Below are 56,646 nucleotides of genomic sequence, written 5' to 3'. Positions count from 1 at the left end.
CGCGGCCACCCATGGACGGGTCCACCTCGGTGTGCGGCAGGGCCATCGTGCCGTCCTCGACGTGGTAGCTGGCCAGTCCGACGACGCGCTCGCCGACCCGCACCTCGAACCGTCCCCGTTCCGGGACGTCGACCACCGTGGTCTCCATCGTGCTGTGCCACCTCCGCATCGCCCCGGCGCCGTTGCCGGGGTTCCGTCGTGCATCTGGAACGGTAACGCCTCGGAGCCGGGGACACTTCCCGCTGACCGGTGTGCCGCCCTCATCCGGGTGTCCCGTCGGCCGAGGTGACGGCGCGGCGCAGCGCCCGGCCGCGGGCCAGCGCCCGGTCGACCTCGGCCACCACGACCTCCACCACCCACCGCACCGGGCCGGCCGCCGCCAGCAGCGCCTCGGTGGGCAGGGCGCGGTCGGTGGCCAGGACGCCGAGCGTGCTCGCCACCGCGGCGAGAGCGGCGTCGTCGGGGGACCAGGCGTGGTCGGGGCCCGCGGTCATCGCGCGCTCGTCGTCGCGGGTGCGGGCCGCGCGGTGGTCGACGTACCGGCGCGACCACCGCCCTCTGCGGGTCCAGCTGCCCCGGCGCAGGTGCTCGGCGGCGAGGTCGTGCTGGTCGACGCGGCCGCGGCGCAGGAGGTCGGCCAGGGACCCGGGGGATCCGGCCGCCCCGGCGAGCAGCCGGTCGGCGGGCGGGAAGCCGGTCGGCCGGCCGTCGAGACCCACGGCGTCCTCGGTCTCGGCGAGGCGGTCCCGGAGCGCGAGGTCGACCAGCAGCGTCCCGCGGACGGCGAGGGCGGTGACGAGGTCGTCGGTCAGCCGGCCGCGGCCGTCGAGAGCCAGGCAGGCCAGGCGCATCGACGTCGACCCGTCCCAGTCGTCCACGCCGGGACGATGCCGGTCAGGGGCGGGGGTTCGTGCGGGTCCAGCCGCGGTCGTCGCGGCGGGCGCCGAGCCCGGCGCGGCAGCGGCGGCAGACCTCCTGCACCTCCTCCGCGTGCCGGCCGGACTCGGGCTGGACGTCGGCCCAGCCGACGTGCGGGAAGCGGGCGAGCCGCGACCGCGACAGCGACAGGCCGCAGACGGTCTCGTTGCGTCCCTGCTCCCAGGCGTGCACCTCGCCGGAGGGGTAGCGGATGCCGTCGTCGGGGTCGGTCCAGCGGCCGGTCGCCGCGACCGCCGCGTTGCGCAGTGCCATTCGATGCCCGTACCCGCCGTACGGCCGGGATCACCGCGTGTGGAGAAGTGCTGCGGAATGCACAGGAATGGCAACGAGCCGTCACGGAAATGGAGCGGATCGGGGACCTTCGTCACTGTTGACAGGCGTGGGAGAAAAGCGGGGCCGGTGTCTTTCGGGAATGACGGGGAGAAGACGATGCGATGCACTTCCACGATCGGTGTCCTGGCAGCCGTCGTCGTCGGGGTGGGTGCCACTCCGGCACTGGCCGACGGTGGTCCCGACGGAGCCGACGACGCCGGATTCGTCCCGGTCGAGGAGGTCATCCCGGACTACTACGCGCCCGTCTCGTTCCAGGCGTGCGACAGCACCGTCACCCTGGAGAGCGGGGACGTGCGCGAGGTCGAGGTGCGCGTGACGGAGAACCCGGACGGCACGACGACGACGGAGTTCCGCGGCGCCTGGACGGTCGACCTCACCCGCGCCGACGGTGCGGTGATCGACGAGCTGGACATCTCGGGGCCTGGGGTCGAGGTCTCCGGCCCGACCGGGGCGACGATCACCCTGGGCGGCCCGTCGCTGCTCTTCCCGATCGACGAGGTCCAGCAGGCCGCGTGGGACGCCGCGGGCCTGCCGGAGGGGGACCTCGCCTACGTCAAGAGAGGTGAGGTCCAGGTGCGGGTGACCGTCGACGCCGAGGGTGTCCCGGTGTCGGAGGAGTGGGTCCGGCTGGACGCGCGGATCATCGACCTGTGCCGCTGGTTCGACCGCGGGAATGCGCGCGACCACGACCGAGGCCGCGCGCACGCCGCGCGTGGGTGGTGATCCCTGCCCCTTTCCTGGCGGGAGTGCCCGGCGCCTCAGGGGGCCGGGCACTCCCGTTCTGCGCGCCATTCCGGCGGCCGCGCGTCGTCAGGAGGACGGCGCCCGGCCGAGGCGCAGGAACCACACCGGGACGGCGAGCGCACCCAGGCGGCCGGTGTCGAACCGGCCGCGACGAGGGTCCGCAATCTCCTCGACGACCGCCCGCGCGACGGTGGTCACGTGCCCGGGTCCTGCGACCGCCGGACGGCGTGCCGCAGCAGGACGACGCCGTTGCCGAACCGCCGGGTCTCCACCAGCTCCAGGTCCGTCGGGGAGTCGGCGGTCCCGAACAGCTGCCGCCCGCGGCCGACGACGACCGGGTTGACGTAGAGCCGGTACTCGTCGACCAGGTCCAGCCGGCGGAAGGTCTCCACCAGGTCGGCCCCGCCGAGCGTCATGTCCCCGCCGGGCTGGTCCTTGAGTGCGCGGATCTGGTCGGGGTCGACCGCGGTCCGCAGCGAGGCGTTGGGGCCGACCTGCTGCAGCGTCCGGGAGAACACGATCTTCGGCACCGACCGCCAGATGCCGGCGAACTCGTGCATGACCGGCGGGAGGTCCGGGTCCTGGTCGGCGGTCGGCCAGACCGCCTCCATCAGCTCGTAGGTGACCCGGCCCTCCAGGAAGGCGCTCATGGTCGCGAGGTGCTCGTTGAAGTGCCCGTGCAGTTCCTCGTCGACGCGGTGCCAGCTCAGGTCGTGGTCGGGACCCTCGAAGTACCCGTCCAGCGACAGCATCATCTGCACGACGATCTTCCGCATGCGTCCTCCTGGTCCACGGGCCGGTCCGCGAGCTGGGACCGGCGGACGCGCACGATCTCATCGGTCCCGCCGGAGCTCGCCCGGCACGCCGGCCGCTGCTACCTTCCGGACGCCGTGCCAGAGACGGAGGAGGTGGTACCCGTGGACGCATCGACGTGGGTGCTCCCCTCCGGGGTCACGGTCGGGCGGTAGGTCGCCCGGGAGCGCCGTCCAGGAGCTCTCCCGAGAGGCACGACCGTGCACGTCACCGCAGCACGACACCTCGACGACGGTGTCCTCGAACGTTCCTTCACCCTCGGCGACGTCCCCGGCGTCCTGTGGACGCCCGGGTCCCCGACCGCTCCCGTCCCGCTCGTCCTGCTCGGCCACCCCGGCGGGCTGCAGGCGGTGTACCCCCGCCTGGTGGCCCGGGCCCGGCACTCCGTGGCGGCGGGCTTCGCCGCGGCCACCCTCGAGCTCCCCGGCAGCGGGGACCGGCCCCGCTCCGCCGACGCCGAGGGGGCCCGCGCCGACCTGCGGCGGGCACTGGCGGCCGGCGAGCCGGTCGACGCCGAGGTCGTCGACCGGCTCGTCCTGCCGCTGGTCGAGCAGGCGGTGCCGGAGTGGCGGGCCGCCCTGGACGCCCTCCTCGCGCTCCCGGAGATCGGCGGACCGGTCGGGTACTCGGGAGGGGTGATCGCCATCGGCGTCCGGCTGGCGGTGGTCGAGCCGCGCATCGCGGCCGCGCTGCTGTTCGCCGGGAGCCGGGTGCCCCGCGCCGTGTTCGAGGAGGCCCGGCGCGTCACCGTCCCGCTGCTGGTCCTGCTGCAGTGGGACGACGAGGGGAACGACCGCCAGGAGGCGCTGGACCTGTTCGACGCCCTCGGCTCCGCGGAGAAAACGCTGCACGCCAACACCGGCGGGCACACCGGCGTCCCGTCGTTCGAGGGCGACGACGCGAACCGGTTCTTCGCGCGGCACCTGAGGTGAGGCCAGCGCGCTCCTGGGTGCCCCCGGCAGGATTCGAACCTGCGACACACGGTTTAGGAAACCGATGCTCTATCCCCTGAGCTACGGGGGCTCGTCGGCAGGAGGCCGACCGGGGCGTGCGCGACGAGGCTACCGGGGCGACCCGACCCCGCCCGCGCAGCGTCCCCGGTGGCTACCGTCGGAGCGTGATGCTCGCGGTGGTCGAGATCGTGGTGCTGCTGGTGGTCCTCGGGCTGCTGCTGTCGCGGCTCGGCGTGCTGTCCGCGGCGCCGCGGGACCCGCGCCCGGTGCCGGTCCGGGCGGCCTGGGCGCCGGCGCACGAGGAGGTCGACGGCGAGACCCGGGTGCTGCTGCGGCGCTCCTACACCGGCGGCGACGGCCTGCCGGTGGTGCTGGAGGACCGCGTCCTCACCGCGTTCCCGGCCGACGACCCCGCCTGGGAGGCCCGCTTCACCGAGGCCATGGCTAGCGCGCGGTTCCGGTGCGGGTACCTGAACGCCGAGGAGGGGCGCTGACCTCGGCCAGCAGGTCGGTGTCGGCCTGGCGGGCCGCCTCCTCGACCAGGCGCACGATCGTGCGCGGCCGGTCCGACTGCGGCGCGTGGCCGGCCCAGAGCAGCGGGACGAACCGGGAGCCCGGGACCAGCGGCAGGTAGCGGACCGTCTGCCCCGAGGCGATCCAGTCGGCCACACCCTGCACGAGGGTGACCGGGCAGTCGATGCGGTCCAGGCCGCGCGGGACGTCGAGCAGCAGCCCCCACAGCAGCGTGCGCCAGAAGTCGCGGGAGTCGGCGAACCCCTCCCGCGCGCCGAGGGCCTCGTCGGGGGAGGTCGACCACGGCCGGGCCTTCAGCGGCGCCAGCAGCGCGGCCCGGCCGAGCGCCGAGCGCGACAGCGGGCCGACCAGCGGGGCACCGGTCCGCATCATGACCCGCGCCAGCGCCATCCCGCTGCCCTGGTAGACGCGCTCCGGCGGCACGTTCAGGCCCGACGGCGCGATGGCGACCACCGACCGCGCGCGGCCGCGGCGGGCCAGCTCCAGCGCGACCCGGGCGCCCAGCGAGTTGCCCAGGACGTGCACCCCGGCGACGCCCTCGACGTCGAGGGTCCGCTCGACGGCGTCGGTGATCGCGGCGACGGTCGGGCGCTCCTGGAGGGCCGGTGACCGGCCGACCCCGGGCAGGTCGACGTCGATCACGTCGAAGCGGGCGGCGAGCAGCGGGAGCACGGCGGCGAAGTCGCGGTGCGAGCTGCCCATGCCGTGCAGCAGCAGGAGGGGCTCACCGGAGCCGGTGCGGGTGTACGAGAGCGGTGCGTCCATCGCCTCCTGGGTACCCGGCCGCGCCGCACCTCGACCGGTGAACCGGGTCACGTCGGCGGCAGCGGTTCGGCGCCGAGGGCAGGATGACCGGTATGGGACAGGTCGTGGCCACCGCCGAACGCGTCGTCGCCGCCCCCGCCGAGCGGGTGCGCGCCGCCCTGGCCGACTACGCCGGCACCCGCCCGCGGGTGCTGCCCAAGCAGTTCAGCGACTACCGCGTCGAGGCCGGCGGGCAGGGCTCGGGCACCCGGGTGCACTGGCGCTTCGCCGCGACGTCGAAGCGGGCGCGCGAGCAGGATGTCGAGGTCACCGAGCCCGACGGGACCCTCGTCGAGCGCGACACCCGCTCCTCGATGGTCACCACCTGGACGGTCGCCCCGGCCGACGGCGGCCGCAGCACCGTGCGGGTGCGCACCACCTGGGACGGCGCGGGCGGCGTCGGCGGCTTCTTCGAGCGCACCTTCGCCCCGCGCGGTCTGCGGCGGGTCTACGACGACCTGCTCGGCCGGCTGGAGCGCGAGCTCACCTGACGGCGGCGGCGCGGCGCGCCGTCGCGGTGGACGATGGTCCGGTGACCGCCGCCCTCCCCGCCGTCGAGCCCGCGGCCCTCGACGAGCTGGCCGGCCTGGTCGCCGACGGCGACGTCCTCGTCCTCTCCGGCGCCGGCCTGTCCACCGACTCCGGCATCCCCGACTACCGCGGCGCCACCGGCTCGCTGCGCCGGCACACGCCCATGACCTGGCAGACCTTCCGCCGCGACCCGCGCGGCCGGCACCGCTACTGGGCGCGCAGCTTCGTCGGCTGGCCGCAGATGGCCGCCGCCCGCCCCAACGCCGGCCACTCCGCGGTCGCCCGGCTGCAGCGCGCCGGCCTGCTCGGCGGCGTCGTCACCCAGAACGTCGACGGGCTGCACCAGGCCGCCGGCGCCCGTGACGTCGTCGAGCTGCACGGCGGCCTCGACCGCACCGTCTGCCTGGCCTGCGGCGACGTCGCCCCGCGCGCGGAGCTGCACCGCCGGCTGCGGGCGGCCAACCCGACCTTCGGCCCGCGCGCCGACGAGGTGAACCCCGACGGCGACGCCGAGCTGCCCGACGACGTGCTCGACGGCTTCGTCATGGTCGACTGCCGCGTCTGCGGGGCCGGCCCGCTCAAGCCCGACGTCGTGTTCTTCGGCGAGACGGTGCCGCGCGACCGCGTGGAGGCCTGCTTCCGCCTGCTCGAGGAGTCCGCGAGCCTGCTCGTCCTCGGCTCCTCGCTGACGGTCATGAGCGGCTACCGGTTCGTGCTGCGCGCCGCCGAGCTCGGCATCCCGGTCGGCGTGGTCAACCTCGGGCCGACCCGCGGCGACGCGAGGGTCGACGTCAAGGTCGACGCCCCGCTCGGCGAGGTGTTGCCCGAGCTGGCCCGCCGCTGCGGGGCATGAGCCGGGACCGGAAGGACCTCCCTGCCCCCCAGCGCTCGCAGGCTCGCGCCGGGCCCCTGCAGCGAGGCCAGTTCACCGACGACGGCCGCTGGGTCGTCGTGGACGGGCGGCGGTGGCGGACGGCCGACCCCGCGCTGCCCGACGACGTCCGCGCCCGGCTGCTGTCGCACCTGGGCGCCGCGCGCGCGGCGGTGCGCACGGCGCCCGACGAGGCGGCCCGGCGCGCCGCCCGCGACCGGGTGCAGCTGGCCAAGACCGGGCTGGGGGAGCGGGGCCCGGCGTGGTGGGACCAGGACGACGACGCCCGCCGCGCCCGCTGGGAGGCCGCGCTGGAGGCGCTCGGCGGTTGACCCCGCGCCGGCCCGGGCAGGAACCCCCGCGATGCAGACCTTCCTGCCGGTGCCCGACTTCGTCGAGAGCGCCCGCCTGCTGGACTCGCCGCGGCTGGGCAAGCAGCGCGTGGAGACGCTGCAGGTGCTGCGCGCCCTCGAGCTGCCCGACTACGGCTGGGCCTCGCACCCGGTCGTGCACATGTGGCGCGGGCGCACCGCCGCGCTGGTCGTCTACGGGCTGGCGATGGTCCAGGTGTGGCGCGAGCGGGGGTTCGCCGACAGCACCCAGACGCTGATCGCCGAGTTCGCCCCCGACGTCGCCGGCGCCGCGCAGGAGGAGCTCGCCCGCGGCGGGCTGCTGCCCTCGTGGGTGGGCGACGAGGCGCTGCACCGGTCGCACCGGTCGAACCTGCTGGCCAAGGACCCGGACTTCTACCGGCCGCTGTTCGCGCCGCTGTTCGGGTCCGAGCCCGACGACCTGCCCTACCTGTGGCCCGGTGCCGACGACGTCCCGCCCGCGCCCGAGCCCGAGGGCACGCGGGTGTGGGTCGTGCGGCCGCGGGCGCACAACGAGCTCGGTGCGTGCCTCGCCGCCGGCGTCGTCGGCCTGGGCACCCAGTCGGGGGTCGACGTCGACGCGACCGGGCTGTCGCAGGCCGAGCTGCGCGCGCTGGCCAAGGAGCTCTCGGGACGGCGGCCGAGCAAGGACCTGCGGCAGCTGTCGACCTTCCTCGACGAGATCCGCCCCGGCGACCCCGTGGCGCTGCCGATCGAGCACGGCGCCGGGCTGCTGGTGGGGGAGGTGCTCGGCGACTACCAGTTCGACGCCCGCGAGCTGCTGCCGCACCGCCGCCCGGCCCGCTGGGACCGCGTCGTCCCCCGTGCGGCTGCCCGCCCGCCCGCGACGCTGCAGGACCCGCGCGCGCTGTTCTCCGTCGTCGTCGACCCCGACGTGCTGCCGCCGTCGCTGGCCGGCACCACCTACCGGGAGCCCGCGCTGCCGCTGGTGTGAACCGCCCGGCGCGCGGTCACGCCCCGGGCAGCGGGACGTTCTGCAGGCGCACCTGCCCGCGGGCGACGAGCTTGCCGTCCTCGGCGCGGGTGATGAGCACCTGCCACAGCTGCAGGGTGCGGCCCTGCTGCACCGGCTCGGCGACGACGTCGACCCGGCCGGCGGTGACCGGCCGGAGGAAGTCGGTGCTGTTGTTGACGCCGACGGCGAACTGACCCCGGTCGGCGACGGCGAGACTCGCGCCGATCGATGCCGCGGACTCGACCACCGCGCAGTGGACCCCGCCGTGCACGACGCCCCACGGCGTGTGGTGGTCGGGCCCGAGGTCGACGGTTCCGGCGACCCGCGTGCCGCTGGCCTCGGTGACGTCGAACCCGGTGGCGGCGACGAAGGCGCTGGCGGAGGCCCGGTCGACGGCGGGCAGGCCGTCGCTCACGCGTCCCACACCAGGCAGAAGGGGTGGCCGACCGGGTCGGCGTAGACGCGGAAGTCCCCGCCCCCGCCGGGGAGCCTCCGGGCGCCGAGCGCGAGCACCCGCGGCTCGGCCTCGTCGACGTCGGCGACCTGAACGTCGAGGTGGAACTGCTGCGGCCGTGCCGGGTCGGGCCAGTCGGGCGGGACCAGGTCGGGCGCCTGCTGGAACGCCAGCCGGTACCCCTTGCCGGTCACCACGACCCAGTCGTCGCCCGGGCCGCCCTTGCTCACCTCCATCCCGAGCAGGTCGGCGTAGAAGGTGGCGAGCGCGTGCGCGTCGGGCGCGTCGAGGACGACGGAGTGCAACTGGCCGATCATGCGACCCATCCTGGCCGCCGTCGGGCGGCGGCACCCGCCGGGATCCGGCCGTCCGCCGCCGCGTTCCCGCCGGGAGGCAGGATCGGGGCGTGACGACCCCGCCCCCTCCCGTGCTCGGCTCGCTGACCTGGGTGCCCGCCGCCGAGCGGCCCGACCTGCTCGGTGGGCCGGTGGCGGCCGCCCTGCCGTCGCTGCCCGGGCCGGTCTGGGTCGCGCCGGTCGACGACGACCTGGCCGACACCGCGGCCTTCACCGAGGCCTACGGCGTCCCGCTCGCGGCGTCGGCCAACTGCGTCGTCGTCGCCACGCGCCGGGCCGGGCAGACCGCGCTCGCCGCCTGCGTCGTGCTGGCCACCACCCGCGCCGACGTCAACGGCCTGGTGCGCCGGCACCTGGGGGCGCGCAAGGCGTCCTTCGCACCGCAGGACGTGGCGGTGGCGGAGTCCGGCATGGCCTACGGCGGCATCACCCCGATCGGGCTGCCGCCGTCGTGGCCGGTGCTGGTCGACGCCGCCGTCGCCGCTGCCGGCCTCGTCGTCGTCGGCTCGGGCACCCGCGGCGCCAAGCTGGCGCTGCCCGGTGCCGCGCTCGCCGCGCTGCCCGCCGCCGAGGTCCTCCAGGACCTCGGCCTGCCGGTCGAGCAGCCCCCGCAGCCGGCCCCGCCCGCACCGGTGGAGCGGGCGCCCGACGACGGCGACGTCGGCTGGGGGGAGCGGCCCGACGAGCGCGACCCCGACCGGCGCTGGCTGGAGGACCGGCCGCCGCACTGGGGCACCGACTAGGTGAAGGACCCCGTCCTCCCCACCCCTCGCTCGCTCGGGGCGGCGCCCTGGACGGGGCCGTTGCGCAGCAGGTTGCGGATCTCGGCGAGCAGCTCCACCTCGGTGGGCGCCACGGGCCCGGCCTCCTCGCCGCGCCGCCGCCGCTCGGCGATCTTCTGCAGCGGGAGCACCACGACGAAGTAGACGACCGCGGCGGTGAGCAGGAACGTGATCACCTGGGTTGCCGCGCAGCAGGAAGTCCTTGAATCCCCTCAGCACGGCCCTCATGCACTCACGACCATCCCCGGCCGGTCCAGAGGTCAGTCACGGCCCGCAGGCGGGGTGAGACTCAGCGTGAGAGTGGCCGTGGCCGCCGCCGCGGCCAGGGCCGATGCGGTGGCCTCGTCGACGGCGAGCACCAGCAGCCCGCCGTCGTCGGGTCCCGGGACCGCCAGGACGAGCGCGGCCCGTGCCACCACCCCGGCCTGCGCCGCGTCGGGGGCGGTGGCCAGGACGTCGACCCGGTCCCCGGGCGTGGCGAGCCCGGCCACGGCGAGGTCGGCCGGCCGCACCGGGACGGCCACCTGGCCGGCCGGCAGCAGCGCGGTCAGGCCCGGGCCGACCAGCCGCACGTCGGTGACGGGTTCACCGGCCCGCAGCGGCGCGGCGAGCACCCGCCCGGTGAGTGCGGCGGGGTCGGGCGCCGACCCGGTGGGGGCCGTGGGCAGCTCGGTGACCGTGAGGGACGCGCCGGTCAGCACCGTGCCCGCCGGCAGGTCGGCGGCCGCGGTGACCACCGGGGTGCCCGGCGGCGGTTCCGCCGGGGGGACCGCCGGTGGGCGCAGGGCGAGCACGAGGGCACCGGTGGCCAGCAGCGCGGCCAGGCAGCGGCGCAGCAGGACGGCGGGGGAGCGGGGACGACGCAGGCGCGGCACCGGCCCAGGCTGACCGCCCCGGACCAGCTGCGGGGTCCGCGCGCAGGCCCTGTGGAAGCGCCGCCCGGGTGTGGACGGCCGGCGTCAGCCCGCGGCGGCCTTGCTGCCGCTCCCGGAGGAGCTGCTCGAGGACGTCGAGGTACCCGACGACGAAGAGGACGACTCCTTCGACGACGACCCCGTGGACGGCGTGCCCGACGACGAGTCGGAGGAGGCGGACGCCTTGGCGGTCTCGCCGGAGGTGGAGCTCGAGCGGCTGTCGGTGCGGTAGAAGCCCGAGCCCTTGAAGACCACGCCGATCGAGCCGTAGACCTTGCGCACGGGCACGCCGCAGGTCGGGCACTCGGCCACCGGGGCGTCGGAGAAGGACTGCACCACCTCGAACTCGTGCTTGCCCTCGGGGTTGGTGCAGGCGTACTGGTACGTGGGCACGGGGCGGCACTCCTGGTCGAGCGGGGTCGGACGGGGCCGGTGCCGGCGGAGGCTGGCACTCGGGGCCTTCGACTGCCAATGATGCGCCACGCTGCGCCCCGGCGTCCACGCTTGTCGGCGAGGGTCACGTTTGCGCCGCGCGAGGGCGGGATCGTGGTCTCGCCCTGGGTGGCTCTGCGCAGGCGAGGGTCGGCTCTGCGGTCATGAGGGCGGCTTTGCGGTCGATGCGACGCCGCTGATGCCGACTCGCGGTCTTCAGCCCTGCCTGGCGGGTGCTCCGGTCGCGCAGATCTGGCCCGTAGCGCCGGCGCTGGCTGCCATCGCGCAACAGCTCGTTTCGCAGGGGCCGCGCACCTCAGGTGTGCGCCGCGCCCGGCCGGACCCGCGCACTGCTGACCACCGGCCGGTAGACCGCGGACCCGGCCGGGCGACGAGGCGTCATGAGCGAGCGACCGCCGGTCCTGCGGGCCGCGGCGACAGGCTCGCCGGGCTCACCGACGAGGAATCGCCGCCGTGATCGCCCGGAGCGCCGAGGCGTTCGCCGCCGACGAGAGCGGCCCGGACGTGCCGGCCGCGCGTCGACCTGGATGCCGTCGAAGGTGGCCAGGCCGCGGCCGGCAGGAACTCGACGCCCGGGTGGCCTGTGAGACGCACCTCCGGGGTCGGCGGGTACGCGGCCCCGCTGAGGCGGCCCCGCCGCCCGTGGGTTCTCGAGCAGCGGGACCTGACCACCGCAGCCCCCCGGGGAGTCGCGGTGGCTGTCTCCAGTGTCCGGGGCACCTGCTCCCCGGGTGACCCGGCTCGATCCGGTGCCGACGACGGCCGCTGCGGCGGAGCTACCGGAGGGGGAACTCGCCGGTGTGCACGAGGTGGTCGGCGATGTCGCGCACCTTCCGGTTGGCGTGCATCGACGCCTGGGCCAGCAACTGGAAGGCCTGGTCGGGCGTGATCTTGTAGCGCTCGACGAGCACGCCCTTGGCCTGGTCGATCACCGCCCGGGACTCCAGAGCCCGCTGCAGGTTGTCGGCCATGTCCCTTGCGCTCTGGTAGGCGTACAGGTTGCCGGCCGCGACCGCGGCGTACGGGCCGAACCGGGTGGCGGCCGAGCGGCTGTCCTCGTCGAAGGCGTCGGCGTCCCGGGCGTAGATGTTCAGCGCCCCACTGACCTGGTGGTCCTCGTCGATGCGCAGCGGGATCGACAGGGAGCTGAGGCAGCCGCGCTCGACTGCCCGGGACAGGTAGTCCCGCCAGCGGGGATCGGTGCGGGTGTCGGCGACCTCGGTCACCTCGCCGGAGCGGGCGGCGTGCAGGCACGGGCCGTGATCGCGTTCGTACTGGCGCTCGTCGAGGTCGACGGCCAACTGTCCGGTGCTCGCCATCAAGGTGGGCTTGTCCCTGACCAGCAGGGTCACCGACGTCTCGGGCCGGCCGGGCAGCACGGCCCTGCTCAGGTCGGCCACCGTCTGCAGCAGGCTGTCCATCGACAGCTCCCGCAGGGACAACCGACCCAGGCGCTCCAACGCCTCGACGGCGTTCGCGGGCTGCGGGTTCTCGTCGCCGGCCACGCACGGCCTCCGGTCTGCTCTGTACAGGGGGGAGTGACCTCGGCTGCGTACTCCGATCTGGAGCCCGCGCTCGCGCACTACGCCACTGCCGGACGCACGATCAACGCCGGTCCGTCCCAGCGCCTGACCACCACGCTACGCGCCCGCAGGCCCGCGCGGACATCCCCACCCGCGTCCCGCGGCTGCGGGAGGCCAGACCTCTGATGCGCAGAACACCGGTGTCCTGCCGCCGTGAGTTCGGCAGCAGGGTGTGATCCTCCGTGCGTCAGTGCGGCTACCCGATGTGAGCGGTGTGGTGCGCATCGGCGCTCTCGCGCTCGGCGGCTACAGGCGCGCTCGCACATCTGCCACGCCTGCACCGGCGAGCTCGGGCAGGGCGGCGGTTCGGCCGGAGAGGGTGGTGAGGAGCGCGGTGGCCGGTCCGGAGACCTGGGCGCCCTCGCCGTGGTGCCAGTCGGTGTCGGTGGCCGAGAACGCCAGCCCGTCGAGGATGCCCGGCGGCAGCGAGCGACGGGCGCGGGGGCTGGTCAGCTGCTCGAGGGCGACCCGGGCGTTCTCCGGGTCGGTCGGGGATGGCACCCCGAGCGGCCGGTAGACGTCCTGGGCGTGGATGACCAGGTGACTCAACGGCGCCTCGACCGGCGCACCGGGCACGTTGAAGGTGCGGTGCTCGGTCCTCCGCAGGCCGGCGACCACCTCGGCCGGTGTCCGTGTGTCCGTGGTCGCCCAACGGTCGGCGGCGCGGTCGAAGTCGAACCGTGCGCGCAGCATCGTCAGCAGGAACCGGGGCGTCGAGACCTCGTACGGCATGAGCACGTGCACGACCAGGTCTCGCACCGACCAGCCTGCGCACAGGCTGGGGGTGTCCCACTGCTCCTCGTCGAGCCCGTCGAGCCCGTCGAGCCCGTCGAGCACGCGGAGCAGCCGGGTGCGCTCGGTCTGGACGCGCGCGTCCACGTCCTGCTGGATCTCGGTCACCTGGATTCCTCTCGTTGCCCTCGCCGGCCCGCCGACGCCGGGTCCTCGCCGTCCAGGGGAAGGACGGCCGTCGGTGCCAGGAGTCATCGCTGGCGCAGAGTCTCACCCGTACAGAGGATCCGTACCGGCCCCGCCACGCACGGACTCACGCACATCAGGCACACCTTGCTGCCGAACTCATGCCGCCGTGAGGCCGGCGATCGGTGTTCGATCAGCTCACGCCCCGCAGGTCCAGCAGCTCGCCGACATCTCCTGCCGTCCTCGACAGCCTCCGCCGCGATGTCCCGGACTGAGCGAGCCCGGCGGGCGTACACCCTCGGCAGCGCCGACGGCGCCGCCATCACGCGGCCGCCCCGGATCGCGTGTCCCTCAGCGTGGCCAGCCCCGGACCTGCCCGGCCGTGGCCGAGCCGATGAGACCGCCGGTCCCGGCCCTCGTCGAGCCTGCCCCCGAAGGGATGCCGCAGAGTCACCCTCGCGCCCCGCATGGTCACCCTCGCACCGGCGCAGTCACGTCCTCGCCGACGCAGTGCTCCACACACCGACTCCGCGGCCGCCCTCACGAGGCGCGCGAACATGACGCTCGCCGACGACGTCTCCCACCGGAGACACCCCGACGCCGCGCCCGGCACCCGTGCCGTCGGTGCGTGGACCCGCGGCCGGCTGCTCGGGCGCCGCGACGGTTCGGGGTTCAGCCTCCTTGCAGAGCAGGGCAGAGGACCTCACCGATGAACTCGGTGACGCGGCCGTGGTGGTCGACCACGACGTCGTCGCCCCCCACCGTGAAGAGGATGCCGGCGTCGTTGACCACCAGGCCCCCGGGCCCCGAGACGTGCGCCAGCTGGCCGACCTTGCGGTGGGTGCCGCCGGGGAAGTAGAAGTCGGTCCACCGGTCGGACTCGTGCAGCGTGATCCCGTTGGCGCTGAGATCGGCGTCGTAGGCGATGTGCACCTCCGCCCGCACGAAGTCGCCGTCGGCGTCCAGGTGGACCGTGTAGGTGCCCGTCAGGACCTCGTGGATCTCGATCGGGAAGGGACACAGCTCGGTCTCCACGAGTCGGACGTCGTCCGGCGGGAGGGTGCCCCGCTCCACGCTCGCCGGAGCGGCCGCGGCCGGTCCGGCCGCGGCCAGCACGAGGGCAGCCCCACCGGCCCCGGCGAAAGTCCGGACGAGTCCCCGCCGCAGTCCCGTCGTCCGACGCATCTGCACGCACCTCCGATCCCGTCTCCGCAGTCGCACGAGCGTCGGGCACCCGTGGAGCGGGCGGCCACCCCCGTTGCGGTTCGGGCAAGGGGGCTTGACGCGCACGTCCCCGCACGGCAGGGGAGCCGGCCTCCACCGCACTCCTCCGCTGGTCCGGGACGAGCGCCCGGCGGGCTGACGCGTCCTGCGGGCGGGGAGGTCAGACCGGTGCGCCGTTGCCGGCGATGCGGTGGAGGAGACCACGCCGGTGGTCGACGGTCTCGGCGGCCGCGAGAGCGGCCAGCGCCTCGGCGAGCGCGCGGACGGGTCCGCGGCGGTCGGTGCGGCGACGGGTGACCCACTGCGGACACGGCACCAGGCCGTCGATCGGCACGACCCGGAAGCCCGGACGCAGCCGCAGCTCGTTCCAGGCGACCGCGACGTGGACGGCCTGCTCACGCACCGATCGCTGCCACAGGGCGGGCAGGGAGTCGGACTCGACCTGCACCAGCCGGGCCTCCCGGACCGGCCGGACGTCGTCGAGCAGGAACGCCCAATCCACCCGGCGGGGATGGCCGGGTTGTACTGCAGGGGCAGGTCGAGCACGTCGGCGACGCCGAGCCGGCCGGCGTGGCCCAGGGGATGGTGGAGCGGCAGCACCGCCACCCGGTCGAAGACGCCGGCCGGGACCAGCTCCAACGCCGGTGGCGTCTCCCCGATCGCGCCCCACACCACGTCGACCTCGCCGTCGAGCAGCGCGGTGCACATGGCCGGGAACGGGAGCGGCACACCGACCAGCCGCACACCCGGCACCCTCGCCCGCACCGCACGGCCCACGTCGGGCAGTCCCAGCCCACCCGGCAGCCCCTGTGGTCCACCCGGCAGCCCCAGTCGCACCACGGGCGCCGACGCCTCACGGGCCAGCGTCCGGGCCCTGCGCGCAGCTCTCAGCAGCGGCCCAGCGGCCTCGACGAAGGCCAGTCCGGCCGCCGTCGGTCCCACCGTGCCCGTCGGGCCCCGGACCAGCAGTGGCACTCCGACCTGGCGCTCCAGCCGCTGCACCCGGCGGGACAGCGCCGAGGTCGACAGGTGCAGTCGCGCCGCTGCGCGGTGGTAGCCGCCCTCCTCGAGCAGCACGAGGAGGTCGGCGACACAGCCCAGGTCCAGGTCCACGTCCCACCCCGCCGGTCCGCGCCCGCGCCTGCAGGTGCCGACCGGGGGCAGGCTCCCGCCAGGTGGTTGCCGGACGCAAGGGTCAGCGCGCCGCGACGTCGATGTGGGGGCGGTCGGACGACGCGATCCCCGCCCGCGTCCGGCGGACGGCCCTCGGTGACGGCACGCGGTCCGCCCTCCCGCCCGTGCGGCGGGACCTCCCGGCCCGACGGGGGGATGGGGAGCATCGCGGCACCGGTCCGGGCGACCGCGGCCGCTGATCCGGGGAGGTCACGTGCACGTGTCGGTCTTCGAGTACCGCGTCCGCGGGATGGACCCGGCGGAGTGGGGCCGGGTCTGCGCCGAGGAGCTGGCCCCCGTCTTCGCCGAGGTCCCGGGCCTGCGCAGCAAGATCTGGCTGCGCTCGGCCGACGGCGGGGCCGGCGGCGTCTACCTGTGGGAGGACGAGGCGGCCTACCGGGCCTTCCTGGCCAGCGATCTCGGTGCGGGGCTGGCGCGGCATCCGCACATCGAGGGGCTCACCGTGCGCGACTGGGCGGTCGACGAGGCCGCCACCGCGGTGACCGGGGGTGACCTGCAGCCGGCCTGAGCGCCGGCGCTCTGCGGGGAGCGGTGCCCCGCCCTAGCGTGCCCGCATGGCCGACCTCTCCCGCACCGCCCGCGTCGACGTCCTGGTCGAGGGCTACGCCCGGCTGCCGCACGTGGCCGGCACGGTCACCCTCGTCCGCGACGCCGGCCGGACGATCGTCGTCGACCCGGGGATGGTGGCCGACCGGGAGCAGATCCTCGGTCCCCTGCGCGAGCTCGGCGTCGCGCCCGGAGACGTGACCGACGTCGTGCTGAGCCACCACCACCTCGACCACACGCTCAACGTGGCGCTGTTCCCCGTGGTCCCGGTGCACGACTTCCAGTCGGTGATCGAGGGCGACGTCTTCACCCGCCGCCCGGCCGACGGCGTGCAGCTCACCCCCGCCGTCCGGCTGCTGGCCACGCCGGGGCACACGCCGCAGGACGTCACCACGCTGGTCGGCACGCCCGACGACGTCGTCGCGCTGACCCACCTGTGGTGGACCGGCGAGGGCCCGGCCGACGACCCCTACGCGCCCGACCGCGACCAGCTGCGCGAGCAGCGCGAGCGGGTGCTGGACCTCGCCACGCTCGTCGTCTGCGCGCACGGCGCGCCGTTCCGCCCGGGGGCGTCGACGCCGCGCTGACTCACCCCGGTAGCCGGGTGGCCCGGCGCAGTGCCGCCAGGCCCGCCGCCGTTCCCGGCCAGTGCCGGTCGACCGCGCCGGCCCCGGCCCGGCGGACCACCGAGCGCAGCACCACGGCGACGGCGACGGCGTCGTCGGCGAAGCCGATCACCGGGATGACGTCGGGCACGAGGTCCACCGGCAGCGCCAGGTAGCCCAGCAGCAGCCACAGCCGCACGCGGACCCCGCGGGGCAGGGTCCGGTCGGCGGCCAGCCGGCGGACCAGGCGGACGACGTCGGGCAGCAGCCGCAGCAGCTCACGGGCCCGCAGCTCGTCGGGCCGGGCTCGCCACAGCGCCGCCACGAGCGCTCCCCAGCACAGCAGCAGGCCGCCCGCGACCCCGGTCAGCGTCCACGCCCAGTCGGGCACCGCGCCTCCTCCCGGGTACCGCACCCCCGACGACCATCGTCGGGCGAGGGCTCAGGCGACGGCCAGCTGCCCGCCGACCCCCTGCCCGGCCTCCTCGGCGTCCCGGGTGGAGAGCACCGCGGCGGCCACCGAGCCGGCGGCGGCCTGCAGCTGCTCGGCGGTGTGCGTGGCCATGACCGACAGCCGCAGCACCCCCTTGCCCCGCGGGACGGCGGGGTAGCCGACTGCGTTGCAGTAGACGCCGGCCTCGTAGGCCGCCCGCCACGCCGCCACGGTCGCCTCCGGGCTGCCGGTCGGCACGGCGATCACCGCGCCGCTGCCGGGCAGCGGGGGCGTGCCCGCGGCGCTGAGCTCGACGCGCAGCCGCCGGCCGTTCTCCTGCAGCCGCGTCCGGCGCTCGGGCTCGGCCCGCAGGATGCGCAGGGCGGCCAGGGCCGCGCCGACGCCGGCCGGCTCGTTGGCGGCGCTGAACACATAGGGGACGGCGCTCGCGCGGATGCCGTCGGCCACCCGGTGGCTGGTGAGGACCGCGCCCCCGACGCTGGCCAGCGACTTGCTGAAGGCGATGGTCACCGCGTCGACCCGGTCCAGGGCGCCGGTGTGCTCGGCGGCGCCGCGCCCCCGCTCGCCGAGCACCCCCAGGCCGTGCGCCTCGTCGACGACCAGCCGGGCGCCGTACGCGGCGCACAGGTCGGCGATCGCGGCCAGCGGCGCGGTCTCGCCGGTCATCGAGTAGACGCCGTCGACGACCACCACGGCGCCGGCCCGCGGGTCGAGCCGCTCCAGCCGCCGCGCCAGGGACTCGACGCTGTTGTGCCGGAAGCGGATCGTCGTGCCGCGGCTGGCGGCCGCGCCGGCGTGCACGCTGGCGTGCGCGTGGGCGTCGACCAGCAGCGCGTCGCCGGGGCCGCAGGCGGTCGACAGCAGCGCCGTGTTGGCGTTGACGCCCGAGGAGGTGAGCACCGCGGCCTCGACGCCGTAGTGGTCGGCGAGCTCCTCTTCCAGCTGCAGGTGCAGCCGGGTGGTGCCGTTGAGGACCCGGCTGCCGGACGTGCTGGTGCCGTAGCGGCGCACCGCGTCGACGGCGGCCTCGACCACCCGCGGGTCCCCGGCCAGGCCGAGGTAGTTGTTGCTGCCCAGGTTCACCCGCGGCACGCCGTCGTCGTAGACGGTGACCGGCTCGGGCGCGCCGGCGGTCGGGACGCCGTGCGTGGGGATGCCGGTGCGGCCGTGCTCCCGGAACATCGCGGCGAGGGGGTCGTGCAGCAGCGGGGCGAAGGCGTCGCGCCGGCCGCTCCCGGGGTCCCGACCGGGATGCGGGCCGGGGGTCGGGGCGTCGTGCACGGGGGCTCCGTTCGGTCGGGCGCCGGCAGGTCCGGCGGCGAGCCACCCTCACCGCCGTCGTCACTGTGCGTCAACGGTGGGTGTGCTCACAGTTCGACCGGGTGTCCCTCGTGCCCCCGTCAGGTGACGCCAGGTCGTCGATGGCTCACCCTGCGTACCACCTCGGGGGGGCGGTGACCTGCGCGGACGGGTGAGACGCGCCGGACAGGACCGGCGACCGCGCGGACGGTGCCGTGACGGCGTCCTCCCTCACCGCGCCCCCGCGCGCCCCTCAGCGGCCGAGGTGGCGGTACCGGTGCAGCCGGCTGCGGTGCCGCTCGGCGTCCTCGCGACCCAGCAGGCCGGCCAGCTCGTCGCCGAGCACCCGCCCCAGCCTCCGGCAGAACTCCACCGGCTCGTCGGCCGCGTCGGGCCGCTCGGGCACCACCCGGTCGACGATCCCCGCCCGCCACAGGTCGGTCGCCCGCACGCCCTGCTCGGCGGCCATCTCCGGCGCCCGGTCGACGGTGCGGTGCACGATCGCCGCGGCGCCCTCCGGCGGCAGCGGGCCCAGCCAGCCGTTGGCCGCGGCGAGCACCCGGTCGGCCGGCACCAGCGCCAGCGCGCCGCCGCCGGTGCCCTGGCCGAGCAGCACCGCCAGCGTCGGCGCCCGCAGCGTCACCAGGTCCTCGAGGCAGCGGGCGATCTCGGCGGCCAGCCCGCCCTCCTCCGCCTCCCGGGAGAGCGCCGCGCCGGGGGTGTCGATGAGCGTGACCAGCGGCAGGTGCAGCTCGGCGGCCAGCCGCATGCCGCGCCGCGCCTCCCGCAGCGCGGCCGGGCCCAGCGGCGCCGACAGCGACTGCCCGCGCCGGTCCTGCCCGAGCACGACGCACGGCGCGCCGCCGAAGCGGGCCAGCGCCAGCAGCAGGCCGGGGTCCTTCTCGCCGGCCCCCGTCCCGGACAGGCCGACGATGTCGGTGGCCGCCGTCCGCAGCAGCCGCCGCACGCCGGGCCGGTCGCGGCGCCGGGAGGCGGTGACGACGTCCCAGGCGGTGCGCCCGTCTGCACCGTCCACCCCGACCAGCCCCGCGTCGGTGCCGTCCTCGGGCGTCGGCCGCTCCGCGTCGCGGACGTCCAGGTGCCACGTCCGCCGCGCCGAGAGCACCGACAGCGCCCGGTCGGCGAGGTCGGCGACGTCCTCGTGGGCGACGACGGCGTCGATGAGCCCGCGGCGGGCCAGGTGCTCGGCGGTCTGCACGCCCTCGGGGAACGGCTCGCCGTGCAGCGCCGCGTACACCCGCGGCCCGAGGAAGCCGATCGCGGCACCCGGCTCGGCGATGGTCACGTGCCCGAGCGACCCCCACGAGGCGAGCACGCCGCCGAAGGTCGGGTCGCGCAGGTACACCAGGTAGGGCAGGCCCGCGGCCTTGTGCCGGGCGATCGCGGCGGTGATGCCGATCATCTGCAGGAAGGCCACCGTGCCCTCCTGCATCCGCGTGCCGCCCGACACCGGCGCGGCCAGCAGCGGCAGCCCCTCGTCGGTGGCCCGCTCGACGGCGGCGACCAGCCGCTCAGCGGTGGCCACCCCGATCGAGCCGGCGAGGAAGCCGAACTCCCCGGCGACGACGGCCACCCGCCGCCCGCGCAGCCGGCCCTCCCCGGTGACGACGGCCTCGTCCTGCCGGGACCGCTCGGCGGCCGCGCGCAGCTCCGCGGCGTAGCCCGGGTCGACGTCGCGGGGGCCGATCGGGGTGTCCCAGCTCGTCCAGGACCCCGGGTCGAGGACGAGGTCGCGCAGCGCTCGGGCGTCGAGGCGCCCGGTCACGCCTCCGGCCCGGACAGCCAGGCGCGGATCTCCGCGTCCGAGCCGCCCAGCACCGGGGGCGCGGCGTGCTCGCGGCGGGTGGTCTCGGTCTCGCCGTCGGGGGTGGCGGTGAAGAACCGCAGCGGCGGGCCGGGCAGCTGCAGCCGGCCCAGGGTGGCGTGCTCGACGTCGATCAGCAGGCCCTGCGACAGGGTCTGGTCCCAGCCGTAGACCTCGTCGAGCGTGCGCACCTTGCCGGCCGGGACGCCGGCCGCGGCCAGCCGGGCGAGCAGCTCCTCGGCGGGGGTGTCGGCGAAGGTGCGCTCCAGCAGCTCGACGACCTGCTCCCGGTTGCCCACCCGGTCGCCGTTGGTGGCCATCCCCGGCGCCTCGGGGTCGAGGCCGAACTCGGCGCACAGCCGCCGCCACAGCCCCTCCGACCCGCAGGACAGCTGGATGCTGCCGCCCTTGCAGTGGAACAGCCCGTAGGGCGTGATCGAGGGGTGGTGGTTGCCCTGCGCGCGGCCGACCTCGCCCGCCACCGTCCAGCGCGTGCCCTGGAAGGCGTGCACGCCGACGATCGCGGCCAGCAGCGACGTGCGCACGACCTGGCCGCGGCCGGTGCGCTCCCGCTCGACCAGCGCGGCCAGCACGCCGTAGGCGCCGTACATGCCGGCCAGCAGGTCCCCGATCGGCACGCCGACCCGCTGCGGGTCGTCGGGACCGGACCCCGTCAGCGACATCAGCCCGCCCTCGCCCTGCGCGATCTGGTCGTACCCGGCGCGGCTGCCCTCCGGGCCGTCGTGGCCGAACCCGCTGATCGAGAGGGTGACCAGCCGCGGGTTGAGGTCGGCGAGCACGTCGGTGCCGAAGCCGAGGCGGGCCAGCGTGCCGGGGCGGAAGTTCTCCAGCAGCACGTCGGCGCGGCGCACCAGCTCGCGCAGCAGCTCCTTGTCGCCGTCGTCCTTCAGGTCGAGGGTGACCGACTCCTTGTTGCGGTTGGTCGACAGGAAGTACGTCGACTCCCGGGCGGCCCCCTCCGGCTGCACGAACGGCGGCCCCCAGCCGCGGGTGTCGTCCCCGCTGCCGGGGCTCTCCACCTTGATCACTCGGGCGCCGAGGTCGCCGAGCATCATCCCCGCGTGCGGTCCGGCCAGCGCGCGGGTCAGGTCGACGACGAGGATCCCGTCGAGTGGTCCGGTCATGTGTCCCTCTCCTGTCTCACAGCCAGCTCGGGACGACGACGAAGACCAGCCAGGCCAGCAGCGGCCCGACGGCGACGACGATCCCGGAGTAGGCCAGGATCTGCTTGTAGAAGCGGTCCCGGTCGACGTCCTGCGCGTTGGCCAGGACCAGCGCGCCGTTCGTCGAGAACGGGCTGACGTCCACGATGGTCGAGGCCACGGACAGGGCGACCACCACACCCACCGCGCCGATGTCCCCGGACTCCAGGAACGGCACCGCGAGCAGGATGGCGACGCCGATGATGGCGGTCGACGACGCGAAGGCCGACACCACCCCGCCGATGTAGCAGAGCAGCAGCGCGATGAGCAGGGGCATGCCGAGCCCGATGACCGCCTCGCCGACGTAGTCGATCGTGCCGGCCTCCTGCAGGACGAAGACGAAGGTCAGGACGCCGGCGATGAGCAGGACGGTGGACCAGCTGATCTGGGTGACCGCGCCCTTGTGCTTCTGCGCGGAGAACAGCGCCAGGACGACGGCGACGGTGATCGAGACGAACCCGATGTCGAGGTCGAAGGCGAGGGCCAGGACCGCGACGACGGCCAGCCCGACCAGGGTGAGGACCTGCTCGAAGCCCACGGGCCGGGCGACCTCGGGGTGCACGTGCTCGTCGTCGTCCCCTCCGACGCCGGGCCCGGGGGCGGCGCCGTGTCCCCGGACGACGGTGCCGTGGGCGTGCTCGACGTGGGCCAGCGGCGCGGCGGCCACCTTCCGGCCGAGCAGCTGCCGGCCGCCCAGGACGAGGAACAGCGCCAGCGCGATGGCCAGGTTGAAGAACAGGGCGCCGAGGAAGACCGCGAGCGGGCTGCTCGGCAGGCCCTCGTCCTCGACGATCGTGTTCACCGTGACGCCGTAGACGCTGATCGGCGAGAAGCCGCCGCCCTGGGCGCCGTGGATGACCATCATGCCCATCAGCAGGGGGCTGATCCCGTGCCGCGCGGCGAAGGTCAGCGCGATCGGCGCGATGATCGCGACCGCGGCGGGGGAGAGGGCGCCGATCGCGGTGAGCAGCGCGGTGACGGCGAACATGATCCACGGGATCGCCGCGACGTGGCCGCCGACCAGCCGCACCGCGCCGCGGACCAGCAGGTCGACGGTCCCGTTGTTCTGCGCGATGGCGAACAGGTACGTGACGCCGATCAGGGTCAGCACCAGCTCGGCGGGGAAGCCGCCGAGGATGTCCTCGGCGCTCAGCCCGACCGACAGCGTGCCCACGAGGAAGGCGGCGACGAAGGCCAGCGCGCCCATGTTGATGGGCAGGAACGTGGCGATGGCGAAGATGGCGACCAGCGCCAGGATCGAGACGATCTCCGGAGACACGGCGGGCTCCCCTCGACGGCGCCGACCGGCCCACCGTGTCACCTACCGGCGGGTATCTCCTGCCAGCCGCCGGAGGGGGTGACGACGGCGGTCACCGGGCGGTCGTGGGCCAGGGCCGGCAACCGGTCGACCAGCTCGTCGTCGAAGACCAGCGCCACCACCACCGCGCCCGGGCGCACGTGCTGCAGGGCCCGGTCGTACCAGCCCCCGCCGCGGCCGAGCCGGGTGCCGTCGCGGTCGACGGCCAGCGCCGGCACCACGACGACCTCCGCCGTCCCCACCGCCGTCGGCCCCAGCCGCGGGCCGGCCGGCTCCAGGATCCCGTAGCGGCCCGGCACCAGCCGGCCGGTGTCGACCGCCCAGCGCAGGTCGGTGCCCGACTCGGGCACGACCGGGAGCAGCACCCGGGCACTGAGCTGGGTGAACGCGGCCGGCAGCCGGCCGGACCCGGGCTCGGTGTCCTCCGGCACGAAGGCCGCGAGGACGCGCACCCGCGCGAGGCGCGCGAGCAGCGTGGTGGCCACCGCCGCCGCGGCCGTGGCGCGCGCGGCGGGGGTGCGGTGCCGGCGGCCGGCCATGATCCGGTCCCGCAGGACGGACTTGGCCGCCTCCGCGTCGGACGGTGCGCTCACGGGGGGAGGCTAGAGCCGCGGCCGCCGCCGGGGGCCGGTACGAGATCGTCCGGCGCGTGGCCCCTGGTTAGGCTGCCGCGCATGTCGACCCCGCAGCGCCCGGCGCGCAAGGCCGTCATCCCCGTCGCCGGGATGGGCACCCGGTTCCTGCCGGCGACCAAGGCGGTGCCCAAGGAGCTGCTGCCGGTCGTCGACCGCCCGGCGCTGCAGTACATCGTCGAGGAGGCCGCCCGCGCCGGCCTCGCCGAGGTGCTCATGGTCACCGGCCGCAACAAGGCCGCGATCGAGGACTTCTTCGACCGCACCCCCGAGCTCGAGACGGCGCTGGAGAAGAAGGGTGACGCCGGCCGGCTGGCCGCCGTCCAGGAGTCCACCGACGTCGCCCAGGTGCACTTCGTCCGGCAGGGCGAGGCGCGCGGCCTGGGGCACGCGGTGCTGCAGGCGGCCGCCTTCGTCGGCGAGGAGCCCTTCGCCGTCCTGCTCGGCGACGACCTCATCGACGCCCGCGACCACCTGCTCGAGCAGATGCTGGCGGTGCAGGCCCAGCACGGCGGCTCGGTGATCGCGCTGCTCGACGTCGGCCGGGAGAACATCGACAAGTACGGCGCGGTGGCGGTCGAGCCCGGCGCGACCGGCGACGTCGTCGCCATCACCGGCCTGGTGGAGAAGCCGCCGGTCGACGAGGCGCCCTCGAGCCTGGCGGTCATCGGCCGCTACGTGCTCTCGCCGGAGGTCTTCGGCGTGCTGCGCGAGACCGCCCCCGGCCGCGGCGGGGAGATCCAGCTGACCGACGCGCTGGCCACGCTGGTCGAGCGCGGGCACCCGCTGCACGGCGTCGTCTTCGCCGGCCGCCGCTACGACACCGGCGACAAGCTCGACTACCTCAAGGCGGTCATCCGGCTGGCCTCCGAGCGGGAGGACCTCGGGCCGGCGCTGCGCTCCTGGCTCACCGAGTTCGTGGCCGACCTGCCCGCCGAGGGCGCGTCGCAGGCCTGAGCCCGTCCCCGCAGGGGGGACGATCGGGGGCGATGACCGAGAACGGCGCGGGCCGGGGGCCCCGGGACACGACGGCGCTGGACCTCCGCAGCGGGGCCGTCGTCGACCCGCCGACGTCCCCGGGCCCGCCGGCGCACGCCACCGCGCAGATCGACCGCGGCGCCGTGCCGCCGCCGCCCGGGCCGGCCGAGCCGGAGACGCCGGCGCTGCGGACGGTGGAGGCCCACCTCGACGAGATCCTCGCCGCGGTGCCCCAGCCCGAGCCGATCGAGCTCGCCGTCCTCGACGCGCAGGGCCTGCTGTGCGCCGAGGACGTGGTCAGCGCCCGCGCGCTGCCGGCCTTCGACCAGGCCGCCCTCGACGGCTACGCCGCCCGCGCCGAGGACGTCGCCGCCGCGACCCCCGACGCGCCGGTCGAGCTCGCCGTCGTCGGCGAGACCGTCGCCGGCGCTGCCGCGCCCGCCGCGCTCGCGCCCGGGCTGGCGCAGAAGGTGAGCGCCGGCGCGATGCTGCCCACCGGCGCCGACGTCGTCGTCCCCGGTGTGTGGACCGACGGCGGCGTGGTGCGGGTGCAGGTGCACGCCGGCCCGGAGGCCGGCAGCTACGTCCGCCGCACCGGCGACGACGTCTCGCCCGGCACCGCCGCGGTCTCGGTGGGCACGCCCATCGGGCCGGCGCAGATCAGCCTGCTGGCCGCGGTGGGCCGCGACCGGGTGCAGGTGCGGCCGCGGCCGCGGGTCGCCGTGCTCTCCGCCGGCACCGAGCTGGTCGACATCACCACCCAGCCGGCGCCCGGGCAGGTGGTCGACGTCAACAGCTACGCGCTGGCCGCCGCCGCCCGCGACGCCGGGGCCGCCGCCTACCGGTGGGGGATCCTGCCCACCGAGCGGCGCCGGCTGACCGAGGTGCTGGAGAGCCAGCTGCTGCGCAGCGACCTGGTGCTCGTCGCCGGCACCTTCGCCACCGAGGGCGACCTGGTGCAGGAGGTGCTCGCCGAGCTCGGCCCGATGCACTTCCGTCAGGTGACCATGCACCCCGGTGCCGTGCAGGGCTTCGGCAGGCTGGGCCGCGACGGCGTCCCGGTGATCTGCGTGCCCGGCGAGCCGGTCGCGGCGCTGGTGTCCTTCGAGGTCTTCGTCCGGCCGGCGATCCGCTCGATGCTCGGCAAGCGGCAGCTGTTCCGCCGCACCGTGCAGGCGATCTCCGCCGAGCGGCTGCTCTCGCCGCTGGGCTACCGGCAGTACCTGCACGGCCAGGTCATGCGCCACCCCGACGGCGGCTACGTCGTCGAGCCGCTCGGCGACGGCGACGAGGCGATGCTCGCCCGGATGGCGCGCGCCAACTGCCTGGTCGTCGTGGACGAGGACGTCACCGAGGTCGCCGAGGGCGGGCTGGTGACGGTCATGCCGCTGCTGCTGGGCGGCTGAGCTGGAACCCGCGCCCCACCCCGGCTGGCCGGCCCGGCTGGCCTACGGTCCGGTCGAGCTGGACCCGCTCGGGCGCGGCGACGCCGTGGAGTGGAGCCGGCTGCGGCTGGCCAACGAGTCCTGGCTGCGGCCGTGGGAGCCGACCGCGCCGGTGGCCTGGTCGGTCCGGCACACGCCGGCGGCCTACCGGGCGATGCGCCGGTCGCTGGCCCGCCGCGCCCGGGCGGGGACGTCGCTGCCGTTCGCCGTCCGGGTCGAGGGCCGGCTGGCCGGGCAGGTGACCGTGGACAACATCGTCCGCGGCGCGCTGCGCTCGGGGTCGCTGGGCTACTGGATCGACCGCGCCGTCGCCGGCCGGGGGATGGCCTCGCTGGCCGTGGCGCTGGTGTGCGACCACGCGTTCGGCGCCGGCGGCCTGCACCGGCTGCAGGCCGACATCCGGCCGGAGAACCGGCCCAGCCAGCGGCTGGTGGAGCGGCTCGGGTTCGCCCGCGAGGGCCTGCTGCGCCGCTACCTCGACATCGACGGTGACTGGCGGGACCACTGGTCCTACGCGCTGCTGGCCGAGGACGTCCCCGGCGGGGTGCTCGGCCGCTGGCGGTCCGGAGCGCCCGGCCTACCACGCTGACGCTCGGTGACCGGTCGGCTCCATGTCGACACGCCGCCGTCCCCGCCACTCCCGTCCCACAACACTCCGGCGACACGCCCGCGCGCCTCCCTCTTCCTGGGGATCTGCCTGCATAACCTGCCGCGGCAAGTGACTCGTGTGACGGGTGGTGTTCTCGATGGGGTCAGGCGTGCTGCTCGCCGCGCTGGTCGTGCTCTGGTTCGTGGTGCTGGTGCCCATGGTGGTGACCCGCGGTGACTCCTCGACGGCGCGCGCCGAGGTCACCCCCGGCCGGACGCTGCAGCGGCGCCGGGGGGGTGACCCGGTGCGCTCGGCGGAGACCGAGCGGGTGGCGGTGGACCGTGAGCTGCTGCGCAGCACCGGCGAGCTGCGGGTCGACGTGCACGCCGTCCGGCGCCGCACGCTGGCCGGCCTGGGAGCGCTCACGCTGCTGGCGCTGGTCGGCGCCCTGACCCTCACGCCGTGGCTGTGGGTGGCGCAGGGGCTGCTCGACGTCGCCGTCGTCGCCTACCTGGTGGTGCTGCGCGCCGCGGTGCGCCGCGAGCAGGCCGCCGCCCGCCGCGCGGCCCGTGCCGCGGCCCGCTCGGCCGCCCGCCCGGCCCCCGCCCCGCGCCGGGCCCCGGAGGCGCGTCCCGCCCCGGCGCCCGTCGCCGAGGAGCCGGTGCACTCCACCGTCGGCCTGCCGCACCCGAGCCTGCCGCTCGCGCCGGTGCACCCGCTGCGCCCCGCGCGCGTGGTGGCCGCCCGCACCCCGGCGCCGGCCGGCTGGCAGGACAGCGCCGTCGTGGGCCTGGACGACGACGACATCGGGTTCGCCGAGATCGACTACTACCAGCCGCGCGTCGTCAACGGCTGAGGAAGGACCCCCGCGCCCCCCGACCCTCGCTCCGCTCGGGCCGGGACCCTGCACGGGGGCCGTTCCCGACACTCGCCGATGGGAGCCACCCCCCATCGGCGGCACCCGGGGCCGCGGCAGGTACTCTCGTCCTCCGTCAGGGGCTGTGGCGCAGTCCGGTAGCGCACCTCGTTCGCATCGAGGGGGTCAGGGGTTCGAATCCCCTCAGCTCCACCCTGAGACCGACGCCGTCGGGGCACCCGCCCCGGCGGCGTCGGCCGTTCCTGGGCGGCTTCGCCAGCGCGGGGTCCGCGACTTCGTCACACGTGCGCAGCCGGGCCGGCCGCCGGTGGTCCTAGCGTGACCGGCATGGCGGCGCAGCGGACCCCGGTCGCCTCCCTCGCGGAGGCCCAGCCGGTGGAGCTGCACCTCGACGGCGCCTGGCGGGCCGCCGCGCTGCTGGGCTGGCGGCACGACGCCGACGGGCGCTGCCGGGTGCGGGTCCGGGTCGCGCGGGCGGGCGTGCCGCGCGTGGTCTGGGCGCCGCTGGAGCTGCTGCGGCTGCCCGGGCCCGCGCCGGCCGCGCGGCCCGACGTCGTGGTGCCGGTCCCGCGGGGGTCCCTGCCGCCGCCGCACCGGGCCGCCGCGCCCGCCTCGCGCCCCCGCGGCACGGGGAGCGCCGACGCCGGCCGGTGGACGCTGGGTCGGGCGGTGCCGGAGGGGACCCGCACGCCGCAGCGGCCGGGGACCTGGCGCGAGGACCACCCGTACCCCGAGCTGCTGCGCCGCCGCGACTACGAGCCACAGCTGTGCCGCCTGCAGCTGGAGCTGCTCAAGCTGCAGCGGCAGGTCGAGGAGCACCGCCGACGGGTGGCGATCGTGGTCGAGGGCCGCGACGCCGCGGGCACGAGCGGGTTCGTCCGGTGCGCCACCGAGCACCTCGACCCGCGCACCGTCCGGGTGGTCGCCGCGCCGGAGCGGCCGCAGGGGCCGGCGCGGCTCTCGCTCGCGCACCTGCCGGCCGCCGGGGAGATCGTGCTGTTCGACCGGTCCTGGTTCGGCCGGCCCGCCGTGGAGGCGGGGACCGGCGACGCCCTGCCGGCGGCGGCCGCGTCGGAGCAGCTGCTCGTGGCCGGCGGCCTGCACCTGGTCAAGCTGTGGTTCGCCGTGTCCCGCGGCGAGCAGCGGACCCGCCTCGCGCTGCGCCGGGACCCGCCGGCGCTCACGGCCGGCGACCTCGCCGTCCTCGACCGCTGGGACGACCACACCGGGGCCGAGCAGGCGGTGCTCGGCACGACCTCGACGCCGTCCGCGCCGTGGACGGTGGTCCGGGCCAACGACCGGCGGCGCGCCCGCCTCGAGGGCCTGCGGCACCTGCTGTCGGTGCTCGACCACCCCGGCCGCCACGACGACGGCGTCGGTCCGCCCGACCCGCTGGTCGTCGTGCCGGCCGCCGTGCCCGACGCCGCCCTCGCCGGTGCCTGAGGCCGCCGACGTCGTCGCTGCCGTGCTGGCGGCCGGGCGGGATCCCGAGCGGCTGCGCCCGCTGCTGCACCCGTACCTGCACTGGACCGGGCCCGACGGCGCGGTGACCCGCGGCCGGACCCGGGTGCTCGCCCTCCTCGCCACCGACGCGGTCCCGGGGCCGCCGGCGGCCGTGGAGCTGCGCGACGGCCAGGTCTACCGCTGGGTGTGCCGGCCGGGCGGCGTCAGTACCAGGACGGGAACCACATCCGGGTGAGCCACTCGGCGTGCGTCAGCGGCTGCCCGGTGAGCACCGGGTAGAAGAAGGCGAACGTGCCGGCCACCACCGCCACGTAGCCGCTGACCGCGGCCAGGCCCGCGGTGCGGCGCCACGGCGGGTCCGTCGCCCGGCCGAGGACGTCCTGCAGCACGAGGACGACGGCGAGCACGAAGAACGGCAGCACCGGTGCGGTGTAGAAGACGAACATCGTGCGCTCGGGGTTGAGGAACCAGGTGCCCCAGCCCGCGGCGACCATGACGGCGACCAGGACGGCGGCGGGGTCGCGGCGGGCGACGATGCGCCAGGCGGCCCACACCAGCGCCGGTGCGAACGCCAGCCAGAGGGTCGGCGTCCCGACCATGAGGACGTAGCGGACCACCTGCTCGCCGGCGGCGTCGGTGAGGCCCTGGGGGTTCCACAGCAGGATCGGCCGGCCGTTGACCAGCCAGGTCCAGGGGCCCGACTCCCACGGGTGCGGCGTGGACAGGCCGTTGTGGAACGTCCACCACTCCACGTGCATGTGCCACCAGGAGCGCAGCGCGCCGGGGATCCACGGGAACGCCGTCTCGGGGTTGCGCTGCGCCCACCAGCGCCCCTGCGCGGTCTCGCCGAGGAACCACCCGGCGAAGCTGGCGAGGTAGGTGAGCACCGGCACCGCGGCCAGCGCCCAGGTGGCGCCGGGCAGGCCGCGGCGCAGCGCGGTCGCCGTCGGGCGGGGGACGCCGGCCTCCTGCCAGGCCGCGCGGTCCCAGAACAACGACAGGACGGCGGCGAAGGCGAGGAAGTACAGGCCGCTCCACTTCACCGCGCAGGCGCAGCCGAACAGCAGGCCGGCGGCGATCCGCCAGCCGCGGGGGCCGAGCCGGAAGCCCGTGGCCGGGACCGGCCGGTGCCGGCGCACCCGCTCGCGCACCCGGTCGCGGTCGACAACCAGGCAGGCGACGGCGGCGAGGACGAACACCTGCAGGAAGACGTCGAGCAGGCCGATCCGCGACAGCGTGAACGCCAGGCCGTCGAGGGCCAGCAGCAGACCGGCGGTGACGCCCAGCAGCGTGGAGCCGGTGACCCGCCGGGCCAGGCGGACCAGCAGGACGACGGCGACCGCCCCGGCCACCGCGGACGGGAACCGCCAGCCCAGGCTGGTGTAGCCGAACAGGGCCTCGCCGCCGGCGATCATCCACTTGCCCAGCGGCGGGTGGACGATGAACGTGTAGCCGCGGTTGTACTCGTGGCCCCACGTCAGCAGGTCCCAGGCCTCGGGCGGGTAGTACGCCTCGTCGAACAGCAGGGTGTCGGGGTAGCTGATGCCCACCAGGCGGCTGACCAGCGTCAGCAGGCCCAGCCCCAGCGCGAGCAGCCAGGACAGCAGGCGGTCGCCGGGCAGCGGCGGGACGCGGTCGACCCGCGGGCGCGGGACCGGCCGGCGCCGGGCCGGGCGCGGCGGGTCCTGCGGCGGCCCGGCGTCGGCGCGCTCGGGAGCCAGGACCGCCATGGCCGCCAGGGTATTTGAAGGGCCCGCCTGCCCCCCGGCACTCGCGCGCTCGCGCCGGGCCCCTGCAGGCGGGCCGACGGGGGCCGGCGTGACAGGCTCGACGCCGTGACCGGACGGCTCGTGCTCGGTGGCGCCCCCCTCGGCCAGCCCGGCGACGTGGGCCCGCGGCTGCGGCAGGTGATGGCCTCGGCCGACGTCCTGGCGGTGGAGGACACCCGGCGGCTGCACCGGCTGGCCACCGACCTGGAGGTCACGGTGACCGGCCGGGTGGTCACCTTCCACGAGTCGGTGGAGCGCGCGCGGCTGCCCGGGCTGCTCGCGGCGCTGGCCGACGGCGCCACCGTGCTGCTGCTCACCGACGCGGGGATGCCCTCGGTCTCCGACCCCGGCTACACGCTGGTGCGGGCGGCGGTCGACGCCGGCATCGAGGTCACCTCGGTGCCCGGGCCCACGGCGGTGACCACGGCGCTGGCGGTGTCGGGCCTGCCGGTGGACCGGTTCTGCTTCGAGGGCTTCCTGCCGCGGAAGGCGGGGGAGCGCCGCGCGCGGCTGGCGGGGCTGGCCGACGAGCGCCGCACGATGGTCTTCTTCGAGTCCCCGCACCGGCTCGCCGACGCGCTGGCCGACGCCGCGGAGGCCCTGGGCGGGGACCGGGCGGCCGCGGTGTGCCGGGAGCTGACCAAGACGCACGAGGAGGTCCGCCGCGGGTCCCTCGCCGAGCTCGCCGCGTGGGCGGCCGACGGCGTGCGCGGGGAGATCACCGTCGTGGTGGCCGGCGCGGTACCGCGGCCGGTGTCGCTCTCGCCCGCCGAGCTCGCCGCGCTGGTGGCCGAGGAGGAGGCCGCGGGGGCCGGTCGCAAGGACGCCATCCGCGCCGTGGTCACCCGCACCGGCCTGCCGCGGCGGACCGTCTACGACGCCGTCGTCGCCGCCAAGCCCAGCTGACCCGCGGCCGCCCGGGCGCGTTGTGTGCACACGACGCGCCCGGCAGGCGCCCCGGGTCGCGACCTGTGCACGAACCGGCGCCTGTGGACGTCGCGGGGGCACCGCGTCGGTCCGCCGGGTCAGCGTGCGCCCCGTGCCGACGACCGCCCTGCCCGCTGCCCTCCGCTCCCGCGCCTTCCGCGGCACCGACGCCGTCCGCCGGGGCCTGCTCACCCCTGCCCGGCTGCGCGGCCCGTCCTGCCGGCGCCTGTTCCGCGACGTCTACGTCGACGCCCGGGTACCCGACTCCCACCGGGTCCGGGCGCGGGCAGCGGCGCGGCTGCTGCTCCCCGGGGCCGTCGTCTCCGGGCTGAGCGCGGCCGTGCTGTGGGGCGTCGACCTCGCCGACGAGCAGGACGACGTCGAGCTGGTCCTGCCCCCGGGCGCGCACCCGCGGCGGGTCCCCGGGGTGCGGGTCCGGCGGGCGACGCTCGACCCGGCCGACGTCCGCGTCCTCGACAGGGTGCCGGTCCTGGCCCCGGTCGCGGCCACGGTGCGGGTGGCGGCCCTGCTCGACGGCGACGAGGCCGTCGTGGCGATCGACCGGCTGGTGAACGCCGGCGTCGTCGACCTCGACACGGTGCGGGCCCGGGTGGCGGTGCCCGGTGCGGCGTCTGCCCGCGTGCGCCGGGCCTGCCGGCGGGCCGACGGGCTGGCGGAGTCGCCGCAGGAGACCCGGCTGCGCCTGCTGGTCGTGGACGGCGGGCTGCCCGCGCCGGCGGCCCAGCACGTCGTCGTGGCTCAGGGCCGCTTCGTCGCGCGGGTCGACCTCGCCTGGCCCGAGCTGCGGGTCGCCGTCGAGTACGACGGGGCCTGGCACGCCGAGCCGGGGCAGTTCTCCCGGGACCGGCAGCGGCTCAACCGGCTGCAGGCGGCGGGCTGGACCGTCGTCCACGTCACGGCGGCCGACCTGCACGACCCCGTGCGGCTCCTCGCGACGATCCGCGCGGCGCTGCGCCGCTGAGGGTTCGTGCACGCAGCGCGGTCGTGGCACGGTCCGCACCGCGCTGCGTGCACGAACCGCGTCCCGCCGCGGCTCCTACAGCCAGCCGTTGCGCTTGAAGCCGCGGTAGAGCAGGACGCAGGTGACCGCGATGACGGCCAGCACCAGGAAGTAGCCGTAGCGCCAGCGCAGCTCGGGGATGTACTCGAAGTTCATCCCGTAGATGCCGGCGATCGCGGTCGGGACGGCGATGATCCCGGCCCACGCCGAGATCCTCCGCATGTCCTCGTTGTCGGCCATCGACGTGCGGGCCAGCGAGGCCTGCAGGATCGACGACAGCAGCTCGTCGAGCGCGCCGAGCTGGTCGCGCACCCGGATGGCGTGGTCCTGCACGTCGCGGAAGTAGGAGCGCATGGCGTCGGGCACGACCTGGACCGGCCGCTCGGCCAGCTTCGCCAGCGGCACCTCCAGCGGGGCCACCGCGCGGCGCAGCGACATCAGCTCGCGCTTGAGCTGGTAGAGCCGGCCGATGTCGTCGGTGCGCTGCGGGCTGAACACGGACGCCTCGAGCTCGTCGACGTCGTCCTGCATCGCGGCCACCACCTCGACGAAGGCGTCGACGACGAGGTCGGCGACCGCGTAGAGGACCGCGGCCGGGCCGAGGCAGAGCAGGTCACGCTGCTCCTCCATCCGGTGCCGCAGGTCGGCCAGGTCGCCGTGCTCGCCGTGCCGCACGGTGATCACGTAGTCGCGGCCGAGGAAGACCATCACCTCGCCGGTCCCGACCACCTCGCTGGTCGAGGTCAGCTCCTCGTGCTCCACGTAGGTCGCCGTCTTGAGCACCATGAACAGGTCGTCGTCGTAGCGCTCGAGCTTGGGGCGCTGGTGGGCGTAGACGGCGTCCTCCACCGCCAGCGGGTGCAGCCCGTAGCGCTCGGCGATGCGCCCCAGCTCGTCCTCGGTCGGCTCGAACAGCCCCAGCCACACGAAGCCGCCGCGCTCGGCGGCGGCCGCCAGCGCCTCGCCCGGGTCGACCGGCGGCTCGCGGTGGCCGTCGACGTAGACGGCGCAGTCGACGACCGCCGGGACACCCGCCGGCCGGGCGGTTCCCTCGCGCGGCGCCCCCATCGGCCGCGGCCGTGCCATGGGCAGCGGCGGCCCCAGCGGCCCCGCCGGACGTGGGTCGGACACGGGCGCACCTCCTCCGATCCGCCCGCGACGGCGGGCGAGGGAAGCGTAGGCGTGCGGGCACCCGCGCCCCGTGCCACGCTCGCCGGAGCACGGAACCGCACCGACCGCCGCACCAGCAGGGGGACGCCGTGGCCGACACCGCACGCCGGATCAAGTCCGTCGAGGACTCCATCCGCGACACCGAGGAACCCGAACACCGGCTGAAGAAGAACCTCTCGGGTCTCGACCTCGCCGTCTTCGGCGTCGGCGTCATCATCGGGACCGGGATCTTCGTGCTCACCGGCGAGGTCGCGAGGACCACCGCCGGGCCGGCCGTGGCGATCTCGTTCGTCATCGCCGGCGTCGTCTGCGGGCTCGCGGCCATCTGCTACGCGGAGTTCGCCTCGACGGTCCCGGTGGCGGGGTCGGCCTACACGTTCTCCTACGCCACGATGGGCGAGCTGGTGGCCTGGATCATCGGCTGGGACCTGGTGCTGGAGCTCGCGCTCGGCGCGGCGACGGTCTCGGTCGGCTGGTCGGGCTACCTCAACCAGCTGCTCGGCGACCTCGGCATCCCGCTGCCCACCTCCATCGCGGGGGAGACGGCGACGGTCAACATCCCGGCGATCTTCATCGCCCTGCTGATGACCGCGGTGCTGGTCCTGGGCATCAAGCTGTCGTCCCGGGTGACCAGCGTGATCGTGGCGATCAAGGTCGCGATCGTCCTGCTGGTCATCGTGCTCGGCCTCTTCTACCTGACGGCGGACAACTACACGCCCTTCGTCCCGCCGGCCGAGCCCGCGGCCGAGGGGGAGGGCGGCTGGCACGCCCCGCTCATCCAGCTCCTGGGCTTCACCCAGGGCAGCTTCGGCTGGGGCGGGGTCATCGCCGGCGCGTCGATCGTGTTCTTCGCCTTCATCGGCTTCGACATCGTCGCCACCGCGGCCGAGGAGACCAAGAACCCGCGCAAGGACCTGCCCCGCGGCATCATCGGCTCGCTGCTGATCTGCACGCTGCTCTACGTCGCGGTCTCGCTGGTCGTCGTCGGCATGCAGCCCTACTCCGAGCTGTCCACCTCGGCCCCGCTGGCCGAGGCCTTCAGCAGCGTGGGGCTCTCCTTCGTCTCCAGCGTCATCTCGCTGGGCGCCCTCGCCGGCCTGACGTCGGTCGTCATGATCCTCATGCTCGGCCAGTCGCGGGTGCTGTTCGCCATGAGCCGGGACCACCTGCTGCCGCCGGCGATGGCCACCGTCCACCCCCGCTACGGCACCCCGTACAAGATCAGCATCGGCACCGGGATCTTCGTCGCCCTGCTCGCCGGGTTCCTGCCGCTGGGCACGCTGGCCGAGCTGGTCAACATCGGCACGCTGTTCGCCTTCGTCCTGGTCTCGATCGCCGTCATCGTCCTGCGGCGCACCCGGCCCGACCTGCACCGCGCCTTCCGCGTGCCGCTGGTGCCCTTCGTGCCGATCCTCTCGGCGGTGGCCTGCGTCTACTTGATGCTCAACCTCCCGGCCGACACCTGGGTGCGGTTCGCCGTCTGGATGGCGCTGGGCTTCGTCATCTACTACGCCTACGGGCGCCGGCACAGCCGCCTGGCCGGCGCCGAGGGCGAGGCCGCCGCCGTGCGGGCCGCCGCCGACCGGGAGGCCCGCCGCAGCGTCCGCTGACCCGGAGGGGTGAGGCTACTCCGCCCGGACTCCAGCGCGCGGGCGCGCGCGACGACCTGACCGGTGACCGACGTCCCCGGCCAGGAGCAGATCCGTGGCGACCAGCGTCCTCGACGCCCCCCTCCCGACCCGCGTGCCCGGACACCCCGCCCGGTGGCCCGCGACGGTCCTGCTGCTGGCGGCCGTCTCGGTCCTGCAGGCCCTCGCCCTGCTCGCCGCGGGGCTCACCGGCCTCGACGGGCTGATGACGGCGACCCCGCGGCCCTCCGGGGTGCTCGTCGCCGCCGTCCTCGGCGGGCTGGCCGGCTGGATCGTGCTGTGCGCGGCCGGCGGGCTGGCCGTCCTCGACGGCTCCGGCCGGCGGCTCCCGGCCGGCGTCGCCGGCGCCGAGCTGCTGCTGGTCGCCGGGCTCACCGTCGCCGCCGGGACGACGTCCCTCGACCCGCCGACGACGCTGCCGCTGCCCGCGCTGGCGCTGCTGGCCCTCGCCGTCCCGGTGGGCAAGCTGCTGCTGGTCTCCGCGCCCACGACCGTGGCCTGGGCGGCCGCCGCCCCGCCCCGGGGCCGCACCCGGCCGGCCCCGGTGGCCCACCCGCGGCTGCGGCTGGTGACCGTCGCCCTCATCGGCGTGGCCCTCGGCGCCCTCGCCCTGACCACCCCGGTGGGCGGCGAGCCGCCGGCTCCGGCCGCCGTGTCCGGTCACTGACCGACCCGCCCGACGCCGCTCACTACGCTCGGCGGTGTGAGTGATCGGCACATCCTGACCGCGGTGGCCTGGCCCTACGCCAACGGCCCCCGGCACATCGGCCACGTCTCCGGCTTCGGCGTCCCCTCCGACGTCTTCAGCCGCTACCACCGGATGGCCGGTGACCGGGTCCTCATGGTCAGCGGCACCGACGAGCACGGGACGCCGATCACCGTCGCCGCCGACGCCGAGGGGGTGACGCCGCGCGAGATCGCCGACCGCAACAACCGGGTCATCGTTGGCGACCTGCAGGCGCTGGGCCTGTCCTACGACCTGTTCACCCGCACCACCACGGTCAACCACGCGCGGGTCAGCCAGGAGATCTTCCTCGGGCTGCTCAAGAACGGCTACGTCTTCCCGCAGACGACGCTGGGCGCCATCAGCCCGTCGACCGGCCGCACGCTGCCCGACCGCTACATCGAGGGCACCTGCCCCATCTGCGGCTACGACGGCGCCCGCGGCGACCAGTGCGACAACTGCGGCAACCAGCTCGACCCCACCGACCTGATCAACCCGGTCAGCCGGATCAACGGCGAGACGCCGCGCTTCGTCGAGAGCGAGCACTACTTCCTCGACCTGCCCGCCTTCACCCGGGCCCTCGGCGACTGGCTGGCCACCCGGGGCAGCTGGCGGCCCAACGTCCTCAACTTCAGCCGCAACCTGCTCGAGGACCTCAAGCCGCGCAGCTACACCCGCGACATCGACTGGGGCGTGCCGGTGCCGCTCGACGGCTGGCGCGACCGGCCCGACAAGCGCATCTACGTGTGGTTCGACGCCGTCGTCGGCTACCTGTCGGCGTCGATCGAGTGGGCCCGCCGCTCCGGCGACCCCGAGGCGTGGCGGCAGTGGTGGCAGACGCCGGACTCCGACGCCTACTACTTCATGGGCAAGGACAACATCGTCTTCCACGCCGAGATCTGGCCCGCGCAGCTGCTGGGCTACAACGGCGAGGGCGACCGCGGCGGCTCACCGGGCCCGCTGGGCCGGCTCAACCTGCCCACCGAGGTGGTCTCCAGCGAGTTCCTCACCATGGAGGGCCGCAAGTTCTCCTCCTCGCGGCAGGTGGTCATCTACGTCCGCGACTTCCTCGCCCGCTACGACGCCGACGCGCTGCGCTACTTCATCGCCGTCGCCGGCCCCGAGACGCAGGACACCGACTTCACCTGGTCGGAGTTCAAGCGCCGCAACAACGACGAGCTGGTCGCCGGCTGGGGCAACCTGGTCAACCGCACCGTGTCGCTCGCGGCCAAGAACGTCGGCGCCGTCCCCACGCCGGGTGAGCTGACCGACGCCGACCGCGCGCTGCTGCAGGCCACCCAGGGCGCGTTCGCCCCGATCGGGGAGCTGCTGGCCCGCAACCGGCAGAAGGCGGCGGCGACCGAGGCCATGCGGGTGGTCGGCGAGGCCAACAAGTACCTGTCCGACCAGGCGCCGTGGAAGCTCAAGGAGGACCCGGCCCGCCGCGACACCGTGCTGCACACCGCTCTGCAGGCGGTCAGCGACTGCAACGCGTTGCTCACCCCCTTCCTCCCGCACTCGGCGCAGAAGGTGCACGAGCTGCTCGGCGGGACCGGCGTGTGGTCGCCGGCGCCGCGCGTCGACGAGGTCACCGACCTCGACGACGGCTCGCCGTACCCGATCATCACCGGCGACTACGACCAGGGGCAGGCGGTGTGGACCTCCCGGCCGCTGCCGCCGGGGACGCCGCTGAGCCCGCCCACCCCGGTGTTCCGCAAGCTCGACGAGTCGATCGTCGAGGAGGAGCTGGCCCGGCTGGAGGAGGGCCGGTGAGCCGTCTGCCCGTGCGCGTCCGCGGACGCGCACCGGGCACGTCCGCGGAAGTGCACGCGTGAGCCGGTCGGCCGCGTCCCGCGCCAACCGGCGGGGGGAGCCGCCGCCCTCCCCCGAGCCGCTGCCCGCGCCGGCGGTGGACAGCCACACCCACCTCGACATCGTGCTGTCCGGCTTCCGCAGCGACGAGCCCGTCGACGACGACGCGGTCGACGCCGAGATCGCGGCAGCGGCCGCCGTCGGGGTGCCGCGGCTGGTGCAGGTCGGTGTCGACGTGCCCTCCTCGCGGTGGTCGGCGGGGCTCGCGGCGCGCCACGGCAACGTGCTCGCCGCCGTCGCCGTGCACCCCAACGAGGCCGGCGCGGGAGCGGCGACCGACGACGCCCTGGCCGAGATCGACCGGCTCGCGGCGCTGCCGCGGGTGCGCGCGGTGGGGGAGACCGGCCTCGACCGGTACCGCACCGGGCCCGAGGGCTGGGCGGCGCAGGAGGCGTCGTTCCGCGCGCACGTCCGGATCGCCAAGGACCGCGGCGTCGCGCTCGTCGTCCACGACCGCGACGCCCACGAGGAGATCCTCCGCGTCCTGGACGACGAGGGCGCCCCCGAGCACACCGTCTTCCACTGCTTCTCCGGCGACGCCGCCTTCGCGCGGGCCTGCGTCGAGCGCGGCCACGTGCTGTCCTTCGCCGGTACGCTGACCTTCGGCAACGCCGGCTACCTGCGCGAGGCCGCGGCGCTGACGCCGCTGGACCAGCTGCTGGTGGAGACCGACTCGCCGTTCCTCACGCCCGTCCCGCACCGCGGCCGGCCCAACGCCTCCCGGCTGGTGCCGCACACCGTCCGGGCGCTGGCCGAGGTCACCGGCGTGGAGGTCGCGCAGCTGTGCGACGCCCTGACCCGCAACGCCGAGCGGGTCTTCGGGAGCTGGTAGCTCCGACCGGACCTGTCCGGCCCCGAGGCGAGGCACACCGGAAGGACCACGCTGCCCCCGACGCTCGCCGGCGCTCGCATCGGGCCCCTGCAGCGCGGCCAACACGCACAGCGGCGAGGCACCGGAAGGACCACGCTGCCCCCCGACGCTCGCTGGCGCTCGCATCGGGCCCCTGCAGCGCGGCCAACACGCACAGCGGCGAGGCACACTGTCTGTGTGGGCCGCCTCATCGCCGTCGTGCTCTTCATCGCCGTCCTCGTGCCCGGCGTGCTGCTGGCGCGGGCGTGGGCCCTGGCCGCGGGCCGCCGCGCGGTCGCCTCGGCCGCCGTCGACTTCACCACCCCCACCCGCGAGGGCGTGGCCACCGTGCAGCGGCAGGCCCAGCACGGGCGCCGGGTGCGTCGGGTCGGCCTGCTCCTCGGGCTGGTCGCCGTCGGGGCCAGCGTCGTGGTGTTCGCCGAGGCGTCGGTCTTCCTCTGGCTGCCGGCCCTCGTCGCCGGCCTGCTCGCCGGCGTGGTGCTCGCCGAGGCCACCCGCCCGCGCCCGCGCTGGCGGCTGTCCGAGCCCGCCCGCCGGCCGCGCCGCAGCGAGCAGATCTCGCTGTGGCTGCTGTGGACGATGCGCGCCGTCGTCGTGGCCGAGATCGCCGTCGCGGTGTTCATGTGGCAGCGCGGGGAGCTCTCCGACCCGATCGGCTGGACCGCCGTCGCCGTCCCGCTCCTCGCCTGGCTGCTCGCCGAGGTGGCGCTGCTGCGCGTGCTCCTGCGGCCGCTGCCCGCCGACGGCGCCGACGTGCCCGTCGACGAGGCGCTGCGCACCTGGACGGCCCACCTGGTGAGCGCGGCGACCAGCGTGCTGGCCCTGCTGCCGCTGGGCACGCTCCTGCTGGTCGGGGGCATCGACCTCGGCGACCGGGTGACCGAGCGCGTCGACCTCGTGCCCGTCGCCCTGGTGGCCGGCGGGTTCGCCGGGCTGGCCGCGGGTCTCGCCGTCGCCGGCTTCCTGCTCACCTGGCTGCGGCCGGTGCAGATCAGCGAGCGCGCGCTCGCCGGCTGACCTCCCCGGTCGCCCGACCGGGTGAACACCGGGTGAGTTCCCTCACCCGGTCGCCCCAGTGAACGCAGTCGTCACACGCGTCACGGCCGGCGCGCCCGTCACTGACCGTGTCGGCGCGGCGCCGTATCGACATCTCGCCTCGGTGGTTGACTCCGCACGCACCGTTGCCACCCGCACCACGCTCGTTATCGTGTCGTGACCGACCTCCGGGATGGGGACCCACCCGGGCGGCTCCCACGGCCCCGGGGTCCCCCTGGCGCCGGCTGCCGCCTGCGCGTGGATCGCCGCTCCGGGCCCCTTCCCCGTGAGAGAACCGTGCCCCGAACGCTGAAGCTCGCCCTCTTCGCCCTGGTCCTGACCGGACTGGTGGGCGGCTCGCTCGCGTGGTTCGCCGCGCAGAAGTCGCTCACCCTCACCGTCGACGGGCAGGCCCGCGAGGTCCGCACGTACGCCGACACCGTGGGCGAGGTGCTGGCGGAGGAGGGCCTGGAGACGCAGTCGCACGACGTCGTCCTGCCCGCGGCCGACGCCGAGGTGGGCGACGGCGACACCGTGGTGGTCAACCGCGCCCGCCCGCTGCAGCTCACCGTCGACGGCGTCAGCAGCGAGGTCTACGTGACCGCGCTGTCGGTCGACGAGGCGCTCGAGCAGCTCGGCTACCGCGCCGAGGGCATGGTCCTGTCGGCCAGCCGCAGCGAGCGGCTCCCCCTCGACGGCATGTCGCTGTCGATCAGCACCCCCAAGGACGTCACCCTCGTCGTCGACGGCACCACCCGCGTGGTCACCACCACCGCCGCCACCGCCGGCGACCTCCTCGCCGAGCAGGGCGTGACCCTCGGCGAGCACGACCGCACCAGCCTCTACCCGACCCAGCCGCTGCTGGCCGCCATGCGCCTGCAGGTCTTCCGCGTGCAGGTCACCGAGCAGGTCGTCACCAGCCCCGTGCCCCACCGCACCGTCGAGACCGAGGACCCCGAGACCCTCGAGGGCGAGGAGACGATCACCCAGCGGGGCGTCGACGGTGAGCAGGCCACCACCTTCCGGGTCACCGTCGTCGACGGCGTGGAGACCTCCCGCGAGCAGCTGGCCACCAGCGTCACCGTCCCGCCGGTCGACGAGCTGGTCAGCGTCGGCACCAAGGAGCGCCCGGCGCCCTCGGGCGGGGTCCCGGCCACCGCCGACGGGCTCAACTGGGCGGCCCTGGCGCAGTGCGAGTCCGGCGGCCGGCCGAACGCGGTCAGCTCCACCGGCAAGTACCACGGCCTCTACCAGTTCTCGGTGGGTACCTGGCAGGCGGTCGGCGGCAGCGGCCTGCCCTCGCAGGCCTCGTCCGAGGAGCAGACGATGCGCGCCCAGATGCTCTACGCCCGCTCCGGTGCCGGCCAGTGGCCGCACTGCGGGTCGCGGCTGTTCAGCTGAGGTCCATCCGCTGAGCACCCCCGAGCAGACCGACGGGCTGCTGGGCCCGGCCGCCATCCGCGACCTGGCCCAGCAGCTCGACCTGCGCCCGACCAAGACCCTCGGGCAGAACTTCCTGCACGACGCCAACACCATCCGGCGGATCGTGCGGACCGCCGAGCTGCACCCCGACGACGTCGTCCTCGAGGTCGGCCCCGGCCTCGGCTCGCTGACCCTCGGTCTGCTGCCCGCCGCCGCGGCCGTCACCGCCGTGGAGATCGACCCCCGGCTGGCCGCCCGGCTCCCGGCCACGGTGGCCGAGCGGAGGCCGGACCTGGCCGGCCGGCTGACCGTCGTCGAGGCCGACGCGCTGCGCGTGACCGACCTCCCCGGGCCCCTCCCCACGGCGCTGGTGGCCAACCTGCCGTACAACGTGGCAGTGCCCGTGCTGCTGCACCTGCTGGAGCTGCTGCCCTCCCTGCGGCGTGCCCTGGTGCTCGTGCAGGCCGAGGTGGCCGAGCGGCTGGCCGCCCCGCCCGGCAGCCCCGCCTACGGCGTCCCCTCGGTGAAGGCCGCCTGGTACGGCACCGCCCGCCGCGCCGGCAACGTCGGCCGCCGCGTCTTCTGGCCCGAGCCCAACGTCGACTCCGGCCTGGTCGCCCTCGACCGGCACGACCCGCCGCCCGGCGACCGCGCCGCCACCTTCGCCGTCGTCGACGCCGCCTTCGGCATGCGCCGCAAGGGGCTGCGCGCCGCCCTCGCCGGCTGGGCGGGCAGCCCGGCCGCCGCCGAGGCGCGGCTGCGCGCGGCCGGCATCGACCCGGCCACCCGCGGGGAGCGGCTGTCGGTGGCCGACTTCGCCCGGCTGGCGGCGACCGCACCGTGAGCCGGTCGTCGTGAGCCGGTCGACGTGAGCTGGTCCTCGCCCGGCGGCGCCGGGCACAGCCGCGTCGACGGCGCGATCACCGCCCACGCGCCGGCCAAGGTCAACGTCTCCCTCGCCGTCGGCCCGCTGCGCGACGACGGGTTCCACGACCTGCAGACGGTGTACCTGGCCGTGTCGCTGCTGGACACCGTCACCGTGCGGCGCGGCGAGGGGCTGTCGGTCACGGTGAGCGGCGAGGGCACCGGCGGCCCGGACCCGGTGCCCACCGACCGGCGCAACCTCGTCTGGCAGGCCGCCGAGTTGCTCGCCGAGCACGCCGGCGTGGCCGCCGACGCCGCGATCGAGGTGCACAAGACCATCCCGGCCGCCGCCGGGCTGGCCGGCGGCAGCGCCGACGCCGCAGCCACCCTCGTCGCGCTCGACGCGCTGTGGGGGACCCACGCCACCCGCGGCGACCTCACCGGCCTGGCCGCCCGCCTCGGCAGCGACGTCCCCTTCAGCCTGGCCGGCGGGGTCGCGCTGGGCAGCGGCCGCGGCGAGCTGCTCACGCCCGTGCTGGCCCGCCGGCAGTGGCACTGGGTGCTCGGCATCGCCGACGGCGGCCTGTCCACCCCGGCCGTCTACGCCGAGCTCGACCGGCTGCGCGCCGCCGGCCGGGTGCCCGACGGGACGACGGCGCCCCCGTCGGAGCCGGTGCTCGCCGCGCTGCGCAGCGGGCCGACACCGGCGCTGGCCGCCGCGCTGGCCAACGACCTGCAGCCCGCGGCGCTCTCGCTGCGCCCGTCGCTGCGGCGCGCGCTGCGGGCGGCCACCGGCGCCGGCGCGGCGGCCGCGCTGGTCAGCGGCTCCGGGCCGACCGTGGCCGCCCTCGCCGACGACGAGGACGCGGCGCTGCGGCTGGCCGCCGTCCTGGCGGGGGAGGGCGTGTTCCGCACCGTGCGGGTGGTGCACGGCCCGGTGCCGGGCGCGCGCCTGGTCGGCTGAGGGGCCCGCTCAGGCCCGGCCGGAGCCGGTCGTGCGCAGCGTCGGGGAGGGGTCGAGGCGGGACAGGCCGGAGAACGCGAGGTCCACCAGCCGCGCGGCGACCTCCTCCTTCGCGGGGGAGCGGTGCTCGAGCCACCACTGGCCGACCAGCGCCACCATGCCCACCAGCGCGGAGCTGTAGAGCCCGGCCAGCGCGGGGTCGTAGCCGCGGCCGGTGAACTGCCCGGCCAGGATGTGCTCGACCCGGCGGGCGAGCTCACCGAGCAGCGAGGAGTGGGTGCCCGAGTCCGGCACGTCGCGGGAGAGCACCCGGAAGCCGTCGGTGTCGTCCTCGACGTAGTCCAGCAGCACCAGCGCCGCGCGCTCCAGCAGCGCCCGCGGCCCGCCGTCGCCGGACAGGGCCGCGGTGAACCGGCCCAGCAGCTGCTGCATCTCCCGGTCGACGACGGCGGCGTAGAGGCCCTCCTTGCCGCCGAAGTGCTCGTAGACGACCGGCTTGCTCACCTCCGCGCGGACCGCGAGCTCCTCGATCGACGTCGCCTCGTAGCCGCGCTCGGCGAACACTGCACGGCCGACCGCGACCAGTTGCTCCCGTCGCTGCGCTGCGCTCATCCGTACGCGTGGTCGGGGCACGGGGTCCCCGGGGACCACCGGTGTCCTGCCGCCCCGTCAGGCCGCGGCCGGCTCGGGTGCCTGCCGCTTGGCGGCCAGGCGCACCGGGTCGGGCCACTTCACCGAGTGCGCCCAGCCCAGCTTCTCGAACACCCAGATGACGCGGGCGCTGATGTCGACCTGCCCGCGCAGCACGCCGTGCCGGGCGCAGGTGGGGTCGGCGTGGTGCAGGTTGTGCCAGGACTCCCCGGCGCTGAGGACGGCCAGCGGCCAGAAGTTGGTGGCGCGGTCGCGCGAGGCGAAGGGCCGGCTCCCCACCACGTGGCAGACCGAGTTGATCGACCAGGTGACGTGGTGCAGCAGCCCGGTGCGCACGAGGCCGGCCCAGAAGAAGGCGCTCCAGGCGCCGATCCAGCTCTGCGTCACCAGGCCACCGATGACGGCCGGCAGGGCGAGGCTCAGGAAGGCCCACAGGCTGAACAGCCGGCTGGTGATCCGCAGGCCGCGGTCCTTCAGCAGGTCGGGGGCGTACCGGGCGGCGTTGGTCTGCCGCCGGTCGAACAGCCAGCCCAGGTGCGCGTGGAACATGCCCCGCAGCAGCGCCCGGGCGTCGGTGCCGTAGCGCCACGGCGAGTGCGGGTCGCCCTCGCGGTCGGAGAACGCGTGGTGCCGGCGGTGGTCGGCCACCCACTGCACCACCGGGCCCTGGATCGCCATGCACCCGACGATCGCCAGCGCGATGCGCAGCGGCCGCCTCGCCTTGAACGAGCCGTGGGTGAAGTAGCGGTGGTAGCCCACCGTCACCCCGAGCAGCGGGACGAAGTAGAAGGCGGCGAACAGCGCGACGTCGAGCCAGGACAGCCCCCAGCCCCACACGACCGGGACGACGGCGGCCAGCGCGACGAAGGGGACGACGACGAAGACGTAGAGGACCAGCTGCTCGAGGTGGCCCTTCTCCTTGCCGTAGGCGTTCGCCGGGAGGCCGGCGTCGGGGTCAGCGGGTCGGAAGGCCGTCGGCCGGGTCAGGGAGGGGGCGGACACGGGCGGGGAGCCTCCAGGAGTGGTCCGTCGCCGGTCGCGCGTCTCTGGACGACCGGCGGCTGGGTGGTGCGTAACCTACGTCACCGTAGGGAGACGCGCCGCCCGGGCCCGGTCCGGGGAGGCGTGCCCGGCCCCTAGGCTCGGGCCGGCGGTGCCGTGCGAGGACGGCGCCGCGGTGGGGGATGGGGTAATCGGCAGCCCGCCGGCCTTTGGAGCCGGGAGGTCTCGGTTCGAGTCCGAGTCCCCCAGCAGCGTCCCCCTGCCGCCGTCCCCAGCAGCGTCCCCGAGCAGCGCCGGTGCGTCCACCGGCGGCCCCACCCGTCGGAGGAGATCCGTGAGCCCCCAGCAGGCAGTTGCCGCCGTCGTCGTCCTGGCCGCGGGTCAGGGCACCCGGATGCGGTCGGCCACCCCGAAGGTCCTGCACGAGCTCGGCGGGCGCTCGATGCTCGGCCACGTGCTGGCCGCCGCCGCGCCGCTGGGCGCCGGCACCACGCTGGTGGTCGTCGGGTCCGGCCGCGAGACCGTCGAGCAGCACCTGGCCGCCGTCGCGCCCGGCGCCCGGACGGTGCTGCAGGAGCAGCAGCTCGGGTCCGGGCACGCCGCCCGGGTGGCCGTGGACGCCGTCCCCGACCTGGAGGGGCCGGTCCTCGTCGTCAACGGCGACGCCCCGCTGCTCACCGCCGGCACGCTGGAGTCGCTGGTGGCGGCGCACACCGCGGCCGGCAGCGTCTTCACCGTCCTCACCGCGGAGGTCGACGACCCGACCGGGCTGGGGCGGATCGTGCGCGACGGGCGCGGCGCGCCCCGGGCGATCGTCGAGGAGCGCGACGCCACCGCCGAGCAGCGGGCGCTGCGCGAGGTCAACGCGGGCGTGTACGTCGCCGACGCCGGCACGCTGCGGCGCGTGCTCGCCGGGCTGGCCACCGACAACGCGCAGGGGGAGCAGTACCTCACCGACGCCCTCGCGCCGCTGGTCGACGGCGGCGCGCCGGTCGCCGCCGTCCGCGCCGCGGACCCCACCGACGTGCTGGGCTGCAACGACCGCGTCGAGCTCGCCGCCCGCCGCCGCACCCTCAACGACCGGGTGCTCGACGCGCTGATGCGCGCCGGCGTCACCGTCGTCGACCCCGCCACCACCTGGGTCGACGTCACCGTCGACGTCGCCCCCGACGCCCTGCTCGAGCCCGGTGTGCAGCTGCGCGGGACGACGGCGGTGGCCGCCGGCGCCGTCGTGGGGCCCGACACCACGCTCACCGACTGCACCGTGGAGGAGGGGGCGCGCGTCGTCCGGTCGCACTGCGAGGGCGCCGTCGTCGGCCCGCGGGCCTCGGTGGGCCCGTTCAGCTACCTGCGGCCGGGCACCCGGCTGGCCGCGGGCACCAAGGTGGGCGCCTTCGTCGAGACCAAGAACGTGCAGGTGGGCGAGGGGTCGAAGGTGCCGCACCTGTCCTACGTCGGCGACGCGACCATCGGCCGCGGCGCCAACATCGGCGCGGCCACGGTGTTCGTCAACTACGACGGCGTGGCCAAGCACCACACCACGATCGGCGACGAGGTGCGCGTCGGGTCCGACACGATGCTCGTGGCACCGGTCACCGTGGGCGACGGCGCGTACACGGCGGCGGGGTCGGTGATCACCCAGGACGTGCCCCCCGGCGCCATGGGTGTCGCACGGGCCCGGCAGCGGAATGTGGCAGGCTGGGTACGGCGGCGCCGTCCCGGGACAGCCGCCGCCCGGGCCGCCGAAGCGGCCGGACACGAAGGGGCCGAGGCGGCCGACACGGGTGCGGACGCCTCCGAGTAGGGCACGCCGGCCCGACAGATCCGACGACCAGGGGTAGACGAGCCGATGAGCGCGATCCGGCAGACCACCAGCAAGAGCCTGATGCTCTTCTCCGGCCGGGCGTACCCGGAGCTGACCGCCGAGATCGCCGGTCACCTCGGCGTCACACCGACGCCGACGGCGTCCTACGAGTTCGCCAACGGTGAGCTGTTCGTGCGCTTCGAGGAGTCGGTGCGCGGCTGCGACGCCTTCATCGTCCAGAGCCACGCCGCGCCGATCAACACCTGGCTCATGGAGCAGCTGCTCATGGTCGACGCCGCCAAGCGCGCGTCGGCCAAGCGGATCACCGTCGTCGTCCCGTTCTTCCCCTACGCGCGGCAGGACAAGAAGCACCGCGGCCGCGAGCCCATCTCCGCCCGGCTGGTCGCCGACCTGTTCAAGACCGCCGGTGCCGACCGGCTGATGACCGTCGACCTGCACACCGCGCAGATCCAGGGCTTCTTCGACGGCCCGGTCGACCACCTCTTCGCCCTCGACCTGCTCGTCGACCACGTCAAGGAGCGCTGGGGCGACCGCGACATCACCGTCGTGTCGCCGGACTCCGGCCGGGTGCGCGTCTCGGAGCGCTGGAGCGACAAGCTCGGCGGGACGCCCCTGGCCTTCATCCACAAGACCCGCGACCCGATGAAGCCCAACGAGGTGGTCGCCAACCGCGTCGTCGGCGAGGTCGAGGGGCGGGTCTGCATCCTGGTCGACGACATGATCGACACCGGCGGCACCATCGTGAAGGCCGCCGAGACGCTGTTCGAGGCCGGCGCCGCCGACGTCATCGTCTGCGCCACGCACGGCGTGCTCTCCGGCCCCGCGGTCGACCGGCTGAAGAACAGCAGGGTGAGCGAGGTCATCGTGACCAACACGCTGCCCATCGAGCCGGAGCGCCAGTTCGACAAGCTGACCGTCCTGTCGATCGCGCCGCTGCTGGCGCGGGCGATCAAGGAGGTCTTCGAGGACGGCTCGGTCACCAGCCTCTTCGGCGGCGCGTCGTAGCACCGTCGACCTCAGGGGAGCCTCCGGTTCCCGCTGGCCGGGACCGTTGCACGTCCCCTGCGGCCGGTCGCGTATCCTCGTTCCCGCCCGGCGAGGGAGCGGCCCGTCCGACTCCGTGATCGACGTGCGTGTGCTCCGACCGAGGTGTGCCGCGCGCGGCCGCCGGCACACCGGCCGATCCACCTGAGGAGCACACCGTGGCTGACTTCCGCCTCGTCGCCGAGGCCCGCACCGAGTTCGGCAAGGGCAGCGCCCGCCGGACCCGTCGCGCGGGCCGCATCCCGGCCGTCCTGTACGGGCACGGCCAGGACGTCGTCCACCTGTCGCTGCCGGCCCGCGAGTTCGCCGCGATCCTGCGCAACGGCGGCACCAACGCCCTGATCACCGTCGTCCTCGACGGCACCGAGCAGCTCGCGCTGACCAAGTCGGTGCAGCGCGACCCGCTGACCCGCGTGCACGAGCACGTCGACCTCCTCGTCGTCCGCCGCGGCGAGCGGGTCACCGTCGACGTCCCGGTCGTCACCGTCGGCGAGTCCGGCCCCGAGGCCCTGGTCAGCGTCGAGCTGAACACCGTCTCGCTGGAGGCCGAGGCCACCGCGATCCCCGAGAGCATCGAGGTCGACATCACCGGCCGCGGCGCCGGCGAGGGCGTCACCGCCGGTGACCTCCCCCTGCCCGCGGGGGCCACCCTGCTCACCGATCCCGAGGCGCTGGTCATCAACGTGATGGGCGCCCCCACCGCCGAGCAGCTCGACGCCGAGCTCGCCGAGGCCGAGGCCGAGGCCGGCATCGAGCGCGAGGAGTCCGCGCCTGCCGAGGGCGGCATCGGCGAGGGCGACGTCGTCCCCGAGCCGCAGGCCCAGGGCGGCGGCGAGTCGATCGAGTCGACCGAGAACAGCTGAGGTCCCCGCTGACCGAGAGCACGTCCCGCAGGGGCGCCGGCGCACCCGCCGGCGCCCCTGCGGCGTCCCTCCCCTCCGCGGGCCCCTTCCTCGTCGTCGGGCTGGGCAACCCCGGACCGGGCTACGCCGGCAACCGGCACAACGTGGGGGCCGTGGTGCTCGACGAGCTCGCCGCCCGCGCCGGCGTGCGGCTCTCCCCGGGCAAGGGCAAGCGCGCCCGCACCCTGATCGGCGAGGGCCGGCTGGCCGGCCGCCGCGTCGTCCTCGCCCGGCCGACGACCTACATGAACGAGTCCGGTGGCCCGGTGCGCGCGCTGCTCGACTACCACTCCATCCCGGCGACCGACCTCGTCGTCGTGCACGACGAGCTCGACATCCCCTTCGCCGCGGTGCGGCTCAAGCGCGGTGGCGGCGAGGGCGGGCACAACGGCCTGCGCTCGATCAGCCGGTCCACCGGCACCCGCGAGTACCTGCGGGTGCGGGTCGGCATCGGCCGGCCGCCCGGCCGCCAGGACCCCGCCGACTTCGTCCTCCGGGACTTCTCCGCGACCGAGCGCAAGGAGCTCGACCTGCTGGTCGCCGAGGCCGCCGACGCCGCCGAGGAACTGCTGGCCTCCGGCCTGGAGGCGGCCCAGAACGTCGTCCACCCGCGCACCTGAGTCCCCGTCCCCGTCTCCCCATCGGGTGAACGATCACGCTCCGCATTGACCCGGCCGTGACTCTCTGTGAGGGTCCTCCGTGCGTTCGGGGGACGCGAGCCGGTAGAGGCGCCACGACGGCGCACCGTGCGTGACTGACGCCCCCCGTGCACACGTGGAGTGACGAGGGGGAAGACGTGCTGCTGGACCACCGCGGTTCCGGACCGGGGAGCACCACACGGGCAGTGCCCGTCCCACGCCTGGCCCCCGAGCCCACCGGCGGCCTGCGCGCCGTCCGGCGGGCACCCGTCCGCCGCTGGGTCGGCCGCTACTCCGCCGCCCTGCACGTCCTCGACGTCGCGGCCGCCGCCCTGGCCACCGCCGCCGTGGTGCTCGCCGCGCCGGCGACCCCGGACGCCGGCTCCCCGCCGGTCCTCACCGCCGGCGCGCTCGTGCTCGCCTGGCCCCTGCTGCTGCTGGCCACCGGCGCCCACGAGGAGCGGGTGTTCGGCACCGGGAGCGACGAGTACCGGCGGGTCGGCCGGGCCGGCTTCCTGCTGCTGGCCCTCACCAGCGTCGCCGCCTTCGCCGGCGACCTCGGGCTCAGCCGCGAGCTGGTGCTGCCGGCGGTGCCCGCGCTCACCGTGCTCACCCTCGTCGGCCGCTACGCCGCCCGGTGCACGCTGCGCCGGCTGCGCGCGGGCGGTGCCTGCACCAAGCGGGTCGTCGTCGTCGGCCGTGGCGGGGCCGTGGTCGAGCTGGCCACCGCCGTGACCCGTGAGAACTACGCCGGGCTCGAGGTCGTCGGCGCCTGCGTCACCCCGGAGAGCCGGACCCGCGTCGCCGAGGTGCTCGGCGTCCCGGTCAGCGGCCTCGACGACGTCGCGGCGACCGCCGAGCGGCTGGGCGCCGACACGGTCGCGGTCACCTCGGCCAGCGAGACCGCCGCCGAGTACCTGCGCCGGCTGTCCTGGCAGCTGGAGGGCACCGGCATCGAGCTGCTCGTCGCGCCCGGCCTCATCGAGGTCGCCGGCCCGCGGCTGCACATCCGCCCGTTCGAGGGACTGCCGCTGCTGTCGGTCGAGCAGCCGCGCTTCGGCGGCTGGGGCCGGCTGGTCAAGGGCGGTGTCGACCGCGCCGTCGCGGCCCTGGCGCTGGTCGTGCTGGCCCCGCTGCTGCTCGGCCTGGCCCTGGCCGTGCGGCTGGACAGCCCCGGCCCGGTGCTCTACCGCCAGGAGCGGGTGGGGGTGAACGGCCGCCGCTTCACGATGCTGAAGTTCCGCAGCATGGTGGTCGACGCCGACCGTCACGTGGAGGCGCTGCAGGCGGAGAACATCTCCGACGGGCTGCTGTTCAAGATGCGCACCGACCCGCGGGTCACCCGCGTCGGCCGCTGGCTGCGCCGCCTGTCGCTCGACGAGCTGCCCCAGCTGCTCAACGTCCTCGGCGGCTCGATGTCCCTCGTCGGGCCGCGGCCGCCGCTGCCGCGCGAGGTCGCCCGCTACGACTCCTCGGTCAGCCGGCGGCTGCTCGTGCGGCCCGGCCTCACCGGCCTGTGGCAGATCTCCGGGCGCAGCGACCTGTCGTGGGAGGAGTCGGTCCGCCTCGACCTGCGCTACGTCGAGAACTGGTCGCTGGCCCTCGACACGCTGATCCTCGTCAAGACCTTCCGCGCGGTGCTCAGCCGCTCCGGCGCCTACTAGCCGCGCCGGCCTCCCCCTCCTCTCACCCCCAGGCCACCCCGGCGGGGGAGGAGGAGCGACCCCGCAGCTCTCTAGCGTCGATCCGCGCCCCGTGCGTGGAACCGGCCGACCGCCGTGGCACCGACAGGAGGACGGACCGATGGACCGCTCGAGCACCGACCGCGTGAGCATCGCCCTCGTGGGCACCCGCGGGGTGCCGGCGCGCTACGGCGGCTTCGAGACCGCGGTCGAGGAGGTGGGCCGCCGGCTCGCCGACCGCGGCCACCGGGTCGTCGTCTACTGCCGCACCGCCCCCGGCGCCCAGGAGGTCCCCCCGGCCGAGCACCTCGGCATGGAGCTGGTGCACCTGCCCGCCGCGCGCCGCCGGTCGCTGGAGACGCTCAGCCACACCGCGCTGTCGGTGCGCCACCTGCTCGCCCACCGCACCGACGCCGCCATCGTCTTCAACGCGGCCAACGCGCCGCTGCTGCCCGCCCTGCGCGCCGCCCGGATCCCCGTCGCCACCCACGTCGACGGCCTGGAGTGGCGGCGGGCCAAGTGGGGCCCGGCGGGCCGCCGCTACTACCGCGTCGCCGAGTCGCTGGCGGTCCGCTGGTCGGACGTGCTCATCGCCGACGCCGAGGGCATCGCCGAGTACTACCGCGAGGCCTTCGCCGCCCCGACGACGCTGCTCACCTACGGCGCTCCGCTCATCGCGCCCGGCGCGGACAGGCTGGCCGGGGCCGGGCTCGAGCCCGGCGGCTACCACCTGGTCGTGGCCCGGTTCGAGCCGGAGAACCACGTCGACGTCATCGTCGAGGGCTACGCCGCCAGTGACGCCGCCAAGCCGCTGGTCGTGGTCGGCTCGGCGCCCTACGCCGACGAGTACACCCGCCGGGTGCACGCGCTGGCCGACGAGCGGGTCCGCTTCCTCGGCGGCGTCTGGGACCAGGAGCTGCTCGACCAGCTCTACGCCCACTGCGCCACCTACCTGCACGGGCACTCCGTGGGCGGCACCAACCCCTCGCTGCTGCGCGCGATCGGCGCCGGCGCGGCGGTCACCGCCTTCGACGTCGACTTCAACCGCGAGGTGGTCCGCGACTCGGGCCGCTTCTTCCGCACGCCGCAGGACGTCGCCCGGCAGCTGGCCGCCGTCGAGGCCGACCCGGAGGGCACCCGCCGGGCCGGCGAGCGCGCCCGCGTCCTCGCCCGGCGCTACGACTGGGACGAGGTCGCCGACGGCTACGAGCGGCTCGCCCGGCGACTCGCCGCGCGCGACGTGCCCCGCCGGCGGCCCAGCGGCCGGCGCACCCCCACCGACGCGGACTCACCGGCCGGCCGGCCGGGCACCGCGACGCCGACCGCCGACGTGGTGCCCCTGCACCCGCCGGCGCGGTCGCGGCCCTGGGGACACGACGAGCACCTCCCGGCGGCGCAGCAGTGAGCCGGGGACAGCAGGAGGCGCTCCCGCGGGAGCGCGGAGGAGGGGGAACCGCAGTGTCGGAGAAGGAGCCGCGTCCGGCGGCGTCGTCACGCAGGCGGCTGGTGCTCGCGCTGGCCGCGGTGGTCCTCGTCGCCCTCGCCGCCGTGCTGGTGCTGGTGCGCGGAGGCGGGGACGGGGACGACCCGGGCGGGTCCGCCGCCGGGTCGTCGTCGTCGGCGTCGTCGCCGTCGTCGTCGACGGCGGCCGAGCCGTCGCTGGAGGCCACCGTCCCCGGGGCGGAGGCGAGCGCGCCCACCGAGGACGCCCAGCCCGTCGTCGACGAGCTGCCGCCCGGTCTGCCGGCGGTGCCCCTCGACCAGCCGGCCGCGGCCGGTGACGGCGTCACCGCCACGGTCTCCTCGATCGAGGCCGTCGACGGCGTCGGCGCGGGCCGGGGCAACGTGTCCGGGCCGGCGCTGCGGGTGACGGTGCGCATCACCAACGGCACCCCCGCGGCGGTCGACCTCGGCGGCGTGGCGGTCGACCTGACCCACGGCGGCGACGCCGTGCCGGCGTCCCCGCTCGACGACCCGTCGCAGGCGCCCTTCTCCGGTTCGGTGGAGCCGGGGGCGACCGCGCAGGGCGTCTACGTCTTCCGCGTCCCGCCGGACGACCGTGACCCCGTCACGGTCTCCGTCGGCTACCGCGCCGGCGCGCCCTTCATGGTCTTCACCGGCTCGGCCGGCTGAGGCCTCCCACCCCGACGCAACAGGACGCCGGCTCCGGCCGGGGCCCTGTCCGGCGTTCCGGCGCTCGTCACCCACAGTGATGAAGATCCGGTCCGATCCGCTCCCTGCTGCGCTTCTGTCGCCGTATCGGGGGATGGGGCCGTCTCGTCGTCACGCTTAGTGTTCATCCGCCTGGCCCGAGGACGGTCATGCGCTCCACGCGACACACGGGGGATCCACTCATGTCAGCACGCACGGCCGCCTCGCCGCGGGCACTCCTCGCCGGCCTCCTCGCGACCCTGCTCCTCGCCGGTGTCCTGGGCGGGGTGGTCCCGGCCACCGCCCGGGCGGACTGGGCGCCGCTGAACCCGGCGGCGCCGGCCACCCCGGCCACCGTGACGGCCGACGCGCTGCCCACCGTGCAGATCAACGGCGTCGTCTGGGCCCAGGCGGTCGTGGGCAACACCGTCTACGTCGGCGGCGACTTCACCCAGGCCCGTCCCGCCGGCGCCCCACCCGGCACGTCGGAGACCCCGCGCAGCTACCTGCTGGCCTACGACATCCGCACCGGGGAGCTCATCTCCTCCTTCGCCCCGTCGCTCGACGGCCAGGTCCTGGCGATCACCGCCTCGCCCGACGGCTCGCGCATCTACGTCGGCGGCGACTTCGGCCGGGTCAACGGCCAGGTCCGCGCCCGGATCGCGGCCTTCAGCACCACCACCGGCCAGCTGGTGTCCGAGTTCCGGCCGGCCGTCTCCGGCCAGGTCATGGCCATCGCCGCGTCCAACTCGACGGTGTACTTCGGCGGCAGCGTGACCGCCGTGGGCTCGGTCGCCCGCACCCGCCTGGCCGCCGTCAGCGCCGCCACCGGCGCCCTCCTCAGCTGGGCCCCGCAGCCGGGCCCCAACACCGGGACCAGCAACCACGTCATGGCGATGGTGCTCACCGGCACCGACCAGCTCGTCGTCGCCGGCCGGTTCAACACCCTCAACGGCCAGGCGGCCACCGGCGTCGGCGCCCTCAGCACCTCCACCGGCGCCACCCGGCCCTTCGCCGTCAACCAGCTGGTCACCAACAACGGGCCCAACGGGGCGATCAACAGCCTCACGGTCGCGAACGGCGTGGTCTACGGCACCGGCTACGACTACTTCGGCACGGGCAACCTCGAGGGCACCTTCGCCGCGCGGGCCGACGGCGGCACGCCGGTCTGGTTCGCCGACTGCCGCGGTGACCACTACTCCGTGCACGTGTCCGGCGGCGCGGTCTACACGGCCTCGCACGCCCACGACTGCGCCAACATCGGCGGCTTCCCCGAGCAGACGCCCGACCGGGTGCACATGTTCGGCAACGCGGTGTCCGTGGCGGCGGCCGGGACCGTGCAGCGCATCAGCGAGCTGCGCAACAACACCCGGCTCGTCGGGCAGCCCGCCCCCTCCCTCCTCCCGTGGGACCCGGCCTTCCAGGCCGGCACCTTCACCGGCCAGTTCCAGGCCGGCTGGTCGGTCAGCGGCAACGGCGACTACGTCGTCTACGGCGGCGAGTTCCCCGTGGTCAACGGCGTCGGCCAGCAGGGCCTGGTCCGCTTCGCCGTCCCGGCCCTGGCGCCCAAGACGGTCGGCCCGGCCACCAGCCGGCCGTTCACCCTGACCCCCACCATGGTGCCCGGCGCCGTCCGGCTGAACTGGCCGTCGGTGACCGACCGCGACAACGAGAACCTCACCTACCGCGTCCACCGGGACACCGACACGTCCGCGCCGGTCTGCGAGGCGACCCGGCCGACGCGCTGGTGGGACCTGCCGACCTTCGGCTGCGTGGACACCGGCGCCGCGGCGGGCTCGCACCGCTGGCTGGTGACGGTCAGCGACCCCGCCGGCAACCGGCTCACCTCGTCCTGGGTCACGGCCACGGTGCCTGCCGCCAGCAGCGGCGCCAACCGCCCCTACGCCCGCTCGGTCGCGGCCGACGGCGCGCTGGACCACTGGTACCTCGGTGAGGCCTCCGGCAACATCGCCTACGACTACGCCGGGCCGCGCGACCTCACCGTCGGTGGCGGCGTCACCCGCCAGGCGGCCGGCGCCATCCAGGGCGACGCGAACACGGCGTCGGCCTTCAACGGCACCTCCACGGGCTCGGCGTCCACCGGCACGGCCGTGCCGTCCCCGCAGGTCTTCAGCGTGGAGGCGTGGTTCCAGACCACCTCGACCGCCGGCGGCAAGATCATCGGGTTCGGTGACCGCACCAGCGGCCTGAGCGGTCTCTACGACCGGCAGGTCTACATGGACACGGCCGGGCGCGTGACCTTCGGCATCTGGAACGGCGCCACCCAGCTGGTCACCAGCCCGGGCGCCTACAACGACGGCCGCTGGCACCACGTGGTCGGCACGATGAGCCCCGCGGGCGTCTCCCTCTACGTCGACGGCGCCCTGATCGGGACCAAGGCCGGCTCCTTCCGCGCCCAGCAGTTCACCGGCTACTGGCGGATCGGCGGGGACAACATGAACGGCTGGACCCCCGGCGGCGCCGCGTGGTTCAACGGCCGCATCGACGAGGTCGCCGTGTACCCCACCGCGCTCTCGCTGCAGCAGGTGTCGACCCACACCGCGCTCGGCCGCGGGCAGAACCAGGCCCCGACCGCGTCCTTCACCACCCAGGTCGCCGACCTCACCGCGCGGGTCGACGCCGCCGGCTCCACCGACCCCGAGGGCGTCCTGCGCTCCTACGCGTGGGACTTCGGGAACGGCGCCACCGCCACCGGGGTGACCGCGTCGCACACCTACGCGACGCCGGGCACCTACACGGTGCGGCTGACCGTCACCGACGGCGGCGGCCTGACGGCCACGACGACCCGGACGGTCACCGTCACCGCGGCCCCCACCGGCCCCGGCTCCGTCGCGGCCGACTCCTTCGGCCGGGAGGTGGCCTCCGGCTGGGGGACCGCCGAGCGGGGCGGCGCCTGGGCGACGACGGGCACCACGTCGGTGACCGGCGGTGCCGGCCGGCTCAGCGGTGCCCCGGGGCAGAGCACCTCGGCAGTGCTGCCGGCCGTCAACCGGACCGACGTGGCGGTGCAGGCGGCCGTGACGCTGCCCCAGCTCGCCACCGGCGGCGGCACCTACGTCAGCCTGGTGACGCAGAAGGTCGGCCTCAACGACTACCGGGTCAAGCTGCGGTACCGCTCCGACGGGCAGGTCGAGGTCATGCTCGCCCGCACGGTGGCCGACACCGAGACGATCCTCGGCGGCTACCAGCTGCCCGGCGGTTACGCCGCGGGCACCCCGCTGACCGTGCGGTTCGAGACCAGCGGCGGCGCGCCGACGACCCTCAAGGTCAAGGTGTGGCGGGCCGGCACGGCCGAGCCGGCGGCCTGGGGCCTGACCCGGACCGACGACACCGCGGCCCTGCAGCGCCCGGGTGCGGTCGGGCTGGAGACCTACGTCTCCGGCAGCGCGACGGCCACCTCGGTGGTCCGCGTGGACGACCTGCGGGCCGAGCCGGCCGGC

59 protein-coding genes, 3 tRNA genes and 1 pseudogene (1 of these 63 cut by a window edge) are annotated in these 56,646 nt (G+C 75.8%); 36 read left to right on the top strand and 27 right to left on the bottom strand.

Annotated features, from left to right (window positions below; genetic code table 11):
• The 3 genes from CHC04_RS17000 to CHC04_RS16990 form a co-directional block, all read right to left on the bottom strand.
• Positions 1-148 carry the start of a GNAT family N-acetyltransferase gene (locus CHC04_RS17000; RefSeq protein ID WP_089405134.1) on the bottom strand. 173 nt of this gene lie to the left of the window's left edge, so the window shows 148 of its 321 coding nt (coding positions 1-148); its start codon is at positions 146-148; its stop codon lies off the left edge, out of view.
• A 112-nt stretch (positions 149-260) separates the two neighbouring features.
• Entirely contained in the window at positions 261-878 is a 618-nt protein-coding gene (locus tag CHC04_RS16995) for a hypothetical protein (RefSeq protein WP_089405133.1), read from the bottom strand.
• A 16-nt stretch (positions 879-894) separates the two neighbouring features.
• Entirely contained in the window at positions 895-1,191 is a 297-nt protein-coding gene (locus tag CHC04_RS16990) for a hypothetical protein (protein ID WP_089405132.1), read from the bottom strand.
• Between the two features lie 177 nt (positions 1,192-1,368).
• Between CHC04_RS16990 and CHC04_RS16985 the strand changes: the two genes are divergently transcribed.
• Positions 1,369-1,995, top strand: a complete 627-nt coding sequence (locus tag CHC04_RS16985) for a hypothetical protein (RefSeq protein WP_141233839.1) — start codon at positions 1,369-1,371, stop codon at positions 1,993-1,995.
• Positions 1,996-2,082: 87 nt separating this feature from the next.
• Here CHC04_RS16985 and CHC04_RS25365 read toward each other — a convergent pair whose 3' ends face one another.
• Both CHC04_RS25365 and CHC04_RS16980 read right to left on the bottom strand, forming a co-directional pair.
• Positions 2,083-2,214: a hypothetical protein gene (locus CHC04_RS25365; RefSeq protein WP_281252248.1), complete on the bottom strand. Its 132-nt coding sequence runs from the start codon at positions 2,212-2,214 to the stop codon at positions 2,083-2,085.
• A complete protein-coding gene (locus CHC04_RS16980; RefSeq protein WP_089405130.1) occupies positions 2,211-2,792 on the bottom strand; it encodes a dihydrofolate reductase family protein in 582 nt (193 codons plus the stop codon). The genes CHC04_RS25365 and CHC04_RS16980 overlap by 4 nt, the downstream gene beginning before the upstream one ends.
• A gap of 237 nt (positions 2,793-3,029) precedes the next feature.
• On the opposite strand from CHC04_RS16980, the gene CHC04_RS16970 reads away from it, so the two are divergent.
• On the top strand, positions 3,030-3,761 hold the full coding sequence (locus CHC04_RS16970) for a dienelactone hydrolase family protein (RefSeq protein WP_089405128.1): 732 nt from the start codon (positions 3,030-3,032) through the stop codon (positions 3,759-3,761).
• 18 nt (positions 3,762-3,779) lie between these two features.
• Here the strand turns inward: CHC04_RS16970 and CHC04_RS16965 are convergent.
• Positions 3,780-3,852 (bottom strand) — tRNA-Arg (locus CHC04_RS16965).
• 94 nt (positions 3,853-3,946) lie between these two features.
• On the opposite strand from CHC04_RS16965, the gene CHC04_RS16960 reads away from it, so the two are divergent.
• Positions 3,947-4,276 carry a hypothetical protein gene (locus tag CHC04_RS16960; protein ID WP_089405127.1) on the top strand — a complete coding sequence of 110 codons (330 nt, stop codon included), beginning with the start codon at positions 3,947-3,949 and terminating at the stop codon, positions 4,274-4,276.
• Here the strand turns inward: CHC04_RS16960 and CHC04_RS16955 are convergent.
• A complete protein-coding gene (locus tag CHC04_RS16955; protein ID WP_089405126.1) occupies positions 4,227-5,081 on the bottom strand; it encodes an alpha/beta fold hydrolase in 855 nt (284 codons plus the stop codon). The two genes, CHC04_RS16960 and CHC04_RS16955, sit on opposite strands and share 50 nt — an antisense overlap.
• 92 nt (positions 5,082-5,173) lie before the next feature.
• Between CHC04_RS16955 and CHC04_RS16950 the strand changes: the two genes are divergently transcribed.
• From CHC04_RS16950 to CHC04_RS16935, 4 genes are read left to right on the top strand one after another with little or no spacing between them, the layout of a single operon-like run.
• A complete protein-coding gene (locus tag CHC04_RS16950) occupies positions 5,174-5,611 on the top strand; it encodes an SRPBCC family protein (RefSeq protein ID WP_089405125.1) in 438 nt (145 codons plus the stop codon).
• Positions 5,612-5,652: 41 nt separating this feature from the next.
• A complete protein-coding gene (locus tag CHC04_RS16945) occupies positions 5,653-6,504 on the top strand; it encodes an NAD-dependent protein deacetylase (protein WP_089405124.1) in 852 nt (283 codons plus the stop codon).
• Positions 6,501-6,854 carry a biopolymer transporter Tol gene (locus CHC04_RS16940; protein WP_245817347.1) on the top strand — a complete coding sequence of 118 codons (354 nt, stop codon included), beginning with the start codon at positions 6,501-6,503 and terminating at the stop codon, positions 6,852-6,854. The genes CHC04_RS16945 and CHC04_RS16940 overlap by 4 nt, the downstream gene beginning before the upstream one ends.
• A gap of 31 nt (positions 6,855-6,885) precedes the next feature.
• Entirely contained in the window at positions 6,886-7,848 is a 963-nt protein-coding gene (locus CHC04_RS16935; RefSeq protein ID WP_089405123.1) for an MSMEG_6728 family protein, read from the top strand.
• Positions 7,849-7,864: 16 nt separating this feature from the next.
• On the opposite strand, the gene CHC04_RS16930 is transcribed toward CHC04_RS16935, so the two are convergent.
• Together CHC04_RS16930 and CHC04_RS16925 are read right to left on the bottom strand one after the other, a co-directional pair.
• Positions 7,865-8,284, bottom strand: coding sequence for a PaaI family thioesterase (locus CHC04_RS16930; protein ID WP_217897421.1), 420 nt, complete (start codon positions 8,282-8,284; stop codon positions 7,865-7,867).
• Positions 8,281-8,640 (bottom strand): VOC family protein, encoded by a 360-nt coding sequence (locus CHC04_RS16925; protein ID WP_089405122.1) that lies wholly within the window; start codon positions 8,638-8,640, stop codon positions 8,281-8,283. Before CHC04_RS16925 ends, CHC04_RS16930 begins: the two co-directional genes overlap by 4 nt.
• Positions 8,641-8,729: 89 nt before the next feature.
• On the opposite strand from CHC04_RS16925, the gene CHC04_RS16920 reads away from it, so the two are divergent.
• Positions 8,730-9,422, top strand: a complete 693-nt coding sequence (locus CHC04_RS16920) for a YbaK/EbsC family protein (RefSeq protein WP_217897420.1) — start codon at positions 8,730-8,732, stop codon at positions 9,420-9,422.
• On the opposite strand, the gene CHC04_RS16915 is transcribed toward CHC04_RS16920, so the two are convergent.
• The 8 genes and pseudogenes from CHC04_RS16915 to CHC04_RS25595 all read right to left on the bottom strand — a co-directional run.
• Positions 9,419-9,637 carry an MscL family protein gene (locus tag CHC04_RS16915; protein ID WP_245817345.1) on the bottom strand — a complete coding sequence of 73 codons (219 nt, stop codon included), beginning with the start codon at positions 9,635-9,637 and terminating at the stop codon, positions 9,419-9,421. The genes CHC04_RS16920 and CHC04_RS16915 overlap by 4 nt on opposite strands.
• 84 nt (positions 9,638-9,721) lie before the next feature.
• A complete protein-coding gene (gene cpaB, locus CHC04_RS16910; RefSeq protein WP_089405120.1) occupies positions 9,722-10,336 on the bottom strand; it encodes a Flp pilus assembly protein CpaB in 615 nt (204 codons plus the stop codon).
• Positions 10,337-10,420: 84 nt separating this feature from the next.
• Entirely contained in the window at positions 10,421-10,768 is a 348-nt protein-coding gene (locus tag CHC04_RS16905; protein ID WP_089405119.1) for an FmdB family zinc ribbon protein, read from the bottom strand.
• 836 nt (positions 10,769-11,604) lie between these two features.
• Entirely contained in the window at positions 11,605-12,333 is a 729-nt protein-coding gene (locus CHC04_RS16900; RefSeq protein ID WP_089405118.1) for a GAF and ANTAR domain-containing protein, read from the bottom strand.
• 324 nt (positions 12,334-12,657) lie between these two features.
• Entirely contained in the window at positions 12,658-13,311 is a 654-nt protein-coding gene (locus CHC04_RS16895; protein ID WP_089405117.1) for a maleylpyruvate isomerase family mycothiol-dependent enzyme, read from the bottom strand.
• Between the two features lie 690 nt (positions 13,312-14,001).
• A complete protein-coding gene (locus CHC04_RS25045; RefSeq protein ID WP_141233838.1) occupies positions 14,002-14,364 on the bottom strand; it encodes a hypothetical protein in 363 nt (120 codons plus the stop codon).
• Between the two features lie 349 nt (positions 14,365-14,713).
• Positions 14,714-15,055, bottom strand: a complete 342-nt coding sequence (locus tag CHC04_RS25040; protein ID WP_141233837.1) for a hypothetical protein — start codon at positions 15,053-15,055, stop codon at positions 14,714-14,716.
• 431 nt (positions 15,056-15,486) lie between these two features.
• Positions 15,487-15,630: pseudogene (locus CHC04_RS25595) on the bottom strand (helix-turn-helix domain-containing protein); the annotation flags it as partial.
• Between the two features lie 310 nt (positions 15,631-15,940).
• Here CHC04_RS25595 and CHC04_RS16885 point away from each other — a divergent pair.
• Complete coding sequence (locus CHC04_RS16885) at positions 15,941-16,255, top strand: YdhR family protein (protein ID WP_089405115.1); 315 nt, start codon at positions 15,941-15,943, stop codon at positions 16,253-16,255.
• A 46-nt stretch (positions 16,256-16,301) separates the two neighbouring features.
• Positions 16,302-16,880 (top strand): MBL fold metallo-hydrolase, encoded by a 579-nt coding sequence (locus tag CHC04_RS16880; RefSeq protein ID WP_089405114.1) that lies wholly within the window; start codon positions 16,302-16,304, stop codon positions 16,878-16,880.
• A 1-nt stretch (position 16,881) separates the two neighbouring features.
• On the opposite strand, the gene CHC04_RS16875 is transcribed toward CHC04_RS16880, so the two are convergent.
• From CHC04_RS16875 to CHC04_RS16850, 6 genes are all read right to left on the bottom strand, one after another.
• Entirely contained in the window at positions 16,882-17,289 is a 408-nt protein-coding gene (locus CHC04_RS16875; protein ID WP_089405113.1) for a DUF1232 domain-containing protein, read from the bottom strand.
• 51 nt (positions 17,290-17,340) lie between these two features.
• Positions 17,341-18,633, bottom strand: coding sequence for an aminotransferase class I/II-fold pyridoxal phosphate-dependent enzyme (locus CHC04_RS16870; RefSeq protein ID WP_089405112.1), 1,293 nt, complete (start codon positions 18,631-18,633; stop codon positions 17,341-17,343).
• Positions 18,634-18,904: 271 nt separating this feature from the next.
• Positions 18,905-20,437, bottom strand: a complete 1,533-nt coding sequence (locus CHC04_RS16865; protein ID WP_089405111.1) for a carboxyl transferase domain-containing protein — start codon at positions 20,435-20,437, stop codon at positions 18,905-18,907.
• A complete protein-coding gene (locus CHC04_RS16860; protein ID WP_089405110.1) occupies positions 20,434-21,621 on the bottom strand; it encodes a CaiB/BaiF CoA transferase family protein in 1,188 nt (395 codons plus the stop codon). Before CHC04_RS16860 ends, CHC04_RS16865 begins: the two co-directional genes overlap by 4 nt.
• Before the next feature lie 16 nt (positions 21,622-21,637).
• Positions 21,638-22,978 (bottom strand): SLC13 family permease, encoded by a 1,341-nt coding sequence (locus tag CHC04_RS16855; protein WP_089405109.1) that lies wholly within the window; start codon positions 22,976-22,978, stop codon positions 21,638-21,640.
• Between the two features lie 38 nt (positions 22,979-23,016).
• Positions 23,017-23,610, bottom strand: coding sequence for a 5-formyltetrahydrofolate cyclo-ligase (locus tag CHC04_RS16850; protein WP_245817343.1), 594 nt, complete (start codon positions 23,608-23,610; stop codon positions 23,017-23,019).
• Positions 23,611-23,691: 81 nt separating this feature from the next.
• Here CHC04_RS16850 and CHC04_RS16845 point away from each other — a divergent pair, with 81 nt between their 5' ends.
• From CHC04_RS16845 to CHC04_RS16815, 7 genes are all read left to right on the top strand, one after another.
• On the top strand, positions 23,692-24,606 hold the full coding sequence (locus CHC04_RS16845) for a UTP--glucose-1-phosphate uridylyltransferase (protein WP_089405108.1): 915 nt from the start codon (positions 23,692-23,694) through the stop codon (positions 24,604-24,606).
• A 32-nt stretch (positions 24,607-24,638) separates the two neighbouring features.
• A complete protein-coding gene (gene glp, locus CHC04_RS16840; RefSeq protein WP_176450064.1) occupies positions 24,639-26,033 on the top strand; it encodes a molybdotransferase-like divisome protein Glp in 1,395 nt (464 codons plus the stop codon).
• Between the two features lies 1 nt (position 26,034).
• A complete protein-coding gene (locus CHC04_RS16835) occupies positions 26,035-26,661 on the top strand; it encodes a GNAT family N-acetyltransferase (protein WP_089405107.1) in 627 nt (208 codons plus the stop codon).
• Between the two features lie 157 nt (positions 26,662-26,818).
• A complete protein-coding gene (gene sepX / locus CHC04_RS16830; protein WP_089405268.1) occupies positions 26,819-27,517 on the top strand; it encodes a divisome protein SepX/GlpR in 699 nt (232 codons plus the stop codon).
• A gap of 139 nt (positions 27,518-27,656) precedes the next feature.
• Positions 27,657-27,730 (top strand) — tRNA-Ala (locus CHC04_RS16825).
• Positions 27,731-27,865: 135 nt separating this feature from the next.
• Positions 27,866-28,981 (top strand): polyphosphate kinase 2 family protein, encoded by a 1,116-nt coding sequence (locus CHC04_RS16820; protein WP_141233836.1) that lies wholly within the window; start codon positions 27,866-27,868, stop codon positions 28,979-28,981.
• Entirely contained in the window at positions 28,974-29,237 is a 264-nt protein-coding gene (locus CHC04_RS16815; protein WP_089405105.1) for a hypothetical protein, read from the top strand. The genes CHC04_RS16820 and CHC04_RS16815 overlap by 8 nt, the downstream gene beginning before the upstream one ends.
• Here the strand turns inward: CHC04_RS16815 and CHC04_RS16810 are convergent.
• Entirely contained in the window at positions 29,206-30,732 is a 1,527-nt protein-coding gene (locus tag CHC04_RS16810; RefSeq protein ID WP_089405104.1) for a dolichyl-phosphate-mannose--protein mannosyltransferase, read from the bottom strand. The two genes, CHC04_RS16815 and CHC04_RS16810, sit on opposite strands and share 32 nt — an antisense overlap.
• Positions 30,733-30,837: 105 nt before the next feature.
• Between CHC04_RS16810 and rsmI the strand changes: the two genes are divergently transcribed.
• Both rsmI and CHC04_RS16800 read left to right on the top strand, forming a co-directional pair.
• Positions 30,838-31,677, top strand: a complete 840-nt coding sequence (gene rsmI, locus CHC04_RS16805) for a 16S rRNA (cytidine(1402)-2'-O)-methyltransferase (protein ID WP_089405103.1) — start codon at positions 30,838-30,840, stop codon at positions 31,675-31,677.
• Between the two features lie 133 nt (positions 31,678-31,810).
• A complete protein-coding gene (locus tag CHC04_RS16800) occupies positions 31,811-32,680 on the top strand; it encodes an endonuclease domain-containing protein (RefSeq protein WP_089405267.1) in 870 nt (289 codons plus the stop codon).
• Positions 32,681-32,755: 75 nt separating this feature from the next.
• On the opposite strand, the gene corA is transcribed toward CHC04_RS16800, so the two are convergent.
• Positions 32,756-33,850 (bottom strand): magnesium/cobalt transporter CorA, encoded by a 1,095-nt coding sequence (corA, locus tag CHC04_RS16795; protein WP_245817340.1) that lies wholly within the window; start codon positions 33,848-33,850, stop codon positions 32,756-32,758.
• Positions 33,851-33,978: 128 nt separating this feature from the next.
• On the opposite strand from corA, the gene CHC04_RS16790 reads away from it, so the two are divergent.
• From CHC04_RS16790 to CHC04_RS16755, 8 genes are all read left to right on the top strand, one after another.
• Positions 33,979-35,499 (top strand): amino acid permease, encoded by a 1,521-nt coding sequence (locus tag CHC04_RS16790; protein WP_089405102.1) that lies wholly within the window; start codon positions 33,979-33,981, stop codon positions 35,497-35,499.
• 94 nt (positions 35,500-35,593) lie between these two features.
• On the top strand, positions 35,594-36,205 hold the full coding sequence (locus tag CHC04_RS16785; protein WP_089405101.1) for a hypothetical protein: 612 nt from the start codon (positions 35,594-35,596) through the stop codon (positions 36,203-36,205).
• A gap of 36 nt (positions 36,206-36,241) precedes the next feature.
• Entirely contained in the window at positions 36,242-38,035 is a 1,794-nt protein-coding gene (gene metG, locus CHC04_RS16780; protein ID WP_089405100.1) for a methionine--tRNA ligase, read from the top strand.
• Between the two features lie 58 nt (positions 38,036-38,093).
• Positions 38,094-38,966, top strand: a complete 873-nt coding sequence (locus CHC04_RS16775) for a TatD family hydrolase (RefSeq protein WP_089405099.1) — start codon at positions 38,094-38,096, stop codon at positions 38,964-38,966.
• A gap of 216 nt (positions 38,967-39,182) precedes the next feature.
• Positions 39,183-40,022: a hypothetical protein gene (locus CHC04_RS16770; RefSeq protein ID WP_089405098.1), complete on the top strand. Its 840-nt coding sequence runs from the start codon at positions 39,183-39,185 to the stop codon at positions 40,020-40,022.
• 315 nt (positions 40,023-40,337) lie between these two features.
• Positions 40,338-41,441 (top strand): resuscitation-promoting factor, encoded by a 1,104-nt coding sequence (locus CHC04_RS16765; protein WP_089405097.1) that lies wholly within the window; start codon positions 40,338-40,340, stop codon positions 41,439-41,441.
• Entirely contained in the window at positions 41,398-42,306 is a 909-nt protein-coding gene (gene rsmA / locus CHC04_RS16760; protein ID WP_089405096.1) for a 16S rRNA (adenine(1518)-N(6)/adenine(1519)-N(6))-dimethyltransferase RsmA, read from the top strand. The genes CHC04_RS16765 and rsmA overlap by 44 nt, the downstream gene beginning before the upstream one ends.
• Before the next feature lie 24 nt (positions 42,307-42,330).
• Positions 42,331-43,290 (top strand): 4-(cytidine 5'-diphospho)-2-C-methyl-D-erythritol kinase, encoded by a 960-nt coding sequence (locus tag CHC04_RS16755; RefSeq protein WP_089405095.1) that lies wholly within the window; start codon positions 42,331-42,333, stop codon positions 43,288-43,290.
• A gap of 9 nt (positions 43,291-43,299) precedes the next feature.
• Here the strand turns inward: CHC04_RS16755 and CHC04_RS16750 are convergent, their stop codons facing one another.
• Together CHC04_RS16750 and CHC04_RS16745 are read right to left on the bottom strand one after the other, a co-directional pair.
• On the bottom strand, positions 43,300-43,902 hold the full coding sequence (locus CHC04_RS16750) for a TetR/AcrR family transcriptional regulator (RefSeq protein ID WP_089405094.1): 603 nt from the start codon (positions 43,900-43,902) through the stop codon (positions 43,300-43,302).
• Between the two features lie 57 nt (positions 43,903-43,959).
• A complete protein-coding gene (locus tag CHC04_RS16745; RefSeq protein ID WP_089405093.1) occupies positions 43,960-44,943 on the bottom strand; it encodes an acyl-CoA desaturase in 984 nt (327 codons plus the stop codon).
• 176 nt (positions 44,944-45,119) lie between these two features.
• Here CHC04_RS16745 and CHC04_RS16740 point away from each other — a divergent pair.
• The 9 genes from CHC04_RS16740 to CHC04_RS16700 all read left to right on the top strand — a co-directional run.
• Positions 45,120-45,192 (top strand) — tRNA-Gln (locus tag CHC04_RS16740).
• Between the two features lie 85 nt (positions 45,193-45,277).
• Positions 45,278-46,747 carry a bifunctional UDP-N-acetylglucosamine diphosphorylase/glucosamine-1-phosphate N-acetyltransferase GlmU gene (gene glmU, locus CHC04_RS16735; protein ID WP_089405092.1) on the top strand — a complete coding sequence of 490 codons (1,470 nt, stop codon included), beginning with the start codon at positions 45,278-45,280 and terminating at the stop codon, positions 46,745-46,747.
• 45 nt (positions 46,748-46,792) lie between these two features.
• Positions 46,793-47,773, top strand: coding sequence for a ribose-phosphate diphosphokinase (locus CHC04_RS16730; RefSeq protein ID WP_089405091.1), 981 nt, complete (start codon positions 46,793-46,795; stop codon positions 47,771-47,773).
• A gap of 197 nt (positions 47,774-47,970) precedes the next feature.
• Positions 47,971-48,675: a 50S ribosomal protein L25/general stress protein Ctc gene (locus tag CHC04_RS16725; RefSeq protein WP_089405090.1), complete on the top strand. Its 705-nt coding sequence runs from the start codon at positions 47,971-47,973 to the stop codon at positions 48,673-48,675.
• Between the two features lie 101 nt (positions 48,676-48,776).
• Positions 48,777-49,334, top strand: coding sequence for an aminoacyl-tRNA hydrolase (gene pth / locus CHC04_RS16720; protein ID WP_217897431.1), 558 nt, complete (start codon positions 48,777-48,779; stop codon positions 49,332-49,334).
• 224 nt (positions 49,335-49,558) lie between these two features.
• Positions 49,559-51,016, top strand: a complete 1,458-nt coding sequence (locus CHC04_RS16715) for a sugar transferase (RefSeq protein WP_089405088.1) — start codon at positions 49,559-49,561, stop codon at positions 51,014-51,016.
• Between the two features lie 139 nt (positions 51,017-51,155).
• Positions 51,156-52,439, top strand: coding sequence for a DUF1972 domain-containing protein (locus CHC04_RS16710; RefSeq protein ID WP_089405087.1), 1,284 nt, complete (start codon positions 51,156-51,158; stop codon positions 52,437-52,439).
• A 53-nt stretch (positions 52,440-52,492) separates the two neighbouring features.
• Entirely contained in the window at positions 52,493-53,167 is a 675-nt protein-coding gene (locus tag CHC04_RS16705; RefSeq protein ID WP_141233835.1) for a hypothetical protein, read from the top strand.
• 221 nt (positions 53,168-53,388) lie between these two features.
• Positions 53,389-56,646 (top strand): LamG-like jellyroll fold domain-containing protein (locus tag CHC04_RS16700; RefSeq protein WP_089405085.1); only part of this gene is annotated, 3,258 nt, incomplete at its 3' end.

The organism is Geodermatophilus saharensis, from assembly GCF_900188205.1.
In the GTDB taxonomy this organism is placed as follows: domain Bacteria; phylum Actinomycetota; class Actinomycetes; order Mycobacteriales; family Geodermatophilaceae; genus Geodermatophilus; species Geodermatophilus saharensis.
This window is presented reverse-complemented; position numbering and strand designations above follow the sequence as displayed.

Excerpts from the sequence above, each read along its gene's own strand:
- CHC04_RS16845 (WP_089405108.1), top strand. The coding sequence starts at position 23,692 with ATGTCGACCCCGCAGCGCCCGGCGCGCAAGGCCGTCATCCCCGTCGCC.
- CHC04_RS16730 (WP_089405091.1), top strand. The coding sequence starts at position 46,793 with ATGAGCGCGATCCGGCAGACCACCAGCAAGAGCCTGATGCTCTTCTCC.
- CHC04_RS16860 (WP_089405110.1), bottom strand. The coding sequence starts at position 21,621 with ATGACCGGACCACTCGACGGGATCCTCGTCGTCGACCTGACCCGCGCG.
- CHC04_RS16925 (WP_089405122.1), bottom strand. The coding sequence starts at position 8,640 with ATGATCGGCCAGTTGCACTCCGTCGTCCTCGACGCGCCCGACGCGCAC.
- CHC04_RS16955 (WP_089405126.1), bottom strand. The coding sequence starts at position 5,081 with ATGGACGCACCGCTCTCGTACACCCGCACCGGCTCCGGTGAGCCCCTC.
- CHC04_RS16820 (WP_141233836.1), top strand. The coding sequence starts at position 27,866 with ATGGCGGCGCAGCGGACCCCGGTCGCCTCCCTCGCGGAGGCCCAGCCG.
- CHC04_RS16985 (WP_141233839.1), top strand. The coding sequence starts at position 1,369 with ATGCGATGCACTTCCACGATCGGTGTCCTGGCAGCCGTCGTCGTCGGG.
- sepX (WP_089405268.1), top strand. The coding sequence starts at position 26,819 with ATGGGGTCAGGCGTGCTGCTCGCCGCGCTGGTCGTGCTCTGGTTCGTG.
- CHC04_RS16940 (WP_245817347.1), top strand. The coding sequence starts at position 6,501 with ATGAGCCGGGACCGGAAGGACCTCCCTGCCCCCCAGCGCTCGCAGGCT.
- CHC04_RS16935 (WP_089405123.1), top strand. The coding sequence starts at position 6,886 with ATGCAGACCTTCCTGCCGGTGCCCGACTTCGTCGAGAGCGCCCGCCTG.
- CHC04_RS16980 (WP_089405130.1), bottom strand. The coding sequence starts at position 2,792 with ATGCGGAAGATCGTCGTGCAGATGATGCTGTCGCTGGACGGGTACTTC.
- CHC04_RS16710 (WP_089405087.1), top strand. The coding sequence starts at position 51,156 with ATGGACCGCTCGAGCACCGACCGCGTGAGCATCGCCCTCGTGGGCACC.
- CHC04_RS16880 (WP_089405114.1), top strand. The coding sequence starts at position 16,302 with ATGGCCGACCTCTCCCGCACCGCCCGCGTCGACGTCCTGGTCGAGGGC.
- CHC04_RS16750 (WP_089405094.1), bottom strand. The coding sequence starts at position 43,902 with ATGAGCGCAGCGCAGCGACGGGAGCAACTGGTCGCGGTCGGCCGTGCA.
- CHC04_RS16990 (WP_089405132.1), bottom strand. The coding sequence starts at position 1,191 with ATGGCACTGCGCAACGCGGCGGTCGCGGCGACCGGCCGCTGGACCGAC.
- CHC04_RS16810 (WP_089405104.1), bottom strand. The coding sequence starts at position 30,732 with ATGGCGGTCCTGGCTCCCGAGCGCGCCGACGCCGGGCCGCCGCAGGAC.
- glp (WP_176450064.1), top strand. The coding sequence starts at position 24,639 with ATGACCGAGAACGGCGCGGGCCGGGGGCCCCGGGACACGACGGCGCTG.
- CHC04_RS16950 (WP_089405125.1), top strand. The coding sequence starts at position 5,174 with ATGGGACAGGTCGTGGCCACCGCCGAACGCGTCGTCGCCGCCCCCGCC.